Origin of the sequence: Roseburia sp. MSJ-14 (assembly GCF_018918225.1) — a bacterium.
Taxonomy (GTDB): Bacteria; Bacillota; Clostridia; order Lachnospirales; family Lachnospiraceae; genus Petralouisia.
Window position 1 is genome coordinate 461,372 of the sequence record NZ_JAHLQD010000008.1, and the last position, 57,671, is coordinate 519,042.

Consider the following 57,671-nt stretch of genomic DNA (forward strand, 5'->3'; position numbering starts at 1 on the left):
TTACAGAAAACAACGGATTTTTTGCACTATTATTTAAAACTGCCACCAGTAATTCATCTACCATCTTAGCAGAACGTTCAATCATATCAATATGTCCAAAAGTTACCGGGTCAAAGCTTCCCGGATAAATTGCTCTTCTCATGTATTTATCCCTCGTTCCCTATGCATCGTGTCTTAAGAAAACATGCATATTAGTTTTATATCGTTTTTCTTTTGTTATCTCATAGCCAAGCTCTCTCGCATAGGAAAAATCCGTATCTAAAGACGCTTCTACAATAATTATTGTATCTTCATTAATAATAGATGAATCAGATAAGATTCTTAAAACTTCCTCTTCTAACCCTTTTTTATATGGAGGATCCATAAAAACAATATCAAATACATGTTTTCCCTCCATACGGTGAATTGCGGATATTGCATCCATGTGCATTACGGTACTCTGTTCAGTAAAACGAGTAAATGCTACATTGCTTTCAATACAATTTACAGCCTTTTTATTATTTTCCACAAAAACTGCATGTTTTGCGCCACGGCTGATTGCCTCTAAACCAATCTGACCGCTTCCGGAAAATAAATCTAAAAATTCACATCCTGCAAGAAATGGATTTAACATATTGAATAATGTTTCTTTGATACGGTCTGTTGTTGGTCTGGTATCCATTCCTTCTATTGTTTTAAGAGGAAGGCTTCTTGCACTTCCGGCTATAATTCTCATGATTCCACCTCTTTTAAAATTGCATTACGAAGTAATGTCAATGCACTGGCAACGGCATATTCTCTTACTTTGCTGCGGTTTCCTGTGTATAAATTACGTTCTACATAAGTTTTTCCTTTGCAATAACAACACATATATACTAATCCTACAGGTTTTTCTTTGGTACCACCATCGGGTCCTGCGATTCCTGAAATAGAAACACAAATATCCGCATTGGCGGCAGTTGCTCCACCTTTTGCCATTTCTAAGACTGTCTCTTCACTTACTGCACCATGTTGTTTCAATGTATCATGTGACACACCGAGAAGTTTTTCTTTGGCTTCATTAGAATAAGTAATGTACCCTTCCTTTAGATTTTCCGAAATTCCCGGTACATTAATCAATCTACCTGCCAACAGACCTCCTGTACAGGATTCTGCGGTTGTAACAGTTAAATGATATTTGGCCAGTAATTGTGCTACTGCCATTTCAAGGGTAATACTTTCGTCATCGGTATATATTTTAGAACCAAAACGATGATACAGTTCTCGCTCTAATGGTTCAATCATAGCAAATGCCTTTTCTTTGGATTCGGCTCGTGCAGTAAGACGTAAATGAACTTCTCCGGTTTTCGCATAAGGAGCAACGGTAGGATTGTCTTGCTTTTCAATCAAATCAAGAATTTCCGTCTCGGCAGCACTTTCTCCTATACCACAGAGTTTTACCATTTTAGAACAGATAATTTCCGGTTGAAGTTGGTTCAAATATGGATATACCTGTTCTTCAAACATGGGAATCAATTCATTTGGTGGTCCAGGAAGTAATATCATTTGTGTATTTTCATCTTCCATGATAATTCCCGGAGCTGTTCCGTTAGGGTTATACAAAACCTTACTTCCTTCCGGAACTAACGCCTGTTTCCAGTTATTTTCTGTGATTTTTCTGCCACGCTTTGTAAGAAATGTTTCGATTTCCTGTCGAGCCTGTGCATCTTCTACTAATGTTTTACCCATTACTTTTGTAGCAGTTTCTTTTGTTAAATCATCCTGTGTAGGTCCAAGACCACCACATAAAATAATAATATCAGAACGTTTTTTCGCCATTTCTAATAGTTCTTTTAACCGTTCCGGATTATCACCTACCACACTTTGATAATACATAGAAAGTCCAAGCATTGCACATTTTTCTGCCATATACGCTGCATTGGTATTTACAATATTTCCAAGTAATAGTTCTGTTCCTACACATATTAATTCTACTGTCATACAATTACCGTCCTTTGCAAAAATTATTTTCTTGATTATTTTTGCTCTTTCAACACTGCTTTATTCTTTGCAAGATAATCAATCAAGGAAATAATGGTTAAAATTAATGCAATATAAGTAACTACGGTTGTGCAGATACGGTAAATATCATTATCGAAATCCAGTATCAGCATAACAATCATAATCATCTGGAATGTAGTTTTAAACTTGCCCCAGTAACTTGCAGCAATAACAATTCCATTATCAGAAGCCACTAAACGAAAACCACTAATGATAAATTCACGGCTAATGATTACAATAACAATCCATGCTGCTAATTTATTATTGGCAGTCAGACAAATCATGGCAGAACTTACTAAAAGTTTATCTGCTAACGGATCCATAAATTTTCCGAAATTTGTCACAAGATTGTTTTTTCTGGCAATTTTTCCATCTAACATATCGGTTAAGCTGGCAAAAATAAAAATTGCTACTGCCACATACTTTCCAGCCGTTCCGACTCCCGGAAGCAACATACAAAGTACAAATGGAATAATTAAGATAACTCTTAAAATGGTTAATTTGTTTGGTAAATTCATACTATCATCTCTCCTATTAAATCATATTCATACGCTCCAGTTATTTTCACTTTCACAAAATCTCCCGTCATCAAAGTCTCATCTGTGTTAACGAATACATATCCATCAATCTCCGGTGCGTCGCGATAAGTCCTTCCGACATAGGCATTTTCAGCATCTACTTTACCTTCTATCATAACCCAAAGCTCACGACCTTTCATTTCTTCATTTTTATCAAAAATGATTTCCTCTTGAAGTTCCATAACTTCATCTCGCCATTCTGCTTTGACTTCTTCATCAATCTGACATGGAAACTCTGCTGCCGGAGTTCCCTCTTCCGGTGAATAAGTAAATGCTCCTAAACGGTCAAATTCCATCTCGTTTAAGAAATACATAAGTTCTTCATGCATTTCCTGTGTTTCGCCCGGAAATCCGCTAATTAAAGTAGTACGTAAGGTAATATCCGGTATTTCCTGTTTGAGATGTGAAATTTTCTCGATAAGTTCTTCCTTGGTGGTACGTCTGCCCATGCGCTTTAACAATTCATTATTGATATGCTGTATTGGCATATCTAAATAATGACAGACTTTTTTGTTTTTCTTAATAGACTGAATTAATTCTTCATAAATTTCTTCCGGATAACAATACATAATACGAATCCATTGAATTCCCGGAATCTCATTTAATGCATCTAAAAGTTTATGCAAAGACTTTTCGCCATACAAATCCACACCGTATAAAGTTGTTTCCTGGGCGACCAAAATAAGTTCTTTGACACCTTGTTCTGCTAACTCACGAGCTTGTTTCAGAAGTTCTTCCATTGATACACTACGGTATCTGCCGCGGATATGTGGAATAATGCAATAAGTACAGTTTTTATTACATCCTTCTGCAATTTTTAAGTGAGCATAATGTCCTCCGGTTGTCAAAGAACGGGAAGACCGTACATTCGGCAATCCTTCCAGAGGCTTATAAACCTCGTAATACTCACCGGTATGTGCTCGTACTTCTTCTATTGCCTTTGCAATTTCTTCATAGGAATTTGTACCAAGAATTACATCAACCTGTGGGATTTCTACAATGATTTCATCGCGATATCTTTCCGCAAGACATCCTGTTACAATGAGTACTTTGCAGCTACCTTTATCTTTATATTCAGCCATTTCCAAAATGGTATTAATACTTTCTTCTTTTGCATCGTTAATAAAACAACAGCTATTAATTACAATTACATCTGCTTCTGTTTCGTCATTTGTAAAAGTATGCCCGGCATCTCTTAATGTTCCAAGCATAAATTCCGTGTCCACAAGGTTTTTATCACAGCCAAGGGATACAAATAAAATTTTCATAGTTCCTCCATTACATACATTTACTGCATTCAATAAACAAAGATTACCACACCGTTCTTACTAAAAACAGTGTGGTAAAATACCTCTGAATTTATGCAATTTTATTCTTCTGTTTCTTCGTCATCTCCAACGATTTTTACTTTACCGCTGTAAAGTTCTTCTACTGCGATAGAAAGAGGTTTCTTTCCGGCAGCATTATCAACTAATGGCTCCTCACCGGCAATAATCTGTCTTGCACGTTTTGCTGTTGCAAGTACAATTGAATAACGGCTGTTTACAACTGGTTCTTCACCAATTTCCACTCCGCTGTTTACGACTCTCATTAAATCTGTGTAAGATGGATGTAACATCATATGGCATCATTCTCCTTTTGAAAATTCTTTTAATTCATTTTTTATAGTATCAATTAATTCCTGATTGCGGAATGCTCTTGCATGCTCATTTTGGATAATTGCATGTACTTTTTTTACACAATCTTCCAACACATCATTGATTACAAAGTAATCATATTTTTCAACGCCTTGTGCTTCCTGCCATGCACGGCTTAATCTGGAAGCGATTGTGGCAGCATCTTCTGTTCCTCTACCTTCTAAACGTGATTTTAACTCAGCAGCATTTGGTGGAGAAACAAACATCAACACCGTATCCGGGTATTTTTCCTTTACCTTTAATGCACCCTGAATTTCTATTTCTAAAATAACATCTTTTCCATTTTCTAACTGTTCGAAGACGTAATTTTGGGGAGTTCCATAGTAATTATTCACATATTGCGCATGTTCAATTAATGCATCCTGCGCTATCATATTTTCAAACTCCTCTGTGCTAACAAAAAAGTATTCCCGTCCATTAACTTCACCCGGTCTTGGGGCTCTGGTTGTGGCTGAGATACTCAATGCATAAGTATCACTATAATTTTTCATTAGCTCTTTCATAATTGTTCCTTTTCCTGCACCGGAAAAACCGGAAACAACTGTTAATATTCCTTTGTTCTTCATTTCTAGAACCTCTTTATTCAATATTCTGAATCTGTTCTCTTACTTTTTCAATATCCGTCTTCAAATTAATGGCAATATCTGAAACGGTAAGATCATTAGCCTTTGAAAGAATCGTATTCGCTTCACGATTCATCTCTTGTGCAATAAAATCAAGCTTTCGTCCAATACTTCCTCCCTGAGAAAGTGTTTCTTTTGTGGCAAGAATATGACTCTTTAATCGTACAGTTTCTTCATCTGTACAAATCTTATCCGCAAAAAGGGTTACCTCTGTTGCAAGACGACTTTCTTCTATTTGAGTATCGTTTAGAAGCTCATTTACCTTGTCTTGCAATTTCTGACGATATTCTGCAATAATTTCAGGGGAACGCTTTTCGATTTCGTCTACATATTGTATCATACCGTCTAACTTTTGCATCAAATCGTCTCTTAAATTATTACCTTCTTTGATACGAGTCTCTACAAACTGTTCAGCAGCCCCGCGGATAGCTTTTTCTAATGTTGCCCACAAAGCATCTTCATCTACTGTCTGCTCTTCCATGGTTAAAACTTCTGGATAACGCGAAAGTGTACATGCCTGTAAATCATTGTTTAAGGAAAAATCCTCTGCCATCTGCCGTATGTATTTTACATATTCAGCAGCCAGCTCCTGATTATATTTTAAGATTACATTATTTTCTGTGTAATCCTCATAAATAATAAAAATATCTACTTTACCACGCTGAATATATTCCTTCAAAAGAGTTCGGATGCTACTTTCAAAAAAATTAAGCTTTTTCGGCATTTTAATATTTACATCCAAATACCTATGGTTAACAGCTTTCATTTCTACTGTAATCTTCCGTTCTTTATCAGCAATTTCACAGCGTCCAAAGCCGGTCATGCTCTTAATCATGTGAAACCTCCTGTCTCATGCATCACCGTATGCATAATTATCTGTATTATAGAACAAATTTTACAATTAGTCAATTGCAAAAAACTCCTATGCGAATAGTTTAAAAATTATTCACACGGAAGGTTTTCCATTAATAGTTGATATTTTATTTAATTTTAAAATTTTTACAAATATGCGTCAAAAACATTTGCTTTTTCAAATTATTTTTACACTTCTATAATAGTTTTCTTTTCCCCCTTTTTAGTATATAATGTTCAGGTAGGCAACGAGCAGTGTCAGGATAGGCGAAGGAAAATTGACAGTTTACTGTCACATTTTTCTTTGACTGAACTGATAGGGCAACTGCCCGTGAGTGAGATGGCGCATAGCGACATCTCACTCTACTGTGAGGGTAAACATCAAAGCGATGCGACTGCCCGTGAGTGAAGTATTATTTTAGAACAGGAGAATTATTATGGCTTTTGATGGAATTGTAATCGCAAATCTTGTAAAAGAATTAAATGAAAATATATTAAATGGTAGAATCAGTAAAATTGCACAACCTGAAAACGATGAGTTGCTTCTTACAATGAAGGGAACGAATGGTCAAGTACGATTGGTATTATCTGCCAGTGCCTCTCTTCCGCTTATTTACCTTACATCATCGAACAAACCCAGTCCTATGACTGCACCAAACTTTTGTATGCTACTCCGAAAACATATTGCCAATGGCAGAATTACGCGAATTTATCAGCCAAATATGGAACGTATCATTAATTTTGAAATTGAGCACTTAAATGAACTCGGGGATTTATGTCACAAAACTCTCATTGTAGAAATTATGGGAAAACATAGTAATATTATCTTCTGCAATGAAGATGGTATGATTATCGACAGCATTAAGCACATTTCTGCACAGGTCAGCTCTGTACGAGAGGTATTGCCCGGAAGAACATATTTTATACCGGAAACTCAGGACAAATATAATCCTCTTACTACGGATCAAACTACTTTTTTTGAAAAAGTATACAAGAAAGCAACTACAGTTATAAAAGCAATCTATACCACCTATAATGGTATCAGTCCTGTCATTGCTTCGGAATTGTGTTATCGTGCCGGAATTGATGGTGACAGACCTACTGATGCTTTAACTGAAGAAGAAAAGTTGCATCTTTACCATCATTTTCAATGGCTTATGGAAGATATTTCAGAAGGAAATTTTGCCCCTACCATTGTAAAACGAGGAAAAGAACCTGTTGAATTTGCAGCTGTCCCTCTAAAGCAATACGCAGATTTGGATATTACAAACTTTGCTACTATTTCAGAAGTGCTAGAGCAATATTATGCAGATAAAAATATTTATACACGAATCCGCCAAAAATCCGTAGATTTGCGAAAGGTTGTTACAACTGCATTGGAGCGTAACCGGAAAAAGTATGATTTACAGGCGAAACAGTTAAAAGATACAGAAAAACGTGATAAATATAAAGTATATGGTGAATTGATTAATACTTATGGATATAATCTGGAATACGGTGCAAAAAAGTTGGAAGCATTAAACTATTATACCAATGAAATGATAACCATTCCTTTGGACCCGCAATTAACACCACAAGAAAATTCGCAAAAATATTTTGACAAATATAATAAGTTAAAACGTACCAGTGAAGCTTTAAATGACTTAATTCAAGAAACCCATGACGAAATCCAGCATTTGGAATCTATTGCTACTGCCATGGATATTGCTGTTTTGGAGGAAGATTTAACGCAGATTAAGGAAGAGCTGGTACAGTCCGGCTATATTAAAAAGAAAAATACCGGAAAAAGGGAGCGTATAAAAAGCAAACCGTTTCATTATATTTCTTCTGACGGATATGATATTTATGTTGGAAAAAACAATCTGCAAAATGATGAACTTACCTTTAAATTTGCAGTTGGCAATGACTGGTGGTTCCATGCAAAACAAATGCCTGGTTCTCATGTAATCGTAAAAACAAATGGGGATGAACTTCCGGATCGTACGTTTGAAGAAGCCGGTCGACTTGCTGCATACTATTCTAAAGGACGAGAAAACGATAAAGTAGAGATTGATTATCTGGAGAAGAAAAATGTAAAGAAACCAAATGGCAGCAAACCGGGATTTGTAGTATACTATACCAACTATTCACTTAACGCCAGTCCAGATATCAGTGGCATAAAATTAGTGGAATAAAAAATTTAAGGAAAAAATTGCATGTCTAAAGAAATATCTTCCGCATATACTACTACCGTAACAAATCTTGTTACACAACCAAAGAGAAAGAGAACAGGAGGTAACGATATGTCTAATTCATCTAACAAGGCAGTAGTGCCTGAAGCAAAAAGCGCGTTAAACAGGTTTAAATTTGAGGTAGCTAATGAAATTGGTGTCCCTTTGAAAGACGGTTATAACGGAGATTTAACTTCAAAACAGAATGGTTCTGTTGGAGGTTATATGGTGAAGAAAATGATCGAAGCCCAGGAAAGACAGATGTCTGGTAAATAATTCTTACCAGTATACTGAAACATTCACTTGTCCTCAGCAAAATGGAGCAGTTGCATAATTTTTTATGCTTCTGCTCCATTTTTATATAAAACATCGGGAAAAAACTTATAAATTAGCAATTTCTATCTGTTCTTTTAAGTATCTTTGAATCTGTTCTTTTACAAAGTGATATTTTTCGGAAGTCAACTGTCGATCTTCTGCCAAAATCACTTGTGCTTCTTCGGAAGCCATTTTTAGCAAATCTGCATTTTGATAAATATCGCCTAAACGAAATTCTAACAGTCCGCTCTGACGAATTCCAAAGAAATCTCCCGGTCCCCGCAATTTTAAGTCTTCACTTGCAATATAAAATCCATCATTAGACTGATTTAATATTTCTAAACGCTTTTTCGCTTTTTCAGAATCTGTAGTATTAATCATAATACAGTATGATTGTGCTTCACCACGACCTACTCGTCCACGCAACTGGTGAAGCTGTGCAAGACCAAATCGTTGCGCATCTTCTATCATCATTACCGTAGCATTTGGTACATTTACACCTACTTCAATTACTGTGGTTGATACCAAAACCTGTATTTCGTTTCGGGCAAATTGTTCCATGATAAGATTTTTACGCCCAGACTTCATTTTTCCATGCAGATATTCTACTACGGTTCCCTTAGGTAAATTCTTCTTTAGCGTTTCGGCATAGTCTGTAACATTTTCCATTTCCAGACCTTCGCTTTCTTCTACCAAAGGACAAACAACATATATTTGATGACCGTTTTGTATTTCTTTTGCAATAAAGTCATAAGAAGTTTTCCGTGAATTTTTCCCTACGACACAGCTTTTTACCGGAAGTCTTTTTGCCGGAACTTCATCAATAACCGAAATATCCAAGTCCCCATATAGAATAATTCCCAAGGTTCTCGGTATTGGCGTTGCACTCATTACTAAGGTATGTGGCTGAGCACCTTTTAAAAATAACGTTTCTCGCTGTTTAACTCCGAAACGATGCTGTTCGTCTGTGATAACCAACGCGAGATTATCAAATATTGCACGTTCTTGTATCAATGCATGGGTTCCAATTACCATCGCATTTGGATAAAGTTCCATTCTTTCATAAGCGCGACGTTTTTCTTTTTGTGTCAAAGAGCCTGTTAATAAAATAATGGGAATATTTAATCCATTCTCCTGACACAGACTGGTAAAAGTCTGATAATGCTGCTGTGCCAATACTTCAGTAGGTGCCATGAGCGCAGACTGATAGCTGGACTGGGATGCGTCCAGCATAGCCAGAAAAGCAATAATTGTTTTACCGGAACCAACATCTCCCTGTACCAAACGTTGCATCACTTTTTTCCCACGCAAATCATTACGGATTTCCTGAAGTGTACGCAACTGTGCTCCTGTTAATTGATACGGAAGTTGTTCCATTACCTCATCTGACCATAACTTGTCTTCCAAAGGCAAGAACGAAAAGTCATTTTGAATCTCTTCCATCTGTTCTTTTTGCATTCCGGCAGCAAGGATAAATTGGAAAAACTCATCAAAAATCAATCGTTTTCTCGCTGATGCTAATGCCTGCTCACTTTCCGGAAAATGAATATTTTCTATAGCAAAATTATATTCTGCTAATTGATGGCGATTGCGAACTTCCTCCGGCAAATAATCTTTTGATAAGTCCAGTTCTTTTAATACCTGTTGAATTGTCTGAGACAGCTTATTCTTACTTAATCCAGCCGTTAATGCATAACTTGGCCACAAACAATTTTGCATCGCATTGTATTTTTCCGGTGCAAGTATCTGTGGTTGTTCCATATGATAACCGTTTCCTTTTCTGGTTACTTTTCCTAGAAAGACAAACCAGCTTCCAAGGGATAATGTACTTTTCAAATATGGCATACGAAACCATACGACATCCAAGTGCACGTCTTGTTCCTGTACCTGTAAGGTCGTAATCTGCATGGAACGAGCGCTTTTTACAAAAGGTGTTTTTTGAATATGAATTGCCAATGCTGCTGTAATCCCTTCTGTTCCTGTCTGAAACTTGTCCGGTAATTCTGCAAGAGGGGTTATCGCAGGCAGTTTATTATAATCCTTAGGATAATGAAGGAGTATATCACCTAAGGTGTATACTCCTATTTTATGAAACAACTCTTCTGTTTTTGCGCCGATTCCCTTAATGGTTCCAATTCCAGAACTTAATTCCATGGGAATCCTCCTAACTTATTCTACAGAAATTACATAATAGTAGATTGGCTGACCACCAGAATGTACTTCAACTTCACACTCTGGATAAAGTGCTTCTAATTCACTTCCTAATGTCTCTGCCGCATCTTCTTTAACTTCTTCTCCGTAATAAACACTGATAATAGAAGATTCATCATCTACCATCTGAGCAACCATATCCTTGATAACTGCGTCCATATCCTGACCTACTGAAAGGATTGCACTGTCACCGATTCCCATATAGTCCCCCTGCTTAATTTCTTTATCATCAATCAGAGTATCTCTTACTGCGTAAGTTACCTGACCGGTTTTTACATTTTCAAGCTCTGCTGTCATCTGCTGTGCATTTTCTTCTGCTGTCTTATCCGGCATAAAGTTGATGAGAGCTGTAATTCCCTGCGGAACTGTCTTAGTTGGAATTACATAAATATTCTTCTCTTCCATCAATGATGCTGCCTGATTTGCCGCAAGAATGATATTCTTATTATTTGGAAGAATGAAGATATTATCTGCATTTACTTCTTCAATAGCATTCAGCATATCCTCTGTACTTGGATTCATGGTCTGTCCGCCGGCAATAATATAATCTACGCCAAGACCTTTGAAGATTTCGTTAATTCCTTCTCCAATGGAAACAGAAATAAATCCCATATCTTTTCTTGGTTCATTTGCCTTTGCTTCTTCTTCCGCATCTTTTTCAGAACGTTTCTTAGCCTCTTCAGCCTTTTGCTCAGCAGCTACTTTTTCCGCATCCTTAATAAGCTTTTCCTGATGTTCTTCACGCATATTATCAATCTTAATCTTACTTAAAGAACCATAGGTTAATGCCCTTTGGAGCGCAAGTCCAGGATCATTGGTATGTACATGGACTTTTGTAATCTCATCATCTGCCACAACTACGATAGAATCACCGATAGACTCTAAGAAGCTCTTAAAGTTATGCTCTTCTTTTTCGCTTAAAGGTTTATTTAATACGATAATAAACTCTGTACAATACCCAAATTTAATCTCCTGTTCTGTCTGAGCAGAAATTTTGGTAAATCCGGAACCGGTAGTTGTTGTACCTTCAATCGTATAATCAATTTCTTTTCCTAAAAGTGCATCATAAGCACCTTTTAATACAGTAACCAGACCCTGTCCGCCTGAGTCAACAACGCCAGCCTGTTTTAATACAGGAAGCATTTCCGGAGTCTGACTCAAAACATAATCTGCATGTTGAATTACTTCATCAATAAACTGTACTAAGTCATCTGTTTCGCCTATTAATTCCAATGCCTTATCTGCACCGCCCTTAGCAACTGTAAGGATTGTACCTTCCTTTGGCTTCATTACTGCCTTATATGCAGTCTCTACTGCCTTTTGAAGCGCATCACATAATACAATTACATCAATTGTATCATGCTCACTAATTCCTTTTGTAAAACCACGGAACAACTGTGAAAGAATAACACCGGAATTTCCTCTTGCTCCACGAAGAGAACCAGAAGAAATTGCTTTTGCTAAAGATTTCATATCCGGATTTTCTCCAAGATTACTTACCTCTGCTGCGGCGGACATAATTGTCATTGTCATATTTGTTCCAGTATCTCCGTCTGGTACTGGGAATACATTCAACTCATTAATCCATTCTTTCTTTGATTCCAGATTCTTCGCACCTGCTAAAAACATTTTTGCAAGCATAGAAGCATCTATTGTATTAATCTGCACTACCGTTTCCTCCTTAATCAATCACTCTCACACCTTCTACGAAGATGTTGATTTTTTCGATTTCCATACCGGTAAATTCTTCTACCTGATATTTCACCGTACTGATCAAGTTATCAGAAACAGTTGAAATACTAACGCCATAAGAAACAATTACATGAAAATCCAATGTAATCTTATTGTCTGTAATGGTAACATTTATACCATGATTCAGATAGTCACGCTTTAACAGCTTTACCAGGCCGTCTTTTACATTAACGGCTGCCATACCTACGATACCGAAACACTCTACCGCAACGGAACCTGCATAGGTTGCAATGACATCTGTATCAATTAACACTTTTCCATAAGGGGTGTTCATTTGTCCTTTCATACCATAACCTCCATTTTAATAAAAATCTCCTACCCAATTCCAGCTCTGTAACAACTTAAGAGAAACCAAAGTCTCTCTCCTATGAAACTACTAAAAGTGAATACAGATTTCCGATAGTTTATATTATAACCGCTTTTGTAGAAAAATGAAACATAAATTTTTGCTTTTTTATAAAAAATTCATTTTTTACTTGCATTTCATTCTTCTTTCTGTTAGAATATCTTTGTTGTGAGCCTACAACAATATGTAGACTTAGTAAGTTGCAAGGAGGTGCAATTATGGCAAAATGTAGTGTTTGTGGAAAAGGTGCACATTTCGGAAATAATGTCAGCCATTCTCATAGAAGATCTAACAGAATGTGGAGTTCTAACGTAAAATCCGTTAAGTGTAAGGTAAATGGAGCCGCTAAGAAGATGTATGTTTGTACTTCTTGCTTAAGAAGCGGTAAAGTTGAAAGAGCTTAATTAGCGGAAATCAAGCCAGCCTGTGAAGGCTGGCTCTTTTTATTTTTCTATTTTTCTTCTACTGCTATCATAATCCTTTTGTATTAATCCACATAACCTTCTTTAAAATCTTCTATCCACTCATCCTCTTTCTTTTCTGTATCTATTACTTCTCCGGTTATTGCTTCATATTTTAGATAAACCAAACAAAACAAATATATAAAATCTGCTCCATCACTTGCCATAGATTCCATAATATCTGCCGCTTCATTTGGATGTTTCATGCCCCAGTCCACCGTTAAGCGATTGTCTGTTGTGAATCCATATTCTTTTGCTTTTTCAAATCCGTCTCTATCATATTCTGATAAATCATCAAACAACCAATAACCTGAATCAGTGAAACTCAGGTGTTTTTTTACAGGAACCTCGCTTCTAACTGATTTTAGACAATAATCAGTTAGAAGCGAGGTTCCTGCTTATACCTATTTTTTTCTTTAATAGAGTTACTCGTTCATAAAATTTACGCACTTTAAAAAACCTTCTATTTGTGGAAGGATTTATGCTAAAGCAAATCGATTATAAATATCCATAAAAACATGGCGCCATACATTGCTACATCCTATTGCCAGGATTATTCGTTGCCCATGTGTTGTTACATGACCTGCGATTTGAATCAGATTTCCTATGACTGTTCTGATTCGGCGTCTTTTCTTCAGGGGTTGTTTTAAAAATGCAGGCGTATTACACTGGCAATGCTGGCTTCCTTCACGAAGCTCTGTATTTACAAGAAAACCTTCTGTTCCAATGTAAGCCATCATTGGTGCGTAACCATCAAATCCTTTGTAAGTGTGTGAAACACCTTCCTTATGAGTCTTGGAATTATCCATAGGAGTCACATCAAAATCCAGAGGAACAAGATCTGACTTAAGTGCAGAAGGCTGAATTTATTATTGCACTTTTTGATAAAGTTGCTTTTGCCAAGCATTTGTCCAACAAGAGATAGTCCACTCGGGGTGATTAATCTTTCATTAGAGAATTCAATTACAAGCTTTTTCATGTGTATTTACCTCATATATTTGATACCTATATTTTACTATATGAGGCATAGATAGCATAGGAAAACTTAAGTTTTTTTCGTGTATTTTAACTTCACCAAATGGGTGAAATCAGAAATAGGAAATGAAGCTTCATTAATCCCTTTGTTTATCATAAGTTTGACGCATTATTGATTAATGAGTTTCACGGATTCAGGTAATATTATTGTCATAATACGTTTCTTCTTCATAATCTTACTTCCTACTCTTTGGTTATATCTTCTATCTTTTCACCTGTAATTCTTTCATATATTGGATATATCCATTCTCTAAGTTCTTGAAAAATTTCTCCATGACTTGCCATGGAATACATAATCTCAACTGCTTTTCTAGGATGTTCCATAACCCATTCTACTGTTATCCGATTATCCGTTGTAAAACCATATTCTGTTGCCTTTTCCCATGCGTCTTTATCCACTTCTGACAAATCATCAAATAACCAATAATTCATTACAATAACCACTATTTTAGTATCTTCTGTAGCTTCTATGGTATAATAACTATAATCTGGTCTATCTTCTTCATTCCAATTTTCCCACCAGTCTGGTGTTGTCTTCACATGAAATTGACTGTTTAAAATATTCATTTCTTCTTCATTTAACTTATATTTTGTAAAATAAGGTTTCTGTGCCATTCGTTCCTGTTCTGCTTTATAGTCACGATACAACAATACTCCTTTGATTCCTGCCAACAGTACTATTACTAATAATATTATTGTTATAATATGTTTTTTTTTCATGTCTACCTCCTAATCTCCCTTTATTGCATCATTATATCTATCTGCGTTCTCTGGATTCTCAGCAATTAACTGATCAATTAAATTCGAAATCTCGTTCGGCTTTGTCACAACATCTGCCTCTGTTATTTCTGTTCCTAATGCATCATTTACACTATTTATAATATCTGCCGTCTTTCGTCCAGATTGTGTATATAAGGCAAGTTGTTCATTATCTACTGTATCATACGCAACAAAGTTAACGCTACAATCAAAGGCTCTATAAATCATTGCACTTTCTAAAGTGTCTAATTGCCCTGTGATAAACTTTTGCGCCGCATCTGCTTCTGCTCTGCTTTCTGCCATGTCGATTGCAAAGCCTGCTATATCACCGGCTATGGGAACATATCCTATCACATTTTCTAATGCCTCTTTTCCTGTTTTTTCTACCAGATATGTCCCTAAATATTCTGAGCCCATACTAATCATTTCCCCTGAAGTTTCATCTATCATAAAACTCCACGTCTCGTCAACTAAGGAAACCCCTGCAAAATATCCCGCAAAAGAAAGTTCTGTATCTTTTAATGCATCTCTATCAATATTTTCACCATTCTTAGTTCTTGAAATGTTTATGGTAGATTCTCCAAGATTACTCATTGTTGGTGACACTTCACTTCCTATATTACGAAACTGGCAAAAACTCATAGTCAGACTTTCATCCTCATTTTTCTTTATCTTAATCGTTGGATGCTCCGCCTGATACTCTCCACGAAAAGTTCCAACTTCTCCTGTCACTTCCAAAAGTGTCATCCTCTGAACTATAATATTTCGTTGCTCTCTTAGTCTTTTATATTGTTCATTCTCATTTCCATTTTCATTTTCACTATCAATCACTCGCAACATAGCTAATGTACCATCCGAAGCAATGGACACCTGCTCTATCAATTTATCCAATTTTTCTGTATTTACAGTCCATTCAGAGAAATCTTCGCCTCCCGAAAAGCCTGTTCCCATTTGAATCATTTCATTATACCATGGAACATCTACATCCGATGTTCTATCCATGCAAAGTTCAAGAAAATGAGACAATTCTGTTTCATCAATATTCAGATATAACAATGCCAATGCTTCATACTCTTCCTGCGTAATTTCTTCCGCTGGCTTACTCAACACTTTTTCTACTTCATCCCAATTTGCAGTTATAGTTCCGTCTGCATTTACCGTCAATATACGCTCTATGTAAGACTTTGCAAGCTCTGTCCTCCATGCTGCATTTGGATCCGAAACATAAGCGCCATTTTGAAAAGCATTATCAATAGCACAAAGTCCCGTTTCTGCTGCCGCCCGCATAGTAGCCACTGCCAAAAACAATCCACTGGTAGTACCTTCTATTTCATCATAGCGGTCTTCTTTTGCCTGCCACATGAGATACAACCTTTGGTCAATTTCTGCCATATTCCAGTATTGATTTGCTTTCCAGCTATAATACCGACTTTCCCATGGCCAGAAGGCTTTGTTTGCTTCTCTTTCATACTCCTGTGCAGTCTCCTCATCTGCAGCTTTTTGTCGCAACGCAGCAGCTTTTTGTTTCAGAATATTGCCGCCAATCAACACTTCATCTCCAACAGACGATTTTAAGATTGTAAAATCAGCAATATCGGAATTATTTGCTGTTCTCATTGCCTGCAGCACTGTAATATAATCACTCATCTGAAACTTGAGGGCATCAAATGCCTCACTTTTAATTTCACTATCATTCAAAAAGGTATTCAAGCTGTTTTCTGCCACACGAATGGCTTCATTATCGTTTTCCAGCTTTTGAATCGCACTATCACATTCTTCTTTTATTTTGGTGGGATTTAAATAAGAATTTTCGTTCATGAAATTTTTCCTCCGTATTAATTATTATCTTCCTCATTTTTTTCAGCATTCTTTTCCTGAAAGTTTGCTTCTGTTTCCTCTATTTTCTGTTCTTCCTTCTTAGTCTCATTTTGGAACTCTTCCCCAAATTCCATTTTCCTTCTTCTTAATGAGTCTAATACACTTTGCTTTTCATCCAACAGACGTAATATTTCTGTATCATTCACTCCACAAGCTTCCCGCATTCTATCCAGATTCCGATAAGTCCTTAAAATCTCCATATCCTCATCGTCTTCCCTTTCTAATACACGCTTTTTTCGCCTTTCTAAAGTTTCTTTATCTTCTTCTAGTTTTTCAATACTCTTTTGTTTTTTAGTCTCTTCCATTGTTAAGTCTCCATGTTATTTTTGTTTAGGGTTTGCTCTCTGTTAATGTTTCATATCTACAGCCATTTTCCCATAATTGGCTCATCATGCTGTCATATTCCTCAAAAGTTGCACCCAGTTGTCTGACATTGCCAACTTCTTTTTCTATCGCAGCTCCAAAAGAAGCGATCAGTTTTTGGGATTTGCCAAAATTACTCTGCCCGTTTCCATTTGCTGTAAGCGTAGTCTCTCCATCTGACGGGATTAACGCAACTTCTTTAAAATACGCTGCTGCCCCCGAAAGTACCGTTGCGTCATTTTCTACGGAGGTTTGGTTAATTTTAATTTTTTCTGACATATTATTTCTTCTCCCTTTATGCTTTTTAACTATTCAATCATACAAAAGATTAAATTTACTGTCAAGTTTTTCCAAAATAAAGCGGACAGCTCACTTTTATACAAAAAAATAAATACTGTCATATCAAAGAATAAATACGACAGTATTAACTCAACAAGAAAATAAATTATATCCTAATAACAAAAGCAGAAATATTATAATCAATCCCAATAATTGGCTGTGCAGAAACATCATAAGCGCCATTCCGATTGCTATCCAGAACAGAACAAATCCTATCAGCCGTCGCATATTTTCCCTCCTGCAAACCTTTCTATTATATACTATATGCAAAACTTGGGAATAAATGCCTTGAAACGGCAAAACCAAATCTACGCTTCTGTCTCATCAACAATATTCAGCTTCTCTGATAAATCTTTTGCAGCAGCCTCTTTCGCAACTTCGTCTACGATTCCGTTTTTCTTTTTATTGTCTTTCCCACTAGTAAATTTATTCACAAAATCAGGAACCATATCCAAGATCTTGGTCACACTGTCTTGATTCTTAATATTTACAAGTTTGGTGCATCCATCCTGAATTACTAATACAGCACTTGGAGTGATTTTACCACCCATACCTCCTGCTGCGTTATTTTTCTTATCCTGACAAAAGGCTCCCGCTGCCACACCGAAAGAAACTTCTATCAGCGGCAGAATGATAGTGTCACCAATATGCACGGCATCTCCCACTACGGTTTTTGTAGTGATAAAACTATCCATTCCCTTAAATAATGACTGTACTGTTGTGTTAAAATTATTGTCTTGCATATGAAAAACCTCCTATTTATCCTCTGATTTGATTGAAAAGTTTGCGTATATCTTTATTTTTTATTAGCCGTATACCGGATGATAGCATATGCACACTTCGCATATATCCTTTTAAGTAAATATTGCCTTTTGCATAAAATGCTTCTGCTGTAAAATCCGGTATAACGGATATTTGATAACGATACCAAAATGGCATCATACTTATAACGCCAAGAAGCTCCCCGGTGTTTGCCGGGTCTTCTGTACCAAATAGAAGCTCACCAGACGCCTTTCTTGGTGTATAATGTTTCAATAAATATTTCAATTCCTGAAAAAGCGCGGATACGGCATTTCTATTAGTTTCCGCCGAAATAATACTTTTTATGTTTGTAAGCTGTTCTTTGATGTTCTTTAGTTTCTCCAAAACATTCTTGCAGCGTTCTTTTATTTTTGAAAAACTTAATTTTCGCCACCAAGCATCTTTTTTCTCAGTTTGTTTTAGTGCGTCTTCTTTTACTACAATACTATTTTCTTGCTCTACCGTGCTGTTTTCTTCTGAAATTTCCTGTATTTTGTTTTCCTGCTCTGCATCGTTATTTTCTTCTACTGTTTTCTGTACTTCAGATTCTTTTGTTTTCTTTTTTCTCTTTTTCCTTATTTTCTTTTTGGACTTTTTTTCTTTTCCGAGATGCAAAGGGATTCCAAATATTCTTATATTAAATTGAAGTCCATTTGTATTATAATGTATTCTTGCATGAATGATATGCAAAAACCAGCTGAATACTGCATCTGCTTCTAGTTCATTTGGAACCTGACCATTTCCTTTCATACGGTACCGAACCGGAATAAATATAACGGAACCTATCAGGAACACACATATGCCAAGTAAGACAAGCAGACAAATACCAATTATTTTCAAAATCAATAAGATGATTTCCATACTGGCTCTTTTCTGAGATTTTCTCGATGCTTTTCAAGAAAATACTCCTTTACGTCAAAGGTTCCGGTCTCCTTATATACGTCCATTACAATCTTTCCTGCTAATTCCATTGCATTATCATATCCCTTGTCCACTCCTACTACCACCATGTCCCATTTCGGATAATGCTTTTGCATCAGCTCCCAAGCCGGAATGATATCTAAAAGATTTCCTTCTACACTTCCAAGTGCAATCACATAAATGTCCAATTGTCCTGCATTATGCATGATTTTCCATTTTACCTTTTTCTTTTTCGATGCAATAGATTCTCCTGCATAAAAATCTTTATACCAAATCATTCAAACCTCTCATTACTTCTTAAAAAAGGTGCTCTCTTTCGATGAGCACCTTTTAAAAATATTTTCTGTTGCCCCAAAGATTACTTTTCTTTAAATCCAGATATTCGTTATAAGCCTTTTCTAATATCTGTTTCTCATTTGCAAATTTTAATAAATGATATGCTTCATGAAATTTATAGTACCCGGAATCAACAAAATATTCTTCCCGTTGTGGTTTGCTGTAATAACTATCTGCCATCATAAGATACCAATGAACCTCTTTCTCCACAGTATCTTCCGGAACATTAAAGGTATACTGGCTTTTTCCGACATATTTGATAATTGATGCATCTACACCCGTTTCTTCCAGCACCTCTCTTGCAGCCGTATCTTTATACTCCTCGCCCGGCTCTACTGTTCCCTTTGGCAGAACCCAACCTTCATACTTATTTCTGTAATTTTTATACAGAAGCAGTATCTTTCCGCGAAATATTACCACACCACCACAACTTGTTGCTTCTATCATTGCAATACCTCCTGATGTGGTTATAAACTAAAAATAGTATAACTCTTTTTTACTTATCTTGCAATACAGACTACCAATTAATTATTAAAATAAGCGTCAAATACCTGCTTTGCAATTGGAACTGCAACAGAGCTTCCGGCACCGCCACCTTCTACAATTACGGTTACCACAATACTTCCTTTTTCCTTTGTGGACGCATACCCGGTAAACCAGGCATGACTTTCTCCCTTTACATTACTATATTCTGCCGAACCTGTTTTTCCGGCAGCCTGATAACTCTGACCGTTTAATTTCGAGCCTGTTCCATCGCTTACCACATAGGACATGAATTCCTGCATGGTTTTTGCTTCTTTAGAATCCAACAGAGTTCCATAGGTAGACGGTTGATACTCTTTTACCGATATTCCCTTATAATTCTCTGTATGATCGATTACATAAGGTTTCATTAATACGCCATCATTTGCAATCGCTGAAGTAATTAACGCCATATGAAGTGGAGTCACAAGGGTCTGACCCTGACCGATTGCTGTTTGCATGATTGCAGAAGTATCGGAATTTTCATTTAAAACAAAACTACTCTTCTGAGATGGGTATACACTTGGAATAGCCTTATTAAATAATAAGGTGTCACATAGCTTTGCAAAGGACGTTTTATCCAGCATAAGCCCAATATTAGCATATGAAGAATTACAGGATTTTGCAAAAGATTTCTTCAAATCTTCTGTGCCATGTACAGAATTATCATAGCAGTGAATTTCTGTTTCCCCTTCTGTAATACTTCCCTTACAATCGTAAGTATAATCAGCGTAATTTGGGTTTTCTCTAATATATTCTAAAGTTGTTAATATTTTAAAGGTAGATCCCGGTGGATATAATCCCTGGCTCACACGATTGACCAAAACAGAATTTTCACCATCTGTTTGAGACACAATGTCATTCCAGTCAGCCGCAATGGTATTGGGATTAAAGTCCGGTTTAGATACCCATGCCAATATTTTTCCTGTTGTAGGATCAAGTGCCACAATTGCACCATTATCATCTCCCAGTGCATTGTAGGCAGCCTCCTGCAAGGAATAATTCAACGTAGTAATCACATTATCTCCCGGATTTTTTTCATCTTTTAATCCATTTACAATTTGTTCTAAGAAAAAGGCATGAGAACGAAGTAAATTAAAATTAGCCATGGATTCAATTCCGGACTTTCCGTTACAATCATACCCTACTGCATGAGCAAACATATTTCCATACGGATAATATCTGGTTTCACTTCCATCATCATCTACAATTGTTTCTGCCAAAGTTTTACCATCTGCGGATAAAATACTTCCTCGAATAACATGTTCTCCAAACTTATCCTGTCGGGTATTATAAGGGCTATTAATAAAATCCTCACTTTTAAATACTTGAAAATAAGCAAAATACCCCATCATCAGGATAAACATTCCCACAAACATATATGTAATGGTTACAAATTCTCGATTTCTATTTTTATTAGTCGAAGTTTTGGACTTTCGTTCCGTGGATTTTGACTGTTTCTTCATGGGATACTCTGCCTCCTTTCTTTTTCTTCTTCTTTGGCTTTTTCTTCACAGGTTCGTTTTCTTCACGTTCACGCAATAAATACAATCCCTGAATAATCGCAAAAATAATTAATGTACTTAAAAGAGAACTTCCTCCATAACTTACCAATGGTAAAGTTACTCCCGTAGAGGGAATAAACTTAATGTCACCACCAACTGAGAGGAAAATCTGGAACCCGTATATTGTTCCAAGCCCCAGTGCTACCAGTTTATAAAAAGAATCTTTCATTTGCATTGCAATATTTAAAAACATAAGGAAACAGCTTACGCACACCAAAATCAGACACAATGCAAAGATGCCTCCTAATTCCTCGGAAATTGCCGAGAAAATAAAGTCCTGCTTCACTTCCGGTATCTTATTAGGCATTCCCTGATTTAGCCCCATGCCAAACCACCCACCTGTTCCAATAGCAAACAGCGAATTGGATATCTGGTTTCCTTCATTTTCAAAACGTGCCAACGGATCCTGCCACGCCAATACCCTTACCCGCACATGGCTGAACATAAAGTACCCTGCCACAGATGCAAGGCACCCGCATAAAAGTCCGCTTAAAAAATAACCAATATTGTGAGTGGCAACATAAAGCATCACCATATAAGCAATGAAGAAAATCAACGCTGCACCCAAGTCTTTTGATATTGCAAGTATAATAACGTGAAGTGCGGCAACTGCTGTAGTTTTTACTACCTGTATAAATTCCGTAGACTCATGATACATAGCCGCTACGAAAAACACGAAAATAATTTTTATAAACTCTGATGGCTGAATGGTAATTCCCGCTACGGTAAAGGATAGCTTTGCACCATGGGAAACCACACCTAACGCTGCAACTGCCCCCAGTAACGTGATTCCCAAAAGGGCATATACCATAGAAAGATTACGGAAAAACTTAAGTCTGCTAATCAAAAATGGGATTAGCATGGTAACAGCCATGGAAATGATTGCTATCTGAAACTGCTTCACAGCAAAATCTACGGATAATCGTGTTAAAACAATCAGTCCAATCATCATAAGCATACACATATTATTTACTACTAATCTGGATGCTCTGTCATAAAATATGGAATAACAAAGCTGCACTATCGTAAAATATACTACCTGCATCAGATAAAAAACAATTAATTCCTTGCTCTTAGTAGATAAATACAGCACTACATATGCATTCAAATGAATCGCATACATATAAAAAATTTGCTGATGAAACTTTCTACGCTGTTTTTCTGGGGTTATATTTCGTTTTAATACTGCAAAACACTGATATGTATACAGTGCAAACAGAATAATCATCAAATATTTTGATAATTCTGTAACTAAATGTACCATTTCTATTCTACTCCTCGTTTAAAATGACCATTGGTATAGTCTTTAAAATATTCTTCAGGTGCTATTTTCTTATGTTCAAAAAATGCTTTCTGACAGACTTCAAGCACCGTCTCTATTTGATGTTCTTTTTCTATGGTAAAAGAAACTCTAACTGCCTTAGGTGCTAATCGTTGTATTTCCTTCTCATGGTGAAACAATGCCAATGGACTTGTGTTATAAATTACATTGTAGCATGACGTACAGTTATTTTTTACTGGAAAAAGCTTCCCATAACGATCTTTTAAATAAAAAATACCCGGAGTTTTATCACACCTTGTAGTATTTTTATGAAGACACTGTGCACTAATCATCAAAGGCTGATGACCGTATACAATTAATTCACTGTTTTCGTTGTTTAGCTGCAAAAGTTCCCCACGATTTAGTTCTACCGGCATGGTAAATTGCTCAACGTTCCAATCTGCCAGTTCCCTTCTTGCTTCTTCGGAAAAGACATAGATACCATAATCTGTTTGTATACGGCTGCCTTTGATTTCTAGTTCTTGCAAAAAGTTGATTTCTTCAAAGTTACGAACCAGATAACCATCGGGTTTTATCTCTTCTAGTTTCTGAATTGTTTTTCTTAACGATTCCACCATATTCATTCGTAAAATATATGGCAATGCCAAATAAATTTCTTTTCCAGCTTGCTGAGCTGCCTGAATGTCCTTAGTAGTAGTTTGAAATACATCAAAATAAATTCGTTGAACTTCCTGATTTCTCACAACAACAGAAAATTGTGCCGGCGTTTCTACTAATACATGAAGCTTTGGTTTCCACTTTGTTGCACCTGCACTTTTCTTTGGCTTCGTAATTTTTTCAATCACTTGATTTTCCGATACAGTTCTTCGATATTCTGTAAGAATATGGTTTTCCAATTTTTCTAATCCGTCTCTTCGCAATTTATTCAAAGCACCAACCGGAATAAAAATATCATCTTCCATCTCTACTTCTAATGATGAAAACGTAAATGGTGTATTTCCTGTTTTTTGCATCTTATCTAAAATCGTTTCTTGGGACATTGGTTGTTTCTGCGCTTTTTGAACAACATCTCCCTGTACTTCTATCTCTACATTTTTATATTTTAGCACAAGTTTCGATGGAAGTTCTTTGGAAAGTATTAAGATTCCCTTTATTTTTTCTTTTTGTTCAACATTTACATAAGTTTCACGGACTTGCTGTTGCAACTGCTCATTCTTTTTTTCATGGGATGGGGATGCAAAAGTAATCATTTCCTTGCCATTGTGTCTTTTATAATATCCATCTGTAAATCCGCAACGATTCCCCAAATCCCACAACTTCTGGTGATCCTTAGCGGATACTTCATAGGTTGCTTTTGGATTTGCTTCACATTTGTCAATATAGTAACGATAAATACTGGTAACTCCGGCAGCATACTCTGCCTGCTTCATACGTCCTTCGATTTTAAAAGAATGTACACCATGTTGAATCAGTTCCGGTATTAAGTCAATGGTACATAAATCTTTCGGACTTAATAAATAGGATTCATTTCCTTTCTTTGCCGAAGCAGCTAACTGCTTTTTATCAAATAATTCATATGGCAAACGACATGGTTGTGCACAGCGTCCACGATTTCCACTTCTGCCTCCAATCATACTACTTAGCAAGCATTGACCGGAATAGCAATAACACAAGGCACCATGTACAAAGCTTTCAATTTCTGCTCCTGTCTGCTGATATATATTGCCTATTTCCTCTAAAGAAAGCTCTCTGGCTGTTACAATACGATTGCATCCCGCCTTTAACAATAAATCTGCACCATAAGCTCCGGTGATTGTCATTTGCGTACTTGCGTGAATAGCAAGATTTGGAAAATGTTCCCGTACAAAACGCATAACGCCTAAATCCTGTACAATCACCGCATCTAACCCTGTTTCATAATATGGCACAAGATAATCGTATAGTTCTTCTAACTCTGCTTCTTTCAAAAGAGTGTTTACTGTCATATACAACTTTTTTCCTTTTAAATGCATAAAATCTATGGCAGAAATCATTTCCTCTTCTGTAAAATTATTCGCATAGGCCCTTGCGCCAAAACGGTTTCCCGCACAATAGACGGCATCTGCCCCTGCATTTACTACTGCTTTTAATGTTTCAAAAGAACCTGCCGGAGCTAAAAGTTCTGTTTTTCTTTGATTATTTTGATTCATCATAATATCCTCATCACTACTCGTACAAATAGGAAGCTCTGAAAAACCATTCGATTTTCAGAGCTTCCTATTACTTATTCTTTTCTTCATTCAAAGACTTTGTCTGGGTTGATTTCTCAGATGATTTATCCTTGGAATTCTTATGTGTGTGCTCTGTTGACTCTGCCTGACCTTTCACTTTTCCAAGTAATGCATCTTCCAAAGACGCTTCTAACTTCGCCTTGTTTAATAATAATTCTTTATTTTCCTTTTCAAGTTCCGCAATAGACTTCTCGTTACTTTCTAATTTTATCTGCGCAGAAATCAATTCATGCTTTAAGTCATAAATTTCTTTGTCTTTCACTTCGATATCCTGCTCTAGTTGCTCTGCCTGATCCTTCGCCTTAAAGTAATCATCCGCAATATTCAATTCCAACAAGGTGGACTTCATATCCATCGGCAAACGACGAAATTGCTCCATCTCATCGAATTCACTCATTTTATTATTTATATAGGTGGCAACTTTCTGTAAATAAGCTTCACTTTCATATCCGCTTAATGTATAAACCTTACCTCCAATTAAAACATCTGCGCTGGTCTTCGCTGACATAACTTTCATCCTCTCCGGCTAATCTTTTTCTTTTTCATTATACCTAATTTTCACAGAAAAACAACCTTTATTTTGTAATTCCAAAATGTCCAAAGGCGAAATCTGTTGCTACTCTTCCCTTTGGTGTACGGTTAATAAAACCATTTTTTACTAAATATGGCTCGTACACATCCTCAATGGTTCCTGCATCTTCGCCCAATGATGCAGCAAGTGTATCAAGTCCAACTGGCCCACCTTGAAATTTCTCAATAATTGTCAACAAAATATTTCGGTCATTCTGGTCTAACCCATACTTATCTACTTCTAATAAGTCCAAAGCAAAGGTTGCGACCTCTTTTGTAATTTTTCCATCATACTTTACTTGAGCAAAATCGCGCACACGCTTTAGCAAACGGTTTGCCAGTCGCGGAGTTCCCCTGGAACGTCTGGCAAGTTCAAACGCTCCTTCATCATCAATTTCTACTGCTAATTTATCTGCCGAATGAAGAATAATTGTTTTTAATTCCTCAGGTGTATAGAATTCCATGTGATGTACTACGCCAAAACGGTCTCTTAGGGGTGCGGATAATAATCCGGCTCTTGTTGTTGCACCTACTAAGGTAAAATGTGGTAAATCTAATCGAATAGAACGTGCCGTTGCTCCTTTTCCAATCATAATATCAATCACATAATCTTCCATAGCCGGATATAGTACTTCTTCGACTTGACGATTTAAACGGTGAATCTCGTCCACAAAAAGAATGTCACCTTCCTGAAGTCCACTTAAAATTGCTGCCATTTCTCCCGGCTTTCCGATAGCCGGCCCGGAAGTAATCTTCATATTTACTCCCATTTCATTGGCAATAATTCCTGCAAGTGTGGTTTTTCCAAGTCCGGGAGGTCCATAAAACAATACATGATCTAAGGATTCCTTTCTTTGTTTTGCTGCCTCTATGTAAACCTTCAAGGTTCCCTTTGCTTTCTCCTGACCAATATATTCATTTAGTGTTTGTGGTCGCAGACTTGTTTCGATTTTGATATCCTCTTCCTGTGCCTGCGTAGAGATTACACGTTTTTCCATGAAATTATTCCTTCCGTTTCATCAAACTTTTACAGATTTCTCTAAAACTCTTTCTCTAAATAGCTTTTTGTTGTTTCCATAATTTTTTTCAAATATTCAATATTTATAATAACATCCTCAATTTCCAGTGAATGATTTGCATTTTCCAGTAATTGAAGGGATACATTATTTTTCACACAAACTTCTTTTAAATCTTCTGTGTTGCACCAAGAATCATTGGTACCATGAAAAACAATTGCATTTTCTATTCCATAGGTAAGTGTTTCTTGAATCGGTGTATAAATCACCTGCGGCACTTTCAGATTATGTCTTTTCCTATATTCTGCCGATACCACACTTCCAATACTTTTAGAAATAAAAAGAAGCTCTTGCGGTTGATTTGTATCAACAACATCGGATAATTGTTCTTCCACTTGTTTCATTATTCTTTGAATACTTTCTTGCAGTCTATTCTTGATCTCTTCCTTGGACAAATCCGGATAACTGACACAAATACATGTATATCCCAGAGAAGTCACTATTTTTCTGGCATAATATAGTAATGGTTTGTCTACATGATAACCAATACCCGGAAATATAATAGCAAGTTTTTGATTTTTATTCTTCATATCTTTGTGCGTCCCCTATTTTTTATCTTTCTAAAATCAATCTAATAATGTCTAAAGTTTTTGCTTTATCTTCTTTTAAAAAGTTTATAAATGCCATTACATTGGGATATTGGGAAATCATACAAATATTACGATAATTTTCAATTATACCTTTTTCAAGTTCATTTAGTGCATACTCTTTCATTATAATGGCAAGTTTACAATTCTGTTCCAATATCCAGTCAGAGTAAAATTCAAATGCAGACTTTGCCAAAAAATCCTTTTTCGATATGTATCCATTGGTTTCTGCACAAAAATAATTTACATTTACTTCTGTTCCAGCCATATTAAAATCAATCAATCCAATGAAATGATTATCCTTTACTAAAATATTAGCACAATTTAGGTCTCCTTGTATTACACATCTTGGCAATTGCTTATATACTTTTTTAATCTCATTTCGATTCTCTTCATTAAAAGAAACTATGCTTTTTGCCAAGTTACTTTCGCCAATTTCATCTAAATTCTTCACTAACATATCTAAATTTTCTTGTTTTTCGTCCACATTAATATCTAACGGAGCTAAATCAATTAAACTCCACATGGAATTAATATCAGATAAATCATAATTGGAATACTTTTTGGAAAAGATCCCAATCATTTTCAAAACTTCCTTTTCTACTTGTTTGTGATTACAGCTTGTAGCATCTTCTTCTGTGGAATAATCCAAATACTCTGATAAATAGCAAACATGATTTTGATAACTTGTCAAGTATACACCATCCTTATTTTTGTAAAGCTTTGGTGCCAAAACTCCAATAGAACGATATCTTTCACAAAGTCTGGAAACAGACTGCAACCGTTCTTCTGTAATAACATCATTGTTAATTCTTAATACATATTTCTTATCAACTACAATATTTACCCTATAATCATCACCATTTGTTGTGTCTATTTCTCTATAATCAATAATATCACTTATACTATAATTATTTAGAATATTTATAAGTTCATCCTTTTTCATGTTTCCATTTAGCCCTTTAATCCGCGAGCCTGTCTATCCATATCTTCTACCACAATATCATAAATTTCCCCTAAAGATGCACAATACTCTAATACCTTCCATGGCTCATTGGTATGAAAATGAATCTTTATCAATTCTTCATCTCCTACAGCCAACAGGCAATCCCCTTTAAAATGACTTGTGAAATACTCATTAATAGTATCTTCATCTAAATCTTTTCCTTCAATTAATAATTGTGTGTCATATCGAAATTCTAACATTGTTCTTCCTCCTGCTTACTTTTTATTTTAATTCCTTTTTGTTTTAATACATTTTTACTTGAGAGAAACTTTCTTTATAAAAAAGCCATCTGTTTCAAAGCTTCCTTTAATACTTCTTCTACTGTGATATCTTCTGTAAGCTCCACTCCACTAACTGCCTTCAATGCCTCTGATGAAGAATATCCCAATGCAGTCAATGCTTGAACAGCTTCGTTTTTCACACTGGAGGTTACACTCTGTCCTTCTGCTACATGTACAGTCTTTGCTTCAAAAGCATCTTCTAAACTTATCTTATCCTTTAACTCTAAAATAACTCTTTGCGCGGTCTTATTACCAATACCGGGAGCTTTTGCAATGGACTTTGCATCTTCTCCAAGTACAGCAAAACGCAAATCATCCGGAGTCATAACGGACAAGACTGCAAGTGCACCTTTGGGTCCAATGCCATTTACCCCTAATAACAACTTAAAGATATTAAGGTCATCTCTTGTTAAAAAACCATACAGTTGCATATCATCTTCTTTTACCTGAAGATAGGTATAAATCTTCACTTCCTGCCCGGTTCCCGTAAAATTATCTATCATACTGGCTGGAATATGAATGTTGTAACCGATTTGACCTGCTTCTACCACAATCACATCATCCAAAATCTCAACCAGTTCACCTTTAATATAAGAATACATTCCTTCTCCTTTATGTTACATGCCATGAACCTTATTCTACGATTTCACCGTAAAAATAAAAGCCCTTGCATTCCTTTAACTTCACGTTAATGATTTTTCCAACCAAATCCTCTGTTCCCGGAAAATGTACAATAAAATTATTACTTAATCTTCCTGTCACAAGATGATTGTCCTGTTCATTTACTTCTTCTACTAATACACTTTCTGTTCTTCCGGTAAGTGCCTGCGCACGTTCTGCCGCATCTGCCTGCACTTCTTTCAGTAATCTGTCAAATCTATCCTTTACCACATCTTCCGGAACCTGTTCCTTAATAGAAGCCGCCGGTGTTCCGGTACGTTTGGAGTAAATAAAAGTAAATGCACTATCATAACGTACTCTTTTTACTACATCCATGGTTTCTAGGAAATCTTCTTCTGTTTCTCCTGGGAATCCCACAATAATATCCGTTGTAAGAGCAATATCCGGCACTGCTTTTCGAATCTTATCTACTAAGGTCAAATACTGTTCCTTATTATAATGGCGATTCATTTCCTTTAAAATACGACTGCTACCTGACTGCAATGGCAAATGCAAATGCTTACATATTTTCTTAGATTTTCCCATTACTTCAATAAGTTCATCGGATAAATCCTTTGGATGGGACGTCATAAAACGGATTCGTTCCAGTCCTTCAATTTTTTCTACTTCCTGCAATAATTCTGCAAATGTTACCGGAGTATCCAGATTCTTTCCATAGGAGTTTACATTCTGTCCAAGTAACATAATCTCTACAACACCATCTGCAACTAAATGTTCAATTTCACGGATGATATCCTGTGGCTTTCTGCTTCGTTCCCTGCCTCTTACATATGGTACGATGCAATAACTACAGAAATTATTACATCCAAACATGATGTTTACACCAGACTTAAAGGAATATTTACGGTCTACCGGAAGGTCTTCCACAATCTTGTCCGTATCTTTCCAAATATCAATAACCATTCCTTTTTGTTCAAAGGTTGCCACGATTAATTCTGCAAATTTATAAATATTATGTGTTCCGAAAATCAAATCTACAAAACGATAACTTTTGCGTAACTTTTCAATCACTTCCGGTTCCTGCATCATACAGCCGCAAAGTGCTATCTTCATATGGGGATGATGCTTCTTATAAGTGCTTAAATATCCCAGTCTTCCCCATACCTTATTGTTTGCATTTTCTCTAACGGTACATGTATTGTAAATTACAAAGTCTGCTTCTTCATTTTCGGCAGCTTCATAACCGATTGTCTCTAAAATACCAGTCAGCTTTTCAGAATCGCGCGCATTCATCTGGCACCCGAATGTGGTAACGCAAAAGGTTGGTCTTCGTCCCAGTTTTTCTGCCAATGCATTTACATAGCCCTTTGCCTTCTCCATATAATAAAACTGACGTTGAGGTTCTTCTTGTGGAACCTGTTCATATATCTTGTTTTCCATACAAATTTTCCTTTTCTTTCCTATTTCAAAATCTAGATTGCGCAAGGCAGACCTAAACTATATCATACACTTTTTTCTCCTGATTGTAAATGTCTCTTTGGAAAAAAGCAACCATTTGTTCGTAATTTTGTGTGTCTTGTATTTCTAAAAATAACATGGTAAAATTAATGAAAAATATTCTCATGATTTATTATACGAAAGAGGTGTTTCAATATGAACGCAAAAGTTACACTGGGAAAAACAGGAATCACCACCAACAAAAATGGATTTGGTGCACTTCCGATTCAACGAATTTCTACTGAAGATGCAGGAAAATTATTACGAAAAGCTTATGACGCAGGAATTACTTTCTTCGATACTGCTCGTTTTTATACTGACAGCGAAGCTAAAATCGGCGAAGCACTTTCCGATGTCAGAGAACATATATTTATTGCCACAAAAACGGCTGCACAAAACGGTACAGATTTTTGGAAAGATTTACGAACCAGTCTTTCCCTTTTAAAAACAGACTATATCGACTTATATCAATTCCACAATCCTTCTTTTTGTCCAAAACCCGGAGATGGCACCGGATTATACGAAGCTATGGAACAGGCAAAATCGGAAGGTAAGATTCGCCACATCGGAATTACCAATCACCGACTTACGGTTGCCCATGAAGCAATTGACAGTGGGCTCTACGAAACCTTACAATTTCCGTTCTGTTATCTCGCTACGGAAAAGGATTTAGACGTAGTGAAGCGATGCAAAGAAGAAAACATGGGATTCATTGCTATGAAAGCCTTATCCGGTGGACTAATTACCAATTCTGCCGCTGCTTATGCTTATCTGGATCAATTTGACCATGTTCTTCCTATCTGGGGTGTACAACGCGAACAAGAATTAGACGAATTTTTAAGCTATATCCAACATCCACCTGTTTTAACACCGGAACTTCAAAAAGTCATTGATACAGACCGCGCACAACTTGCCGGAAACTTCTGTCGTGGTTGCGGATACTGTATGCCAACTTGTCCGGCAGGAATCGAAATCAATAACTGTGCCCGTATGTCATTGTTACTACGCCGTTCGCCTTCAGAACTTCAGCTTACCCCGGAAGTTCAGGCAAAAATGAAAAAAATTGAGGATTGCATCCATTGCAACCAATGTAGTGCCCATTGCCCTTATGGCTTAGACACACCGAAACTATTAGAAGAAAATTATAAAGATTATGTAGAAGTTTTAAATGGAAAGCCACTGTAAAATATATTACTTTAAGATTAGAAAACACTGCTAAGAACCTATAGTTTAAGCTCTTAACAGTGTTTTCCTTTTTAATATTCTATGATAACTACAATACAAATTCCAACTGACAATCACAAGGTTCTGCTTCTGTCAATTCGCGATTGTATTCCTTTGCTTCAACACATCCAAGTACATGGTAAAATGCCTGAGACTCTTTTGCAGAATGTGCAGAAATATACAATTTTTGAGCACCTAATTCTCTTGCCGCCTCCACAGCATACGAAAATAATTGCTTTCCAATACCGTTTCCTCTGCTTTCCTCTGAAACATGGATGCAAGAAAGTTGCAAGTATTGTTTTTCAGAGCCAAAAAAACTATTTTCCACTGAGGTAAACCCTACCAAACGTTCTTCTGTAAATGCTCCAAATACTGCACCTCCGGTATTTACAGTATTCTTTAAGCATTTTACCAGAAAAGCATACTGTTCTTTTGTCCATTCATCAACAAATGGTATATCTTTAAGCTGCCACTTCCCTGATTCCTTTCGCCAGCATTGTGTTACAACCTGATGACGGTGAAATCCCTGAAACAAGGGAAGTTCTATCTCTTCTTGCTTTAATTTCTTATATATCATGAAAATATCCTACTCTCTTACCTGACCATTTCCATAAATGATATATTTGGTAGTTGTTAATTCTTTCAATCCCATAGGTCCTCTTGCATGAAGCTTTTGTGTACTGATACCTATTTCAGCTCCAAACCCAAACTCGAATCCATCTGTAAATCTGGTAGAAGCATTTACATATACGGCTGCCGCATCGATTTCATTCAGGAATTTTTGTGCATTTGCATAGTCTTTCGTAATAATTGCTTCTGAATGTCCGGTATTATATTTATTGATATGCGCAATTGCCTCTTCAATAGAAGATACCGTTTTAATGGAAAGAATATAATCTAAGTACTCTTTTCCCCAGTCTTCTTCTGTTGCCGCCTGAATTGTTGCACAAGCTTCTCGGCTCTTTTCATCTCCACGCAATTCTACATTTTTTTCTTTTAAACGTTCTGCTAATTTTGGAAGTAATGCATCCTTTACCTTCTCATGAACCACTAAGGACTCACAAGCATTGCATACACCTATTCGCTGTGTTTTGGCATTAAAGATAATATTAATTGCCATATCTAAATCTGCGGTTTCATCTACAAATATATGACAATTTCCAGTACCTGTTTCAATTACCGGAACAGTTGCCTTTTCTACTACAGTACGAATTAAACCGGCACCGCCTCTTGGAATTAAAACATCTACATATTCGTTCATACGCATAAATTCTTCGGCAGTTTCATGGCTGGTATCTGTAATAAGCTGAATCGAATGAATTGGCAATCCACATTTACGAAGTGCCTCTTGCATAGTTTTTGCTATAGCATTATTGGAATGAATAGCATCCTTTCCACCTCGAAGAATTACCACATTTCCTGCTTTAAAACAAAGTCCGAATGCATCTGCGGTAACATTTGGTCTGGATTCATAAATAATTCCAATAACTCCTAATGGTACACGTTTCTGTCCAATCATCAATCCGTTTGGACGTTGTTTCATATATAGCACTTCTCCTACCGGATCTTCTAATCCTGCAATCTGGCGCAATCCTTCTGCCATTTGTGCGATTCTGGATTCTGTCAGTTGCAATCGATCCTGTAATGCTATTGGCATATTATTTTCTCTTGCAGTCTCCATATCTGTTGCATTTGCCTCTAACAGTAAGTTCATATCTGCCATCAAATAATCCGCAGCCGTAGCCAATAGTTTATTTTTCTCGTTTACAGACAATACACGCAGTACTGCTTCTGCTTCACGCGCATTTTTTCCGATTTGTTCTAATGTACTATTCATTCTATTTCCTCCCTTTCTGTTACAATTACATCCAGTTTTGTATCATAACTATCTGTTGGTATACAATCTATGATTTGTGCCGCATAAGCTGCACCTATTTTTCGACATGACGGAAATCTTGCAAAATATCGATCATAGAATCCTTTTCCATATCCAATGCGATTTCTGCTTTTATCAAAACCAAGTCCAGGTACTATTACAAGCGGAGTCTTCTCACTAATGGAATATTCTCCTATTGGCTCCATAATACTAAAAGCACCCTTTTGAAATTCAGACAAAGACATCACCTGAAAAAAATCCATATTCTCACCGTCGGTTCTTGGAAATGCAACTTTCTTTCCCGCTATCAATGCCTTTTGGGCTAACGGAAGTACATCTACTTCATTTCCTAACGGATAATAGCAATATATGATTTCTGCATGTTCCTTTTCAATAATATTCCATATTTTTTCACATATGGTATTGGAATAACTCCTGCATTGTGCACTTGTTAATGCACTTCGTTTTTTCTTTAATTCAGCTCTAATTTGCTGTTTTCTTTCCATACTTTTCCCCAAGATTTTCAATGCTTCCATCCGTATTTATCATATCTATATTATTGAGCTGCGCCTGTAAATTTCTCTTCACACTTGCAATATATTCCTGTCTTAAAAGTGCCTGTTCTTTTTTCTCTGCTTCGGTTAATCCCTCAGCCTTTGATTTTCGTGCTAATGCGTTGATACGTTCAATCTTACTGTCTTCCATGCTATTCTCCTTATCCAATACTTTCTTCTATAAAATCCGCTATGTAAAAATCTTCATTTCTATGCTGTTGAAATAATGTGCCTGTAAAGTCTCCTTCAAAAATCTCATGAAGAACTCCTACATCTTTTGCATTTGCAATAATCATATCCGCTCCGGAAAGAGTTGCTATTTTTGCAGCGGTAAGCTTCGTTGCCATGCCACCAGTTCCAACATCACTTCCCGGTGTATCTTTTGCCATAGACATAACGCTTTCATCCAGATTTTCTACTACCTTAATTAATTCTGCTTTTGGATTCTTATGCGGATCATCTGTAAATAAACCGTCAATATCCGACAACAAAATCAATAAATCCGCTCCCACCAAAGAAGCTACAATTGCAGATAAGGTATCGTTATCACCGAATTGCATTTCGTAAGTAGATATTGTATCATTTTCATTTACAACGGGAATTACTCCCATTTGAAAAAGTTCCTCAAAGGTATTCTGTGCATTTTTTCTGGAAACATTGTTTAACATCGTTCCTTTTGTCATTAAGACCTGACCTGCAATATGATTATACTCGGAAAAAAGTCGCTGATAAGTCATCATAAGTCTTGCCTGTCCTACGGCAGCACATGCCTGCTTGGTAGATATGTTTTTTGGACGTTCTGCCAGACCGATTACTTTTCTTCCTACTGCAATGGCCCCTGAACTTACTAAGCACACATCTATTCCGCGATTGTGAATATCGCATAATTCTCGTACCAGCTTCTCTACTTTGGGGTAATTAAGACCGCCTGTTTCTTCATGCATCAACGAAGATGAACCTATTTTCACAACTACTCGTTTTTTATTTTTTAAATATTCCTTTGTTTTCATATTCATTTCCTTGCCTTGGTCTTATTATTCTATATGCTTATACATACACCTTATTACTTTATCACATTTCAGTGAAAAAGCCTAGACTAAAATCAAAAAACTACGATTCTGTCATTTTTGCATTTGGATAAATCCGTTCCATACGCTTATCATCGAAATGACTATCCAGCCACTCATCTACTGCATTCTGCGATTCTTTTCCCTGGGCTCTGTCACTATATCTTGCTAATGCTCCTGCTGAAATAATAATGTTTACAATCATAAATATCACAAATATATAGCTGAGGATTTTTCCTATTTTCATTGGAATTCGCTCAATCCATTTTGCAAAGAAGGGATAAAACAGCTTCATCCACACTAACGCTGCAATTCCCCAGAAGAAACAATATAATAAGTTAATACGCCCGCCAAGATTAAACGGAATATCACTATAATCCCAAAATACTGTACCAAAACATATTTCCGTAAATACGCTACATATGTATTCATAGGCTCCGCCTAAAAATGTTCCTGCCAAAAAGATATATCGATCTTCTTTATTGCGATAACGATACAAAAGCATGGTAATTCCCGCAACTCCAATTCCCCATACTAAGCTAAAGGGGCCATAAACCACACTACTTCTACTCATAAGTTTTCCCATTGTCAACCAACAGAAAATCGTTTCCGTAATATCTCCCAGAAATGCTCCCAAAAAGAAAATCCAGACAATTTTGTGGAAACCGCATCCATAAGCAAAAACCGTTTCTTTTAATTGCTTTTCTCGTTGCTCTTCTTCACTTTCTAACGTTTTCTTTTTCTGACCCGGAAAAGCACGTTCCATGCGTCGTTCTACTCTGGAAGTAATCGCATTACGAAGTGACTTGGATGCTTGAGAAAATCCCTCTGCGATTTCGTCCATGCGCGCAGCATTTTTCTTTCCACGATACAATACGGTTAAAGTTGTCACCATATCCAACAACAATAATACTACCAAAATAATTAGTATTATATTTCCTGCCAAACGTGGGATTTTTGGTATGATTCCAAGTAATAACGGATCCACTAATTTTATTAGCAGTGTTCCTAAAGCTCCCCAAAATACAGCATATTTCAGGCAAACATATCCGCCTACCTGAAACTTCATATGAGAATAGTCCCACATTCGTATTTGAAATACTTTTTCTAATACAACACCTGTAACCAATTCAATCACGGAGCCTATAATCATACAGCCTAAAAATAGATAAAACCAGTCACTCCGCAACGAATCCAGGAATATTGATAGAAATACCATGGAAAATCCGTAAACCGGACAAACAATCCCATTTAAAAAGCCTCGGTTTACCAACTTTCTTTTTCCATATATGGCATGTATTACTTCTAAAATCCATCCTAAGAAACTATAAATCAAAAATAGCCATGCCATTTCATATACGCTGAATAACATATTTTTCTTTTCTCCTTTGTATTAGGAATCGGAAACGATATTTTGAAGCCAAATTCCCTTCTTTACTAAAGCATATCCTATGAAACACTTGATGGTTTCTATCAACTGACAACTTAAATACACCCATACAATTGGCATATCTGTAAATCTGGATAATACATAGGCAAGCGGAATATCCACCAACCATACATACACACTGTCAAACAGCACAGTAATCCATGTTTTACCACCGGATCTTAACGTAAAATAACATCCATGCATAAATGCATACAATGGCATACATGCCGCCGCGATTAAAATAAAACGAGTCGCCAGCTCCTGCACATTGTTAGATGTATTATAAATCTTCGGGAAAAACGGAGATATAATTGCCAGCAAACTTCCGAATATTACACAGGTTCCTACGGTAAATACCAATAATTTGCGGTCTGTATCCTTTGCTTCTTCCATCTTGCCTGCCCCTAATAGTTGTCCTACTAATATGGCAATGGCACTTCCCATAGATAAAAATACTACATTAAACAGATTGGAAACCGTACTGGAAATATTTAACCCAGCGACTACCGCCAAACCTCTCACAGAATAACATTGCATTAAAAATGCCTGTCCTATGGACCATGCTGCTTCATTTAACAATAACGGAATTCCCTTTTTGATAATTTCAAGTGTCAATACCTTAGGGATTCGCATACTGGCGTATGCTCCAACAATAAAGTTATGTCTCTCACGATTTTTGTGTGTCCAATAAATCAATATAAAACATTCTGCAAAACGCGCAATATCCGTAGAAATAGCCGCTCCGATTGCACCGAGCTTTGGTGCTCCAAAACTTCCGAAAATCAAGAAAAAGTTTCCTATCATATTTAATAATACTGCAACAATTCCAATCTTCATCGGCACAAGCGTTTCTCCGGTTTCACGCAACGTACTTGCATATGTCTGAGATATAGCATAAGGAATTAATCCTATCATAATAACTGATAAATATTCTTTCCCGAACTGCAATGTTTTCCCAATATCTCCTTCTTGAGAACCTTCATGCAAATATAACATGATTAAATCTTCTCCGAAAAAGAAAAATAGTCCCATTGCTACTACTGCCATGAGCATACATACCAAAAATTTAAAACGAAAGGTATTTCGAACGCCTTCTCTATTTCCCTGTCCATAATATTGAGCCGTAAAAATCCCTGCACTGGATACTCCACCAAATACACAGATATTAAATACTACAATTAGCTGGTTTACAATGGCAACACCACTCATTTGCTCGGTTCCCACTTGTCCCACCATAATATTGTCTAAAAGGCTTACGAAATTGGTGATTCCATTTTGAATGATAATGGGAATTACCACTAATAATACCATTTTATAAAATTCTTTTGTTCCTATATATTTTCTTAAAACATTCTGGTTCATTATGAATCCTCTCTATTTTTCAATAGTAATAACTGGACAAGTATATCATATTTCCTCAAAAAAAACCACTTCTTGACTAAATATTACAATTTAGAAAAGAAGTGGTTCTTCAACTAATCGTTATTTAACTTTTTATTACTGAACTGTAATAATCTTCTTTGGACATTTTTCTGCGCACAGACCACATCCGGTACATTTTTCATAATCAATATGAGCAATGTTGTCAGTTACAGTAACTGCTCCGCTTGGACAATTCTTTTCGCAAAGATGACAGCCGATACATCCAACAGAACATGCTGCCATAACATCTTTACCTTTATCCTTAGAACTACACTGTACTTTCTGTTTTGCATCGTAAGGTACAAGCTCGATTAAGTGTTTTGGACATGCTGCAACACACTTACCACAAGCCTTACAAACCTCTTTATCTACTAATGCAATTCCATTTACAATATGTATTGCATCAAATGGACATGCCTTCACACAGCTTCCATAACCAAGACATCCATAATTACAGGACTTTGGTCCGCCGTTTGGCACAAATGCCATTGCTGCACAATCTTCAATACCTGTATATTCATAATCATGTTTTGCTTTTTCGCAATCACCGGCACATTTTACAAATGCAACTTTTCGTGTGCCTTCTTCCGCTGCAACACCCATGATTTCACCGATTTTTGCAGCTACCGGTGCTCCACCTACCGGACACTGATTAACCGGAGCTTCTCCTTTGGAAATTGCTGCTGCCAAACCTGAACATCCTGCATATCCACATCCACCACAGTTATTTCCCGGAAGTACGCCTAAAATAGCTTCTTCCTTTTCATCTACTTCTACTTTAAATTTTTCTCCGAAAATTCCAAGGAAAAATCCAAGTATAATACCTGTTCCGCCTACGGCAAGGGCGGCAATGATAATTGCTGTAAAATTCATATTCATTCCCTCCTAAATCATGCCTGAGAATCCCATAAAGGCGATTGACATTAAACTGGCTGTAATCAACACGATGGCTGTTCCTTTAAAACGTTCTGGAATGTCATTGTATTCAATCTTTTCACGAATTCCTGCCATAATTACAATTGCAATCAAAAATCCAACTGCTGTTGCAAATCCGTTTACTACACTTTCAAGAATTCCATATGCCTTAGTTACATTGGTAAGTGCTACTCCTAATACCGCACAGTTTGTTGTGATCAGTGGAAGGTACACTCCCAAGGACTCATACAGTGGCGGCATATTCTTTTTCAAGAACATTTCTACGAACTGTACTAATGATGCAATAACTAAGATAAACACAATGGTCTGTAAATATGAAATATTTAAAGGTGCCAATATGAACTTATAAATCAATGCTGTTACAAATGAGGATAAGGTAATAACGAATACAACTGCTCCTCCCATTCCTGCTGCGGTTTCTGTCTTCTTAGATACACCAAGAAACGGACAGATTCCAAGGAACTGACTTAATACGACATTATTTACAATGGCAGAGCCAATTGCAATAATCAATAATTCTTTCATCTAAATCTGCCTCCTATTCTTCTGTTTTCTTGGTCTCAGATTTACCGGTACACATAGCAGACTGTGAACAGCTTGCACAATCTCCTGTAATACATCCGGATGGTTCTGCTAAAGGTTTTCCCTTCTTCTCCATCTTGTCACGCACTACATTCATACCTGCTACTAAAAATGCCAGTACAAGGAATGCTCCAGGTGCCATAACAAATACGGTGATTCCAAGCATAGAACCAAGAATCTGACGAACCAAACCAATCAAGGTCAAACCAATGGTAAATCCAAGTCCCATTCCAAGTCCATCGAAAATAGATGGCACAACCGGGTTCTTAGAAGCATAACTTTCTGCTCTACCTAAAATAATACAGTTTACAACAATCAAAGGAATATATACACCTAATGCAGATGATAAGGAAGGTGTATATGCCTGCATTAAGAACTGTACTACGGTAACCAATGATGCAACGATAACGATATAAGCCGGCATACGCACACCATCCGGTATAATTTTACGAAATGCTGAAATCAACAAATTTGACATAACTAAAACTACGGTTGTAGAAAGTCCCATTCCAAGTCCATTAATTGCAGATGATGTAACCGCAAGTGTTGGACACATTCCAAGCATTAATACAAAGGTAGGATTTTCCTTAATAATACCATTATATAATCTTTCAACATACTTATTCATACTTAGTTACCTCCTTGCAATGCTTCGTTGAAGTATACCAAACATGCATTTACTCCATTTGTGATGGCTCTGGAGGAAATTGTTGCACCGGTAACTGCTTCTATTTCGTTATCCGCAGATGGTGTAGTCTTTACAACTGAAAATGATTCTTCATTCTTATTATTGAATTGATTCTTAAAATCATCTTCATTTACCAGCATACCCAAACCTGGAGTCTCACTAATTGAAGTAATGGAATATCCATTTACAGTTCCATCTACCTGAATACCAACGGAAAATGTAATATCTGCCTGACTTCCTTCATGAGAAGTAACATTGATAACATATCCAATTACATTTCCAGATTTATCAAGTGCATTTGTTACTCCAATAATCTCATCGTTTGTATAATCGCTTTTTGCTATGATTTTTTCTGCATTTTCTGCTGTGAATTCTACGTTATCTTCAAAAGAATCTGCATCTTTAAATACTTCTCGATATGCTGCATCCTGTGCTGCTTTATTTGCCTTAGCAATAGGTTCCTTGGTGATTTCATTTACTGCACCGAGGATAAATCCAAGAATTAAGGTAAATGCAGTTAATACTAATGCATCATGCACAATTTTCTTATTCATGCTGCTTTACCTCCTTTTTCTGACCAAATGCCTTTGGGATGGTAAGTTTCTCAATAATTGGAACTAACAAGTTACTCAAAATAATTGCGAAAGATACACCTTCTGCATTTGCACCAAATGTACGGAATAATCCAGTTAAAACACCAAGAAGAATACCATACACTACTTTACCCATTGGAGTAATTGGAGATGTTACATAGTCAGTTGCCATAAAGAAGGCACCTAACATCAATCCACCACCGCAAAGCTGTGCTGTGATATAATTTCCATCCAATCCATGTCCGCCGAACAATGCAATAAATACAACAAAACTTACGATATATGTACCTGGGATTGTCAAATCAATAACCCCCATCAAAATCAAGAAGATTGCTCCTACTAAAATTGCAATTGTTGATGTTTCACCAATAGTTCCTGCAGTAGTACCGATTAACATTTTCATGGTATCTACACTCTCACCGTTACGAATCAAAGCCAAAGGTGTTGCTCCTGTGTATGCATCGCAGTTAAAGTTTGTCATAGTTCCTGCAAAAGATACCAAAAGGAAACATCTTGCTCCGAGGGCCGGATTCATAAAGTTCTGTCCCAGTCCACCAAACATCATTTTTACAATTACGATTGCAAATACACTTCCTAATACTGCCTGCCAAATTGGCAATCCACTTGGAAGGTTTAATGCAAGTAACAAACCGGTTACTACTGCACTCAAATCGTTAATTGTACTTTTTTTATGTATTAGCAATTCAAAAACCCATTCAGAAACCACACAGGTTGCAATACAAACTGCTATTAAAACTAATGCTCTTAATCCAAAATTCCAAATACCAAAAACACTTGCCGGTAATAAAGCAATGATTACATAAAGCATGATTCTGGCTGTTGTATCTTTGGCACGGACATGTGGTGATGATGATACGTTATATAAATCACTCACAATAAGCCACCTCTTTCTTCGTTATTTTTTATTTCTTCTTTCTGCAAGTATTTGTTTCTTCATTGTTTTAATGGACTGTGCTAATGGACGTTTTGCCGGGCAGATAAAGCTACAACTTCCGCACTCGATACATTCCATTCCGTTCCACTTTTCAAAGCTTGCCATATCACCATGCTCGCTCATTTTTGCAAGCTTAGATGGTACAATTCGTTCTGGACAAGCTTCTACACAACGTCCACAATTAATACATGCAGTGGTTTCACTTGCTGCTACATCATCTTTTGTAAGACAAAGTAAAGAGGATGATGTCTTTGTTGTTGGAATATCCAATCCAAACATAGCAAATCCCATCATTGGTCCGCCAGAAATGATTTTCTCCGGCTGTGTTTTGAATCCACCTGCTGCTTCAAGAATCTCAGCATAACTCATACCGATACAAATATTAAAGTTACCCGGCTCTTTTACTGCATCACCTGTAACTGTAAATATTCTATTCATAACAGGTTTTCCAAGTTTTACTGCATTATATATAGAAATCAATGTTTCTACGTTATCAACAATACATCCTGCATCTGCCGGCAACATTGTTGAATTAATTTCTCTATGTGTGGTTGCATAAATCAACTGACGTTCTCCACCCTGTGGATATTTCGTCTGTAACGGACAGACTTCCATGCGTGGTTCGTCTTTTACCAACTCCTGTAATTTTGCAATTGCGTCCGGCTTATTATTTTCAACTCCGAAAATACCTTTTGCATGTTCAAAAAGTTTCAGAACAATTCTCATACCTTCTACTAATAACTCCGGATTCTCAATCATACGACGATAATCTGCTGTCAGGTATGGTTCACATTCTGCGCAGTTTGCAATAATGTAATCAATTTTTTCTGGCTCTTTTGGCGATAATTTTACATGGGTAGGGAATCCTGCTCCACCCATTCCTACTACACCAGCTTCTTTCACCTTGTTGATAATCTCCTCTTTGGAAAGAGAATCAATATCATCTACCGGGTGATATTCCACTTCTTTCATTTCGCCATCATTTTCAATAATGATGGAATTCACCATGTCCCCAACGGCTCCACGGCGTGGCTGAATTGCCTTAACTGTACCGGATACAGATGAATAAATCGGTGAAGATACAAAGCCTCCTGCTTCTGCTATCTTCTGTCCTCGTAACACTGTATCACCCACAGCTACGACAGGACTTGCCGGTGCTCCGATATGTTGTGATATTGGATATACCAGTTCGCCTTTGGGTAATAATTCACGAATTGGCTTATCCTTGGAAAATTCTTTTCCATCATGCGGATGAACGCCACCTTTAAATGTCATTAAACCCATTTTTTCGTGCCCCACTTTCTCTATAAAATGTATGTTTCTTATATTCGTTATTCATAAAGATTATTTCCTTCTTTATGAATAACTTTATCAATATAATTATAGCACAATTTTCTCACAATAGTATATATTTTTTGTACTTTTTTACATACTTTTGCCATTTTTATTTATGTAATTTGTATTATTTATACTATTAATTGTATTTGTAGTTGTTTGACCTCATCCCAAAATATGTTATACTTGTCTAGAAAGGAGCATTTAGACATATGAAAACTTGGCAGAATGAAATTCCCTTTTGTAGGGAAAATCCTATTACAGAAGCGCTCTTCCCGGAGAATGCTGTATTTTTTGATATTGAAACCACCGGTTTTTCTGCAAAACATACACAAGTCTATTTAATCGGCTGTGCTGCCCGAAAGGGAAATGTAATTTGCACTACCCAATTTTTTGCAGAAAATTCTTTAGATGAAAAACTGATTTTAAATGCTTTTTCCGAATTATTAACGCATTATGACATCTTGATTACTTTTAACGGCGTGGGTTTTGATATTCCATATCTTCAAGGGAGATATCATTATCATTCTCTCATGGAACCTTTTGAAAATTTTGAATATCTTGATATTTATAAATCACTCTCTAAATACAAGCATATTTTAAAACTAGAAAATTTAAAGCAAAAAACAATAGAATTATTTCTGGGAATCCAGAGAAAAGACTTATATTCCGGTGGGGAATTAATCAATATATATGACAGTTATATGAAAGAGCCTTCCGAAGATGCTCTTAATCTTTTACGCCTCCACAACTATGAAGATGTAACAGGAATGATTGACTTGCTTCCAATTCTTTCCTATGTTCAATTATTCGAGGGCAAATTTGAAGTAACCGGATATGAAACATACACTTACGAAGAATATGAAGGCGACGAAGCCTTAGAACTTCATATTGACCTAAAACCTGTTTTTCCTCTACCTAAACGCTTTTCCTATGGATTTCAGGATATTTATCTTACCGGATTTCAAAATAGTGTCAGGCTTAAAGTTAAACTTTACCAAGGGGAATTAAAGTACTTCTACTCGAACTATAAGGATTACTATTACCTTCCCAAAGAAGATATGGCAATCCATAAAAGTGTTGCTTTCTATGTAGATAAGAACTATCGTACCCGAGCAAAAGCAGCTACTTGCTACAGCAAAAAAACAGGTTGTTTTTTACCTCAATATGATGAAATTTTTGTTCCTTACTTTAAGTTAGAATTTCACGATAAAGTATTGTATTTCGAAATGACAGAAGATTTCACAGAATCTATTGACGCTCAAAAAAAATATGCTTCGCATTTATTAAAACATTTACTTACAACAAAAGCTTAACTGCTTTTTCGTACAGACAAAAAGAGGAATTCCAAACCCGGAATTCCTCTTTCTATTTATGCGTTTTTCATCGCTATGCTTTTTCAAAGAAAAATGATTGTTTTCTCTGATAGTTTAATTCTTTGTAGTTCATAATCTGTTCCGTGCTTCCAATGAAAAGGACACCTTCTTTTGTTAAAGCGTCATTAAATTTCTTATATATCTCTTCCTTGGCTTCTTCGGTAAAATAGATTAATACATTTCTACAAACAATCAAATGGCAACCACTTGGATATGAATCTTTTAATAAATTATGCTCCTTGAACTCAACCTGATGTTTGATTTCGTCTGCAATCTGGTAAGAAGCTCCTATTTTCTTGAAGTACTTCTTTTTAAACTCTTCCGGTACCGATGCAATACTCTTTTCATTGTAAAGACCAAGTCGTGCCTTATCCAATACCTGTTTATCAATATCAGTGGCAATAATTTTAATCTGATTCAATGGTACATGCTTGGATAAAGCCATAACCAATGAATACGGTTCATCTCCAGTAGAACATGCCGCACTCCAAATCTTAAGATTCTTTCCGAACTTCTGAACCAAAGTAGGAAAGACCTCCTTGTCTAAAATCTGCCATTGTTCTGGATTACGATAGAACTCTGACACATTGATTGTAAGGAAGTTTACGAACTGTTCAAACTTCTCGTTATCTTTTTTAATCAATGCTACATATTCTTTATAGTTGCTAATATTATTTTTTGTAATCAGCGTATCAATTCTACGCTTCATTTGCTTTTCTTTATAAGCATTCAAATCAATTTTGGTTAATCCAAAAATATCCTTTTTGAACTCTTCATACCCGGTAAACATAGTTATATTCACCTACTCTTTCGTATTATAGATGTTCCTACTCTGCGTCTGCTGCTTTCTCTTCTTCTGGAGCTAATAATGCTTTTACACTTAAGCTGATTTTCTTTTCTTCTTCATTGAAGTCAACAACCTTAGCTTCGATTTCCTGTCCAACGCTTAATACGTCTGAAGGTTTTTCAACATGCTCTTTGGAAATCTGGGAAACATGAAGTAATGCATCTACTCCCGGAGCAAGTTCTACGAATGCACCAAAGTCTGTCATTCTTGCAACTACTCCTTTTACAACAGTACCTACTGCATACTTAGAAGCTGCATCTTTCCATGGGTTTTCATCTTCAAATTTCATGCTTAACGCAATCTTATTTTCGTTAATATCTTTGATGAATACTTTAACAACATCGCCAACTTTGAATACTTTCTTAGGATTCTCTACTCTGCCCCAAGACATTTCAGAAATATGAAGTAATCCGTCAGCTCCGCCTAAATCGATAAATGCACCGAAGTCTGTTACATTTTTAACAGTTCCTTCCATTACATCGCCAACTTTAATCTTTGCAAATAATTCTTTCTGTAATTCAGCCTTCTTAGCAACTAATAACTGCTTTCTGTCACCGATGATTCTTCTTCTGCGTGGATTGAACTCAGTGATTACGAATTCGATTTCCTGATCTTTGTATTTGCTCAAGTCTTTTTCGTATGTATCAGATACGAGACTTGCAGGAATAAAGATTCTTGCTTCATCGATTACTACGCTTAATCCGCCATCCAATACCTGTGCAACCTTTGCTGTAAGCACTTCTTTGTTATTGAATGCTTCTTCTAATCTCTTGCTTCCTTTTTCAGCTGCAAGACGTTTGTATGTCAACAATACCTGACCTTCGCCATCGTTCACCTTAAGCACTTTTGCTTCCATGGTGTCTCCTACGGATACAACTGTAGTCAAGTCAACATTTGGTTCATTTGTATATTCGTTACGGGTAATGATTCCATCGGACTTGTAACCAATATTCAAGATGATCTCGTCTGGTTTCACATCAATAACGGTACCGTCGACTACCTCTCCATTTCTTATTGTTTTAAATGATTCTTCCAGCATTTGTTCAAAACTCATTTCTGACATTTTTTTGAACCTCCTCAATAATTTTGTTTGGGGTAGAAGCCCCTGCGGTAATACCTACGCTATTAATGGACTGTAATTTAGACAAATCCAAATCCTTCAGTGTCTGTATATAGCAAGTATTTTCACATTCTTTTTTACATATTTCAAATAACTTTTGCGTATTGGAACTGGTCTTTCCACCAATCACAATCATTGCATCCACATTTGCGGCAATTTTTCTTGCTTCTGCCTGCCGTTCCTGAGTTGCATTGCAAATTGTATTTAAAACAATTATATCATAACCTTTTTCTGTAATAATTTCAACTAATTCTTTAAATTTCTTGTTGTTAAATGTCGTTTGGGAAACCACACATATTTTTTTATCCGTTTTTAAGGTAAAATTCTGTGCTTCCTGTAGGTTGGAAATCACTGTCGTTTCCTCCGGGTTGCTACTCCAACCACGGATTCCCTGAACTTCCGGATGTTCTTCGTTTCCGATGATTACTACATGATAATTATCATTGCTGTACTTTTCTACTAACCGATGTATTTTCAATACAAATGGACAGGTCGCATCTACATATGAAATATTTTCCCTTTTTAGTAAATCGTAAACTTCTTTTCCCACACCATGAGAACGAATTACTACGGTACCATCTTTACAGTCTTTTAAGGCTTCCTGTGTTTCTATTACGCAAACGCCTCTTTTTTCTAAATCTTTTACTACTTCTTCATTGTGTATGATAGGACCATAAGTATATATTTTACCATTTTTTTCTTCGGTTTGCTGATATACCTTATCTACCGCTCGCTTTACACCGAAACAGAATCCGGCACTTTTTGCAAGTATTACTTCCATAAATCATGTCCTCTTTTTTATTACTGTTGTTTTTCTTTTACCAGCTTTAATATTTCTGCAACAACTTCATCAATGGTCATATTGGAACTATCCACTAAAATTGCATCTTCTGCTTGTTTTAACGGAGCAATTTCACGATGCATATCACGATAATCTCTATCCTTGATATCTGCACAGATTTCTTCCAAACTGCATGCCTGTCCTTTTTCTTGTAATTCTAAGAAACGTCTTTTCCCACGAGTTTCTACGCTTGCTGTTAGATAAATCTTCACTTGCGCATTCGGCAGTACACAAGTTCCAATATCTCTTCCGTCCATGATAACATCCTGAGTTTCTGCTAATTTACGCTGCAACTCTAAAAGTTTTGTACGCACTTTTCCATATACACTTATAGTAGACGCGGTATTTCCCACCTCTTCCGTACGAATAAATCCGTTTACATTTTCTCCATTCAAAAGCACTTGCTGCTCTCCATTTTCATATGAAATAGATACTGTAATCTCCTCGCATGCCTTAGAAACTTCCTGTTCCTTTTCTCTATCTACGCCATTTCGGATACAATATAATGCCATAGCACGAAACATTGCGCCAGTATCCACATAGATATAGGACAATTCCTTTGCTACCTTTTTCGCTATCGTGCTCTTTCCGGCTCCCGCCGGTCCATCAATTGCTATGTTAAAAGCCATATTATTCCTCTTTTCTTTTATTTTATACTATCGCCTGCCAAATATCCGGTAGACCATGCTATCTGTAAATTAAATCCTCCGGTCAAAGCATCTAAATCTAATACTTCGCCTGCAAAAAACAACCCATTTACTAACTTGGATTCCATTGTAGATGGATTGATCTGCTTCACGCTGACACCACCTCGCGTAATAATCGCCTCATTAAAATCACGAAAGTGTGATAAGGTCAATGGAAAATGTTTTATCATTTTAACCAAGTGTTGTCGCTCTTCTTTGGTGATTTCATTCACTTTCTTTTCCGGTGATATTCCACTCAAACGAATTATTACCGGTATTAGTTTTGCCGGAAACAGCTTTTGAACTGCATTCTTATACTGCCGATTTTGATTTTCTTCAAAATCACGCAAAATACGTTTGTCTAACTGTTCCTCCGTCAGTGCCGGTTTTAAGTCTATCGTCATCTGTAAAGGCATTTTTTCAATATAATCATTGATTGCACTGCTGGCACTTAATATCAACGGACCGCTCACGCCATAATGAGTAAATAGCATCTCACCAAAGGCTTCATAGAGCTTTTTCCCGTCTTTTTCTATCTCTATGGATACATTTTTCAAGGATAGTCCTTGGAGTTCCTGAATCCATGATTCTTCCACTTCTAGCGGCACCAGTGCCGGATGCAATTTTGTCACTGTATGCCCTGCCTCTTTTGCAAAGCGATATCCATCTCCGGTAGAGCCGGTAGACACATAGGAACACCCTCCGGTTGCCACAATTACCTGTTTGGCTTCCAGTGTTTTTCCATTTGACAGTATGACTCCTTCTATCTGATTATCTTCTATCTTCAATTCCTTTGCTTCTGAGTGAAGCCGAATTTCTACTCCATGTTTTTCTAACGCACGCTTTAATACCGCTATTACATCTGACGAATGATCCGACTGAGGGAAAACCCGTTCTCCACGTTCTGTCCTTATTCGTAATCCATTTTGTTCAAAAAAATCCATTACCTGATAGTTGCTAAAGGTATAAAATGCGCTATATAAAAACTTACTGTTTCGCATTACATTTTGAAACAATTCTTCTGTATCACAAGCATTTGTAATATTACAACGCCCTTTTCCTGTAATATAAATTTTCTTTCCAAGCTTTTCGTTTTTCTCCAGCAGAACTACTTTGTGTCCCTTTTCTGCTGCCTGAATTGCAGCAAACATTCCCGCAGCTCCGCCACCAATTACAATTACGTTACTCATTTTTTTCTCCTAATCCTCTATAACGCATTTTCATTGTATCATCAATGTAGTTAATTTCATCATTTCCATACACCTGATACTCTTCCCATACATTTTCCAGCATTTCTAAAGTCTTAACCACTTCTTTTTGTTTCTTCATGCACAACGCCATAATTAACGCATTGATAACACTCAAGGGGGCAACCAGGGAATCTACAACAGATGCCATATCGCTTTTGGCGATTAAGTTACAGGAGGAATACAAATTCATAGGGGAATGAACACTATCCGTTATAGTGATTACTTTCGCACTACGATTATTAGCAAATTCCAATGCTTTTAATGTACGCATGGAATAACGAGGAAAACTAATTCCGATAATTACATCTTCCTTACCTATCCGTACCATTTGTTCAAATAGCTCACTGGAACTATTTGTATGTAACAAATGTACATTTTTCAATATAAGATTCAAATAAAATGCCAAAAATTCCGCTAATGGTGCGCAGCTTCGAATTCCGATAATATAAATATTTTTTGCCTTCAAAATCGTATCAACTGCCAAATCAAAAGCATGTTCATCAATGGATTCTAACGTGTCATGAATCCGTTCTGCATCTGATGACAGTACTGTTTCCAAAATTTTAGACTGACTAATTCGCCCATAAGTGTCTTCCATCCTCTGTACGGAATTCAGTTTATTCCGCACCAGTTCTTCCAATCCTTTTTGAAATTCAGGATATCCCTTGTATCCTAAATGCGTGGCAAAACGCACCACAGTAGACTCACTGACACCTACTACTTCACCTAAACGAGCTGCCGTAAAAAATACTGCTTTATCATAATTATCGGTAATATAAGCAGCAAGCACTTTCTGACCTTTGCTCAAACTTCCATATTTCTCATTAATTCGATTAATCAAATCATTGCCATTTCCCATTTCCCTGCCTCCCAAACTATGAGAAACTCGCGTAAAAGATGCAATCGGACGTATTTTCCTATTACATAAAAAATGGCGCTCTGGCACATTGCCATGAGCGCCGTCGCTTTTTTCATTATATCAAAAAGCTACTTTTATCTCAATAGTTTTTTATTCAGTAACTACACCTTTCATTTTTTCAGCCACACGATTTACCACTTCTTCAATTACTTCTGTTTGAGCGGCAATTTCTTCACTACTAGCTGCTAATGCAGATGTTCTTGTGTTAATTCCTTCAATATTTTCAATAAAAGAATCTGTTTCTTTTCCCAAGTCTTCCATTGCCGGCATTAATACATCACTTTGTTTCTTTCCGGTAACAACCGCTTCCTTGGTTTGTTCGGATAATTCTCTTACGCGATTTGCAATTACCGCAAATCCTCTTCCGGCTTCACCACTTCTAGCGGCTTCTATTCCAGCATTCAACGCGAGCATACCGGTCTGATTTGATATCTTAATGATTGCATCGTTAATGGTATCGTATCCTTTAACCGCCTCTGTTACCTGTCCCATAGAATCACGCAGAGTATCTGCAAAACCTGAAATTTCTCCAACTGCCTGTGCCATAGATGTTGCATCTTCCGCTGAATTTTGATTTCCTATTGCCAGTTCTGCAATAGAATCCTTAATCCGCTGAAAATCTTTCATGATTTCCTGATACAAAACCTCTTTTTTCTGCTGTTTTTCTTTTTCTTGCAGTGTCATTTCTTTAATGGTTTCCTGTTCTTCTATCAATTCATTTTTCACATAATGAATACAGTTTTCTTTTCGATTACATCCCAATACAATTGCTTCTGCCATTTTACGACAACTATCATATCCACAAGCTCCACAGTCAATTTTCTGTTTTTCCGGTGTATCTTTCTTAAGTTCCTGAAATCCCACTTGCAGTTCTTCCTCTGTAATTTTAACTTTTTTATCCGCCGGATGATATTCACACATAAAATCCTCTATGTTTAATTGTGCAAATTGCTCATTGAAGTTTTGCAATCGTTTTTCATAACTAATTTCTTTTGCCCATGGATTTTTCTTATCATCTTTTCTTGCCTTAATTCTCTGGTTATGAATTTCAAAAAGTACATCATCATTATCATCCATGCTTGGTTCTGTAGCTGTCCCGTGAATACATCCACCGGCGCAGTTTAAAGCATCTACCAAAAATGGCAACGGTTTTCCGCTCTTTACACGTTTGGCATACTCTCCCAAGAAATGATATACATGTCCTTCTCCTTCTACCTGGCGAACCAATACATCTCTTCCAAGGAAATGTTCTACATTTTCCTTTAATCCTCCCGGTTGTGGATATAAACTTCCCATTCCGTATTCCAGTTCATCTACTGCATCATAGTTTGATAAATTAATCCCTTTGAGCACTTCCATTAAATGTGTAAATGTTACATTATAAGAAATATAATCCTTATTCTCCGGACGAATAATTTCTGTCTTTTTTGCAATGCACGGACTAATAAATGCAAGTTTATCGGTAACTTTCATATATTTTTTTACATAAATTGCCGCACACATCATTGGGCTATGCACAGGTATTAACTTTTCTGTAAGTTCCGGAATATATTTTTCTATGTAATTTACAATTGCCGGACAAGGTTGAGATATTCCACCTTTAAAATTATGTTTGGTAATATAATTCAAATATCCCCAAGTTGTAATATCTGCGCCAAAACTTACGCTTATCATACGGTTTACACCTAAACTTTTTAAGTATCCTAATATCTTACGATACTCTTTCGGATAATTTGCAATAAATGCCGGAGCAATTAAAATACTAATATTTTCTCCTCTTTTCAATGCAGCAAGAAACTCCTCTGTGTCGTCGCGATATCCTCTTGCCTTATGATGACAGACATCCATGCATGCCCCACACTCTATACATGCATCGCCATCCACATGAATCACATTTTCGCCACTTTCCATTAAAGAATAATTTGCTTCTAGTACGGAACAGACTGAAATACAACGGTTACACCCCGTGCAACTTTCATTCGTATATACAAGTCCTTGATTTAAACTATCTCTTCCCATATTGCCAGTCCTCCATTATCTTTTTACTTATATATATGCTTTTGTTTATTATATCATATTTTTCGACACTTTTCATTTTTTTTTAGTAAAAAGCACAATAAGAAAGACGGATTTTTATTCCGCCTTTCTTAAAATTATTATCACTTATCTTATTATCTTATACTGGATATGCCTGATTCTCCTTGTCAGCAAGAGTTGCATCTACTTTCGTTTGCTGCGCCTGTCGATATTTAAAGAACTCCGTAGCTACCTGCGGGAATAATGCGTATGACAATACATCTTCATCCTGCTGTTTCCACTGCTTCATTTCTTCTTCGATTTTAGCAAGTTCCGGTTCTAATAAATCTGCCGGACGACAAGTAATTGCATTTTTCTTTTCTTCACCCAACACCTTATCTACAATCTCCGGATTAAATGGTTTTACCGTCTGTCCATATTTACCAAGCAGCACATCTTTTGTTTCTTTTGTTGCTACTTTATAGCGTTCTCCCATCAGTACATTAAACACTGCCTGAGTTCCTACAATCTGGCTGGATGGAGTTACCAATGGCGGTTCTCCCAAGTCTTTTCTTACGCGTGGTACTTCTGCTAACACCTCTTCAAATTTATCTTCCTTGCCCTGCTCTTTTAACTGGGAAAGCAGGTTGGATAACATACCACCCGGTACCTGATATAATAATGTCTTGATATTTACACCTAACACTTTTGGATTCATCAAACCGTTTTCCAAGAACTCTTCGCGCATTGGTCTGAAATAGTCTGCAATTTCTGCAAGCTTTGTCTGATTCAATCCGGTATCGTACTCTGTTCCCTTGAAGGCTTCTACCATAACTTCTGTTGCCGGCTGGCTGGTTCCAAGAGCAAACGGAGACATTGCGGTGTCTATAATATCACATCCAGCTTCTACAGCCTTCATGTAAGTCATAGATGCCACACCACTTGTATAATGTGTATGAAGCTCAATCGGTAAACTGGTAGATGCTTTTAAAGCTCGAATTAATTCATCTGCCTTTTGTGGCACCAGTAACCCTGCCATATCCTTGATACACAAGGAATCTGCTCCCATATCTTCTACTCGTTTTGCCATGTCCATCCAATAATCTAAGGTATATGCATCTCCTAAAGTATAGGATAATGCTACCTGTGCATGTCCTTTTTCTTTGTTACATGCACTTACTGCTGTCTGAAGATTACGAATATCATTCAAACAGTCAAAAATACGGATAATATCAATTCCGTTTGCAATAGATTTCTGCACAAAATATTCTACTACATCATCTGCATATGGACGATATCCTAAAATGTTCTGTCCACGGAATAACATCTGTAACTTTGTTTTTTTAAATCCATCTCTCAGCTTTCTCAATCTATCCCATGGGTCTTCCTTTAAGAAACGAAGGCATGCATCAAAAGTTGCGCCTCCCCAGCATTCTACTGCATGATAACCTATATCGTCCATTTTATCTACAATCGGTAACATTTGTTCTGTTGTCATACGAGTTGCAATCAGAGACTGATGTGCATCACGCAGTACTGTTTCGGTAATTTTTACCGGTTTTTTTATCTGTTCAGCCATTTTCTTACCTCTCATTCCGCCTTACGACTTCAAACTGTTTTATATTCCAAAGATTGCCATAAATACACCGGCTGCCACGGCAGTACCGATAACACCTGCAACATTTGGTCCCATTGCATGCATAAGTAAAAAGTTAGTCGGGTCTTCTTCAGCTCCTACCTTTTGTGATACACGAGCCGCCATTGGTACCGCAGATACTCCCGCAGAACCAATCAAAGGATTGATTTTTCCATGCGTAAGCTTGCATAACAACTTTCCAAACAATACTCCTGCGGCTGTACCAAACATAAATGCTACTAATCCAAGGAATACAATTTTTAATGTAGTAATATTTAAAAATGCCTCTGCGCTGGTGGTTGCACCAACGGAAGTTCCCAGTAAAATAACTACAATGTACATCAACGCATTTGATGCTGTTTCAGACAACTGACGAACTACACCACACTCACGGAACAAGTTTCCTAACATCAACATTCCTACCAATGGTGCTGTTGTTGGTAACAATAAGCAAACAATTGCTGTTACAATAATTGGAAATAATATTTTTTCTAATTTTGAAACAGGACGCAGGTTTTCCATTTTGATTGCACGTTCCTGTTTGGTTGTAAATAACTTCATAATCGGTGGCTGTATAATAGGTACCAGCGCCATGTACGAATATGCTGCTACCGCTATCGGTCCTAACAGACCTGTCTGTCCAAGTTTTCCTGCTAAGAAGATAGATGTCGGACCATCTGCTCCTCCGATAATAGATACAGCTGCTGCGGCTTTATCATTAAATCCTAACAATATTGCCAGGAAATATGCTCCGAAAATACCGAACTGGGCTGCTGCTCCAAGTAAAAAGCTGATTGGATTTGCAATCAACGGCCCAAAATCCGTCATCGCTCCTACACCAAGGAAAATCAATGATGGAAGTATCGACCATTCATCCAGGGAATAAAAATAATAAAGTAACCCACCTACACCGTTGCTGGATTCTTCCGGAGAAACAATAATATCCGGATAAATATTTACCAACAACATACCAAACGCAATTGGAACCAACAGCAAAGGTTCAAACCCTTTCTTAATTGCCAGAAAAAGAAAGATAAACGCTACTAAAATCATAACATAGTTTCCCCACGTCAGATTAAAGAATGCTGTTTGATGCAGGAGGTTTAATAATGTTTCTCCTACGTAACTCATATTTTGCCCTCCTGATTATTTATTCATTGTTGCCAATAATGCACCTGCTTCTACTGCCTGTCCTACAGTCACATCAATACTTGCTACTGTACCGTCTTCCGGTGCAACAACTGGTGTTTCCATCTTCATAACTTCCAATACCAAAATGGTATCACCACGTTTTACTGCATCTCCCGGCTTACTATCTACACTAAATACTTTTCCTGCTGCTCCTGCATCAATTTTAATGCTACCTGCACCGCCTGCTGTTTTTGGAGCTACCGGTGCTGCCAGAGCTACTGGAGCTGTTCTTTTTGGTGCTGCTGTTCCCTGAGATGCTCCGGTTTCTTCCACTGTAACATCATAAACATTTCCATTCACGGTAATTGTATAACTCTTCATTTTAATTTCCTCCTGAATATCAAGTAAAATTTTCTTTACTATTTAAAATCTTCTCTTAATGGAACGCACCACAAAATCGTCTGTGGAAGTTCCTGTAGATGCTGCAATTGCCGCTGCAATTACTGCTACCAGTTCCAAATCATCCGTTGCCGTAACAGCCGGAATTTCCTGTACATTCTCATCTGTTGCAGAAACGATTGCTTTTTCATTCTTTTTCTTCTTTTGTTCCAAATATGGGAATATTTTAAAACCATAAATAATCAAGCTGATTAAAATCAGAACTGTAAATACAACGCCCATTCCCATTAACGTATTCAGTCCTGCATTTGCCATTTTTTCGCCTAGTGTCTGCACCGGATCAACCGTAACATCATCCAATTCCATATTGTAATATGTGAAAACAAAGGTTAAAATGACAGATCGTTCTTTAAATACAATTTCCTGTTCACAAGTAAGGGTCTTTCCTGACTTTGTGATAGTAAAATCTCCTAATTTCTGATATTTTCCTACATCTTCTGTCGCATCATCCCAGCGTGTCACCATATCCGCAAGCATTTTATATTGTTCATTCTCATTGCTCTTGTACTGTTCTATTTGATCATCACTCATAGCCAGTAAACCTTGTGCTGTTGACTGAACCTGTTCTTTCAACTGGTCATAACTATAACCATTATAATCTACTTTGGTCGGATCTTCTCCACACGCTGTTAAGCCAAGTACCATAAGACACAGGCTCAATATGAGCGCTATTTTCTTTTTCATATGCTTCACCTTTCTATTTTGCTATATGCTTTTTCACTGGTTCTCCAGCACCTTTTGTATAAAGCATTTCAAATGCCGCTACTGCATACTTTCTGGTATCTGCCGGAGAAATAATCAAATCTACAAGGCCTCGTCTTGCGGCTGTCTGTACAGAAGATTGTAATTTCTCATATTCTTTTGCCTTTTGTGCAACTACTTCCGCACTCTCATCTTCATACATGATTTTTGCAGCTAATGTAGCATCCATCATTCCTACCTTACTGCCTTCCCATGCATATACCAAATCTGCTCCGATAGATTTACTATTCATCATAACAGAGGCACTTCCATATGCATTTCCTACAATAATATTTACCTTAGGAACTGTGGCATTGGCAAATGCTGCTGTCATATGTGCCATTGCCTTTGCTAAATTCTTTTCTGAGCATAAACTTGCTGCAAATCCTTCCACTGCTGTAAGTGACAAGATTGGAATATCAAAAGCATCACAAAACTGTATAAATTCTGCTGCCTTATTGCATCCTCTTGTGGAAAGTCCTTTATCAAAAGTTTCCTTCTTTTCGCCATTTTCATCAAAAACAACACCGGCATTGGCAACAGCACCGATTGTCATTCCATTTAATCGAAGAAATCCTGTTACCATATTTTTAGCATAGTCCGCTTTTGTTTCTATAAAAAGATTATCATCTGCAATATTGGAAAGTACAAGACGTGGATCTTGAACGCAACCTTCCAGATTCTCGCAAACACGATTCAAATCGTCTGTACACTCTTCTTCTCTTCCACCACCTGCATTGTTTCCCGGAAGCATACACACAAGTTCTCGAATCTGTGTCAAAATCTCTACTTCTGTTCCTACGCCATCAATGCATCCATTATTTTCAAATTGATATTTGGCATTTGCGGTATCACATTTTTCAACACTGTTTCCCGGAAGTGCATTTGGTGAATTTACAAACATTCTTCCCTGTTCTTCCATGAACGCAAAATCACTTAATGCCGGTACAACTGCCAATCCTCCACCACAATTACCGAATATTGCCGAAATCTGCGGAACTACGCCACTTGCCTGCACTTGTTTCGCATAAATCTCACCAAATCCATTTAATGCATCTACGGATTCCTGTAATCGCATACCTGCACAATCAATCAATCCAATAACCGGTGCACCCATTTTCATCGCCATATCATAGATAGCTGCGACTTTTTTACTGTGCATTTCTCCAATTGTTCCATGTAATACGGATGCATCCTGACTATAAACGTACACCA

General features: G+C 36.7%; 61 protein-coding genes and 1 pseudogene (2 of these 62 running past the window's edge). 5 read left to right on the plus strand and 57 right to left on the minus strand.

Annotation, left to right across the window (positions count from 1 at the left end):
- From coaD to KQI83_RS04635, 8 genes are all read right to left on the minus strand, one after another.
- Positions 1–142, minus strand: partial view of a pantetheine-phosphate adenylyltransferase gene (gene coaD / locus KQI83_RS04600; protein ID WP_216555069.1) — the start only. 347 nt of this gene lie to the left of the window's left edge; only the first 142 of its 489 coding nucleotides appear in the window; it begins with the start codon at positions 140–142; the stop codon falls past the left edge of the window.
- A gap of 18 nt (positions 143–160) precedes the next feature.
- The gene (gene rsmD, locus KQI83_RS04605; protein WP_216555071.1) at positions 161–715 is read right to left on the minus strand and encodes a 16S rRNA (guanine(966)-N(2))-methyltransferase RsmD; all 555 of its coding nucleotides are present in this window, start codon (positions 713–715) and stop codon (positions 161–163) included.
- Entirely contained in the window at positions 712–1,959 is a 1,248-nt protein-coding gene (locus KQI83_RS04610) for a competence/damage-inducible protein A (protein WP_216555073.1), read from the minus strand. Before KQI83_RS04610 ends, rsmD begins: the two co-directional genes overlap by 4 nt.
- Positions 1,960–1,994: 35 nt before the next feature.
- The gene (pgsA, locus tag KQI83_RS04615; RefSeq protein ID WP_216555075.1) at positions 1,995–2,537 is read right to left on the minus strand and encodes a CDP-diacylglycerol--glycerol-3-phosphate 3-phosphatidyltransferase; all 543 of its coding nucleotides are present in this window, start codon (positions 2,535–2,537) and stop codon (positions 1,995–1,997) included.
- A complete protein-coding gene (rimO, locus tag KQI83_RS04620; RefSeq protein ID WP_216555077.1) occupies positions 2,534–3,865 on the minus strand; it encodes a 30S ribosomal protein S12 methylthiotransferase RimO in 1,332 nt (443 codons plus the stop codon). Before rimO ends, pgsA begins: the two co-directional genes overlap by 4 nt.
- A gap of 101 nt (positions 3,866–3,966) precedes the next feature.
- Entirely contained in the window at positions 3,967–4,215 is a 249-nt protein-coding gene (gene rpoZ / locus KQI83_RS04625; protein WP_216555421.1) for a DNA-directed RNA polymerase subunit omega, read from the minus strand.
- Between the two features lie 9 nt (positions 4,216–4,224).
- On the minus strand, positions 4,225–4,860 hold the full coding sequence (gmk, locus tag KQI83_RS04630) for a guanylate kinase (RefSeq protein ID WP_216555079.1): 636 nt from the start codon (positions 4,858–4,860) through the stop codon (positions 4,225–4,227).
- 13 nt (positions 4,861–4,873) lie between these two features.
- Positions 4,874–5,752 carry a YicC/YloC family endoribonuclease gene (locus tag KQI83_RS04635; protein ID WP_216555081.1) on the minus strand — a complete coding sequence of 293 codons (879 nt, stop codon included), beginning with the start codon at positions 5,750–5,752 and terminating at the stop codon, positions 4,874–4,876.
- Between the two features lie 454 nt (positions 5,753–6,206).
- Between KQI83_RS04635 and KQI83_RS04640 the strand changes: the two genes are divergently transcribed.
- Positions 6,207–7,943, plus strand: coding sequence for an Rqc2 family fibronectin-binding protein (locus KQI83_RS04640; RefSeq protein ID WP_216555082.1), 1,737 nt, complete (start codon positions 6,207–6,209; stop codon positions 7,941–7,943).
- A 108-nt stretch (positions 7,944–8,051) separates the two neighbouring features.
- Positions 8,052–8,255, plus strand: coding sequence for an alpha/beta-type small acid-soluble spore protein (locus KQI83_RS04645; protein ID WP_075719585.1), 204 nt, complete (start codon positions 8,052–8,054; stop codon positions 8,253–8,255).
- 105 nt (positions 8,256–8,360) lie between these two features.
- On the opposite strand, the gene recG is transcribed toward KQI83_RS04645, so the two are convergent.
- From recG to KQI83_RS04660, 3 genes are read right to left on the minus strand one after another with little or no spacing between them, the layout of a single operon-like run.
- A complete protein-coding gene (gene recG, locus KQI83_RS04650; RefSeq protein ID WP_216555083.1) occupies positions 8,361–10,448 on the minus strand; it encodes an ATP-dependent DNA helicase RecG in 2,088 nt (695 codons plus the stop codon).
- A 15-nt stretch (positions 10,449–10,463) separates the two neighbouring features.
- The gene (locus KQI83_RS04655; protein WP_216555084.1) at positions 10,464–12,173 is read right to left on the minus strand and encodes a DAK2 domain-containing protein; all 1,710 of its coding nucleotides are present in this window, start codon (positions 12,171–12,173) and stop codon (positions 10,464–10,466) included.
- A gap of 13 nt (positions 12,174–12,186) precedes the next feature.
- Positions 12,187–12,543 carry an Asp23/Gls24 family envelope stress response protein gene (locus KQI83_RS04660; protein WP_075719573.1) on the minus strand — a complete coding sequence of 119 codons (357 nt, stop codon included), beginning with the start codon at positions 12,541–12,543 and terminating at the stop codon, positions 12,187–12,189.
- Positions 12,544–12,821: 278 nt separating this feature from the next.
- Here KQI83_RS04660 and rpmB point away from each other — a divergent pair, with 278 nt between their 5' ends.
- Positions 12,822–13,007: a 50S ribosomal protein L28 gene (rpmB, locus tag KQI83_RS04665; RefSeq protein ID WP_075719571.1), complete on the plus strand. Its 186-nt coding sequence runs from the start codon at positions 12,822–12,824 to the stop codon at positions 13,005–13,007.
- 83 nt (positions 13,008–13,090) lie between these two features.
- Here the strand turns inward: rpmB and KQI83_RS04670 are convergent, their stop codons facing one another.
- The 21 genes and pseudogenes from KQI83_RS04670 to miaB all read right to left on the minus strand — a co-directional run bounded on the left by KQI83_RS04670 (position 13,091) and on the right by miaB (position 30,716).
- Positions 13,091–13,366, minus strand: coding sequence for a hypothetical protein (locus tag KQI83_RS04670; protein WP_216555085.1), 276 nt, complete (start codon positions 13,364–13,366; stop codon positions 13,091–13,093).
- Positions 13,367–13,696: 330 nt separating this feature from the next.
- Positions 13,697–14,101 (minus strand): annotated as a pseudogene (locus KQI83_RS04675) (hypothetical protein); the annotation flags it as partial.
- Positions 14,102–14,282: 181 nt separating this feature from the next.
- On the minus strand, positions 14,283–14,819 hold the full coding sequence (locus KQI83_RS04680; RefSeq protein ID WP_216555086.1) for a hypothetical protein: 537 nt from the start codon (positions 14,817–14,819) through the stop codon (positions 14,283–14,285).
- Positions 14,820–14,828: 9 nt separating this feature from the next.
- A complete protein-coding gene (locus KQI83_RS04685; protein ID WP_216555087.1) occupies positions 14,829–16,676 on the minus strand; it encodes a hypothetical protein in 1,848 nt (615 codons plus the stop codon).
- A 17-nt stretch (positions 16,677–16,693) separates the two neighbouring features.
- Positions 16,694–17,041: a hypothetical protein gene (locus tag KQI83_RS04690; protein ID WP_216555089.1), complete on the minus strand. Its 348-nt coding sequence runs from the start codon at positions 17,039–17,041 to the stop codon at positions 16,694–16,696.
- A 25-nt stretch (positions 17,042–17,066) separates the two neighbouring features.
- Positions 17,067–17,378, minus strand: coding sequence for a TIGR04197 family type VII secretion effector (locus tag KQI83_RS04695; protein WP_216555090.1), 312 nt, complete (start codon positions 17,376–17,378; stop codon positions 17,067–17,069).
- Between the two features lie 150 nt (positions 17,379–17,528).
- The gene (locus KQI83_RS04700) at positions 17,529–17,666 is read right to left on the minus strand and encodes a hypothetical protein (RefSeq protein ID WP_192848873.1); all 138 of its coding nucleotides are present in this window, start codon (positions 17,664–17,666) and stop codon (positions 17,529–17,531) included.
- Positions 17,667–17,746: 80 nt separating this feature from the next.
- On the minus strand, positions 17,747–18,181 hold the full coding sequence (locus tag KQI83_RS04705) for a GerW family sporulation protein (protein WP_216555091.1): 435 nt from the start codon (positions 18,179–18,181) through the stop codon (positions 17,747–17,749).
- Between the two features lie 16 nt (positions 18,182–18,197).
- On the minus strand, positions 18,198–19,100 hold the full coding sequence (locus tag KQI83_RS04710; RefSeq protein WP_216555092.1) for a DUF2953 domain-containing protein: 903 nt from the start codon (positions 19,098–19,100) through the stop codon (positions 18,198–18,200).
- A complete protein-coding gene (locus tag KQI83_RS04715; protein ID WP_216555093.1) occupies positions 19,082–19,438 on the minus strand; it encodes a hypothetical protein in 357 nt (118 codons plus the stop codon). Before KQI83_RS04715 ends, KQI83_RS04710 begins: the two co-directional genes overlap by 19 nt.
- Positions 19,439–19,490: 52 nt before the next feature.
- Complete coding sequence (locus KQI83_RS04720; RefSeq protein WP_216555094.1) at positions 19,491–19,943, minus strand: NUDIX hydrolase; 453 nt, start codon at positions 19,941–19,943, stop codon at positions 19,491–19,493.
- Between the two features lie 77 nt (positions 19,944–20,020).
- Positions 20,021–21,484 (minus strand): peptidoglycan D,D-transpeptidase FtsI family protein, encoded by a 1,464-nt coding sequence (locus tag KQI83_RS04725; protein ID WP_216555095.1) that lies wholly within the window; start codon positions 21,482–21,484, stop codon positions 20,021–20,023.
- Entirely contained in the window at positions 21,435–22,847 is a 1,413-nt protein-coding gene (locus KQI83_RS04730; RefSeq protein WP_216555096.1) for an FtsW/RodA/SpoVE family cell cycle protein, read from the minus strand. Before KQI83_RS04730 ends, KQI83_RS04725 begins: the two co-directional genes overlap by 50 nt.
- 2 nt (positions 22,848–22,849) lie before the next feature.
- A complete protein-coding gene (locus KQI83_RS04735; protein ID WP_330622309.1) occupies positions 22,850–25,057 on the minus strand; it encodes a U32 family peptidase in 2,208 nt (735 codons plus the stop codon).
- A 67-nt stretch (positions 25,058–25,124) separates the two neighbouring features.
- Positions 25,125–25,643, minus strand: coding sequence for a cell division protein ZapA (zapA, locus tag KQI83_RS04740; RefSeq protein ID WP_216555098.1), 519 nt, complete (start codon positions 25,641–25,643; stop codon positions 25,125–25,127).
- Positions 25,644–25,710: 67 nt separating this feature from the next.
- Positions 25,711–26,703, minus strand: coding sequence for a Holliday junction branch migration DNA helicase RuvB (gene ruvB / locus KQI83_RS04745; protein ID WP_216555100.1), 993 nt, complete (start codon positions 26,701–26,703; stop codon positions 25,711–25,713).
- Positions 26,704–26,744: 41 nt separating this feature from the next.
- Positions 26,745–27,311 carry an alpha/beta family hydrolase gene (locus tag KQI83_RS04750; protein WP_216555101.1) on the minus strand — a complete coding sequence of 189 codons (567 nt, stop codon included), beginning with the start codon at positions 27,309–27,311 and terminating at the stop codon, positions 26,745–26,747.
- Between the two features lie 22 nt (positions 27,312–27,333).
- Positions 27,334–28,314 carry a phosphotransferase gene (locus tag KQI83_RS04755; RefSeq protein ID WP_216555102.1) on the minus strand — a complete coding sequence of 327 codons (981 nt, stop codon included), beginning with the start codon at positions 28,312–28,314 and terminating at the stop codon, positions 27,334–27,336.
- A gap of 8 nt (positions 28,315–28,322) precedes the next feature.
- A complete protein-coding gene (locus KQI83_RS04760; protein ID WP_216555103.1) occupies positions 28,323–28,574 on the minus strand; it encodes a kinase to dihydroxyacetone kinase in 252 nt (83 codons plus the stop codon).
- Positions 28,575–28,648: 74 nt separating this feature from the next.
- A complete protein-coding gene (gene ruvA, locus KQI83_RS04765) occupies positions 28,649–29,257 on the minus strand; it encodes a Holliday junction branch migration protein RuvA (protein ID WP_216555104.1) in 609 nt (202 codons plus the stop codon).
- 31 nt (positions 29,258–29,288) lie between these two features.
- Positions 29,289–30,716 (minus strand): tRNA (N6-isopentenyl adenosine(37)-C2)-methylthiotransferase MiaB, encoded by a 1,428-nt coding sequence (gene miaB / locus KQI83_RS04770; protein WP_216555105.1) that lies wholly within the window; start codon positions 30,714–30,716, stop codon positions 29,289–29,291.
- Between the two features lie 213 nt (positions 30,717–30,929).
- On the opposite strand from miaB, the gene KQI83_RS04775 reads away from it, so the two are divergent.
- Entirely contained in the window at positions 30,930–31,958 is a 1,029-nt protein-coding gene (locus KQI83_RS04775; RefSeq protein ID WP_216555106.1) for an aldo/keto reductase, read from the plus strand.
- An 88-nt stretch (positions 31,959–32,046) separates the two neighbouring features.
- Here KQI83_RS04775 and KQI83_RS04780 read toward each other — a convergent pair whose 3' ends face one another.
- The 13 genes from KQI83_RS04780 to rsxC all read right to left on the minus strand — a co-directional run bounded on the left by KQI83_RS04780 (position 32,047) and on the right by rsxC (position 43,383).
- Entirely contained in the window at positions 32,047–32,574 is a 528-nt protein-coding gene (locus tag KQI83_RS04780; protein ID WP_216555108.1) for a GNAT family N-acetyltransferase, read from the minus strand.
- Positions 32,575–32,583: 9 nt separating this feature from the next.
- Positions 32,584–33,834, minus strand: coding sequence for a glutamate-5-semialdehyde dehydrogenase (locus KQI83_RS04785; RefSeq protein ID WP_216555110.1), 1,251 nt, complete (start codon positions 33,832–33,834; stop codon positions 32,584–32,586).
- Complete coding sequence (locus KQI83_RS04790) at positions 33,831–34,379, minus strand: 5-formyltetrahydrofolate cyclo-ligase (protein ID WP_216555112.1); 549 nt, start codon at positions 34,377–34,379, stop codon at positions 33,831–33,833. The genes KQI83_RS04785 and KQI83_RS04790 overlap by 4 nt, the downstream gene beginning before the upstream one ends.
- Positions 34,357–34,578, minus strand: a complete 222-nt coding sequence (locus KQI83_RS04795) for a DUF896 domain-containing protein (RefSeq protein WP_216555113.1) — start codon at positions 34,576–34,578, stop codon at positions 34,357–34,359. The genes KQI83_RS04790 and KQI83_RS04795 overlap by 23 nt, the downstream gene beginning before the upstream one ends.
- Positions 34,579–34,588: 10 nt before the next feature.
- Positions 34,589–35,437 (minus strand): glutamate 5-kinase, encoded by an 849-nt coding sequence (proB, locus tag KQI83_RS04800; RefSeq protein WP_216555114.1) that lies wholly within the window; start codon positions 35,435–35,437, stop codon positions 34,589–34,591.
- A 100-nt stretch (positions 35,438–35,537) separates the two neighbouring features.
- Positions 35,538–36,866, minus strand: a complete 1,329-nt coding sequence (locus KQI83_RS04805) for a putative ABC transporter permease (RefSeq protein ID WP_216555115.1) — start codon at positions 36,864–36,866, stop codon at positions 35,538–35,540.
- Positions 36,867–36,887: 21 nt separating this feature from the next.
- A complete protein-coding gene (locus KQI83_RS04810; protein ID WP_216555116.1) occupies positions 36,888–38,285 on the minus strand; it encodes an MATE family efflux transporter in 1,398 nt (465 codons plus the stop codon).
- 135 nt (positions 38,286–38,420) lie between these two features.
- Positions 38,421–39,218 carry an RnfABCDGE type electron transport complex subunit B gene (locus tag KQI83_RS04815; protein WP_216555117.1) on the minus strand — a complete coding sequence of 266 codons (798 nt, stop codon included), beginning with the start codon at positions 39,216–39,218 and terminating at the stop codon, positions 38,421–38,423.
- Between the two features lie 12 nt (positions 39,219–39,230).
- Positions 39,231–39,806, minus strand: a complete 576-nt coding sequence (rsxA, locus tag KQI83_RS04820; RefSeq protein WP_216555119.1) for an electron transport complex subunit RsxA — start codon at positions 39,804–39,806, stop codon at positions 39,231–39,233.
- 13 nt (positions 39,807–39,819) lie between these two features.
- Positions 39,820–40,491, minus strand: a complete 672-nt coding sequence (gene rsxE, locus KQI83_RS04825; protein ID WP_216555121.1) for an electron transport complex subunit RsxE — start codon at positions 40,489–40,491, stop codon at positions 39,820–39,822.
- 2 nt (positions 40,492–40,493) lie between these two features.
- The gene (locus KQI83_RS04830; protein WP_216555123.1) at positions 40,494–41,105 is read right to left on the minus strand and encodes an RnfABCDGE type electron transport complex subunit G; all 612 of its coding nucleotides are present in this window, start codon (positions 41,103–41,105) and stop codon (positions 40,494–40,496) included.
- Positions 41,098–42,039 (minus strand): RnfABCDGE type electron transport complex subunit D, encoded by a 942-nt coding sequence (locus tag KQI83_RS04835; protein ID WP_216555125.1) that lies wholly within the window; start codon positions 42,037–42,039, stop codon positions 41,098–41,100. Before KQI83_RS04835 ends, KQI83_RS04830 begins: the two co-directional genes overlap by 8 nt.
- A 21-nt stretch (positions 42,040–42,060) precedes the next feature.
- Positions 42,061–43,383 (minus strand): electron transport complex subunit RsxC, encoded by a 1,323-nt coding sequence (gene rsxC / locus KQI83_RS04840; RefSeq protein WP_216555126.1) that lies wholly within the window; start codon positions 43,381–43,383, stop codon positions 42,061–42,063.
- 263 nt (positions 43,384–43,646) lie between these two features.
- On the opposite strand from rsxC, the gene KQI83_RS04845 reads away from it, so the two are divergent.
- Entirely contained in the window at positions 43,647–44,750 is a 1,104-nt protein-coding gene (locus tag KQI83_RS04845; RefSeq protein ID WP_216555127.1) for a ribonuclease H-like domain-containing protein, read from the plus strand.
- 73 nt (positions 44,751–44,823) lie between these two features.
- Here the strand turns inward: KQI83_RS04845 and KQI83_RS04850 are convergent, their stop codons facing one another.
- From KQI83_RS04850 to KQI83_RS04905, 12 genes are all read right to left on the minus strand, one after another.
- Positions 44,824–45,600, minus strand: coding sequence for a CheR family methyltransferase (locus tag KQI83_RS04850; RefSeq protein WP_216555128.1), 777 nt, complete (start codon positions 45,598–45,600; stop codon positions 44,824–44,826).
- A 37-nt stretch (positions 45,601–45,637) separates the two neighbouring features.
- Entirely contained in the window at positions 45,638–46,720 is a 1,083-nt protein-coding gene (rpsA, locus tag KQI83_RS04855) for a 30S ribosomal protein S1 (RefSeq protein ID WP_216555129.1), read from the minus strand.
- Positions 46,701–47,558 (minus strand): 4-hydroxy-3-methylbut-2-enyl diphosphate reductase, encoded by an 858-nt coding sequence (gene ispH / locus KQI83_RS04860; RefSeq protein ID WP_216555130.1) that lies wholly within the window; start codon positions 47,556–47,558, stop codon positions 46,701–46,703. Before ispH ends, rpsA begins: the two co-directional genes overlap by 20 nt.
- 20 nt (positions 47,559–47,578) lie before the next feature.
- The gene (gene cmk / locus KQI83_RS04865; protein ID WP_216555131.1) at positions 47,579–48,247 is read right to left on the minus strand and encodes a (d)CMP kinase; all 669 of its coding nucleotides are present in this window, start codon (positions 48,245–48,247) and stop codon (positions 47,579–47,581) included.
- Between the two features lie 17 nt (positions 48,248–48,264).
- Complete coding sequence (locus KQI83_RS04870) at positions 48,265–49,494, minus strand: NAD(P)/FAD-dependent oxidoreductase (RefSeq protein ID WP_216555132.1); 1,230 nt, start codon at positions 49,492–49,494, stop codon at positions 48,265–48,267.
- Positions 49,487–50,413 carry a MurR/RpiR family transcriptional regulator gene (locus tag KQI83_RS04875; protein ID WP_216555133.1) on the minus strand — a complete coding sequence of 309 codons (927 nt, stop codon included), beginning with the start codon at positions 50,411–50,413 and terminating at the stop codon, positions 49,487–49,489. Before KQI83_RS04875 ends, KQI83_RS04870 begins: the two co-directional genes overlap by 8 nt.
- A gap of 150 nt (positions 50,414–50,563) precedes the next feature.
- The gene (locus KQI83_RS04880) at positions 50,564–52,492 is read right to left on the minus strand and encodes a [Fe-Fe] hydrogenase large subunit C-terminal domain-containing protein (protein ID WP_216555134.1); all 1,929 of its coding nucleotides are present in this window, start codon (positions 52,490–52,492) and stop codon (positions 50,564–50,566) included.
- A 157-nt stretch (positions 52,493–52,649) separates the two neighbouring features.
- Positions 52,650–54,068 (minus strand): oxaloacetate decarboxylase subunit alpha, encoded by a 1,419-nt coding sequence (locus KQI83_RS04885; protein ID WP_216555135.1) that lies wholly within the window; start codon positions 54,066–54,068, stop codon positions 52,650–52,652.
- 39 nt (positions 54,069–54,107) lie between these two features.
- Positions 54,108–55,256, minus strand: coding sequence for a sodium ion-translocating decarboxylase subunit beta (locus tag KQI83_RS04890; RefSeq protein ID WP_216555136.1), 1,149 nt, complete (start codon positions 55,254–55,256; stop codon positions 54,108–54,110).
- Positions 55,257–55,271: 15 nt separating this feature from the next.
- Complete coding sequence (locus tag KQI83_RS04895) at positions 55,272–55,637, minus strand: biotin/lipoyl-containing protein (protein ID WP_216555137.1); 366 nt, start codon at positions 55,635–55,637, stop codon at positions 55,272–55,274.
- A 42-nt stretch (positions 55,638–55,679) separates the two neighbouring features.
- On the minus strand, positions 55,680–56,399 hold the full coding sequence (locus tag KQI83_RS04900) for an OadG family protein (protein ID WP_216555138.1): 720 nt from the start codon (positions 56,397–56,399) through the stop codon (positions 55,680–55,682).
- A gap of 13 nt (positions 56,400–56,412) precedes the next feature.
- Positions 56,413–57,671 carry the 3' portion of an acyl-CoA carboxylase subunit beta gene (locus KQI83_RS04905; protein WP_216555139.1) on the minus strand. 172 nt of this gene lie beyond the right edge of the window, so 1,259 of the gene's 1,431 nt are visible here — the last part of the coding sequence; its start codon lies off the right edge, out of view; it ends in the stop codon at positions 56,413–56,415.

What these genes read in the sequence shown, in the direction of transcription:
- KQI83_RS04870 (WP_216555132.1), bottom strand. Translation starts at nt 49,494, where the DNA reads ATGAGTAACGTAATTGTAATTGGTGGCGGAGCTGCGGGAATGTTTGCT.
- KQI83_RS04700 (WP_192848873.1), bottom strand. Translation starts at nt 17,666, where the DNA reads ATGCGACGGCTGATAGGATTTGTTCTGTTCTGGATAGCAATCGGAATG.
- rsxA (WP_216555119.1), bottom strand. Translation starts at nt 39,806, where the DNA reads ATGAAAGAATTATTGATTATTGCAATTGGCTCTGCCATTGTAAATAAT.
- KQI83_RS04635 (WP_216555081.1), bottom strand. Translation starts at nt 5,752, where the DNA reads ATGATTAAGAGCATGACCGGCTTTGGACGCTGTGAAATTGCTGATAAA.
- KQI83_RS04830 (WP_216555123.1), bottom strand. Translation starts at nt 41,105, where the DNA reads ATGAATAAGAAAATTGTGCATGATGCATTAGTATTAACTGCATTTACC.
- KQI83_RS04685 (WP_216555087.1), bottom strand. Translation starts at nt 16,676, where the DNA reads ATGAACGAAAATTCTTATTTAAATCCCACCAAAATAAAAGAAGAATGT.
- KQI83_RS04660 (WP_075719573.1), bottom strand. Translation starts at nt 12,543, where the DNA reads ATGAAAGGACAAATGAACACCCCTTATGGAAAAGTGTTAATTGATACA.
- KQI83_RS04810 (WP_216555116.1), bottom strand. Translation starts at nt 38,285, where the DNA reads ATGAACCAGAATGTTTTAAGAAAATATATAGGAACAAAAGAATTTTAT.
- KQI83_RS04735 (WP_330622309.1), bottom strand. Translation starts at nt 25,057, where the DNA reads ATGATGAATCAAAATAATCAAAGAAAAACAGAACTTTTAGCTCCGGCA.
- KQI83_RS04695 (WP_216555090.1), bottom strand. Translation starts at nt 17,378, where the DNA reads ATGTCAGAAAAAATTAAAATTAACCAAACCTCCGTAGAAAATGACGCA.
- KQI83_RS04785 (WP_216555110.1), bottom strand. Translation starts at nt 33,834, where the DNA reads ATGAATAGTACATTAGAACAAATCGGAAAAAATGCGCGTGAAGCAGAA.
- KQI83_RS04890 (WP_216555136.1), bottom strand. Translation starts at nt 55,256, where the DNA reads ATGAGTTACGTAGGAGAAACATTATTAAACCTCCTGCATCAAACAGCA.
- pgsA (WP_216555075.1), bottom strand. Translation starts at nt 2,537, where the DNA reads ATGAATTTACCAAACAAATTAACCATTTTAAGAGTTATCTTAATTATT.
- rpmB (WP_075719571.1), top strand. Translation starts at nt 12,822, where the DNA reads ATGGCAAAATGTAGTGTTTGTGGAAAAGGTGCACATTTCGGAAATAAT.
- KQI83_RS04790 (WP_216555112.1), bottom strand. Translation starts at nt 34,379, where the DNA reads ATGGAAAGAAAACAGCAAATTAGAGCTGAATTAAAGAAAAAACGAAGT.
- KQI83_RS04815 (WP_216555117.1), bottom strand. Translation starts at nt 39,218, where the DNA reads ATGAATTTTACAGCAATTATCATTGCCGCCCTTGCCGTAGGCGGAACA.
- rpsA (WP_216555129.1), bottom strand. Translation starts at nt 46,720, where the DNA reads ATGTCAGAAATGAGTTTTGAACAAATGCTGGAAGAATCATTTAAAACA.
- KQI83_RS04710 (WP_216555092.1), bottom strand. Translation starts at nt 19,100, where the DNA reads ATGGAAATCATCTTATTGATTTTGAAAATAATTGGTATTTGTCTGCTT.
- KQI83_RS04900 (WP_216555138.1), bottom strand. Translation starts at nt 56,399, where the DNA reads ATGAAAAAGAAAATAGCGCTCATATTGAGCCTGTGTCTTATGGTACTT.
- miaB (WP_216555105.1), bottom strand. Translation starts at nt 30,716, where the DNA reads ATGGAAAACAAGATATATGAACAGGTTCCACAAGAAGAACCTCAACGT.
- KQI83_RS04875 (WP_216555133.1), bottom strand. Translation starts at nt 50,413, where the DNA reads ATGGGAAATGGCAATGATTTGATTAATCGAATTAATGAGAAATATGGA.
- KQI83_RS04610 (WP_216555073.1), bottom strand. Translation starts at nt 1,959, where the DNA reads ATGACAGTAGAATTAATATGTGTAGGAACAGAACTATTACTTGGAAAT.
- rsxE (WP_216555121.1), bottom strand. Translation starts at nt 40,491, where the DNA reads ATGAATAAGTATGTTGAAAGATTATATAATGGTATTATTAAGGAAAAT.
- rimO (WP_216555077.1), bottom strand. Translation starts at nt 3,865, where the DNA reads ATGAAAATTTTATTTGTATCCCTTGGCTGTGATAAAAACCTTGTGGAC.
- KQI83_RS04730 (WP_216555096.1), bottom strand. Translation starts at nt 22,847, where the DNA reads ATGGTACATTTAGTTACAGAATTATCAAAATATTTGATGATTATTCTG.
- KQI83_RS04755 (WP_216555102.1), bottom strand. Translation starts at nt 28,314, where the DNA reads ATGAAAAAGGATGAACTTATAAATATTCTAAATAATTATAGTATAAGT.
- rpoZ (WP_216555421.1), bottom strand. Translation starts at nt 4,215, where the DNA reads ATGTTACATCCATCTTACACAGATTTAATGAGAGTCGTAAACAGCGGA.
- KQI83_RS04795 (WP_216555113.1), bottom strand. Translation starts at nt 34,578, where the DNA reads ATGGAAGACAGTAAGATTGAACGTATCAACGCATTAGCACGAAAATCA.
- KQI83_RS04720 (WP_216555094.1), bottom strand. Translation starts at nt 19,943, where the DNA reads ATGATAGAAGCAACAAGTTGTGGTGGTGTGGTAATATTTCGCGGAAAG.
- KQI83_RS04775 (WP_216555106.1), top strand. Translation starts at nt 30,930, where the DNA reads ATGAACGCAAAAGTTACACTGGGAAAAACAGGAATCACCACCAACAAA.
- KQI83_RS04845 (WP_216555127.1), top strand. Translation starts at nt 43,647, where the DNA reads ATGAAAACTTGGCAGAATGAAATTCCCTTTTGTAGGGAAAATCCTATT.
- ruvA (WP_216555104.1), bottom strand. Translation starts at nt 29,257, where the DNA reads ATGTATTCTTATATTAAAGGTGAACTGGTTGAGATTTTGGATGATGTG.
- KQI83_RS04705 (WP_216555091.1), bottom strand. Translation starts at nt 18,181, where the DNA reads ATGCAAGACAATAATTTTAACACAACAGTACAGTCATTATTTAAGGGA.
- ruvB (WP_216555100.1), bottom strand. Translation starts at nt 26,703, where the DNA reads ATGGAAAAACGTGTAATCTCTACGCAGGCACAGGAAGAGGATATCAAA.
- rsxC (WP_216555126.1), bottom strand. Translation starts at nt 43,383, where the DNA reads ATGGGTTTAATGACATTTAAAGGTGGCGTTCATCCGCATGATGGAAAA.
- KQI83_RS04805 (WP_216555115.1), bottom strand. Translation starts at nt 36,866, where the DNA reads ATGTTATTCAGCGTATATGAAATGGCATGGCTATTTTTGATTTATAGT.
- zapA (WP_216555098.1), bottom strand. Translation starts at nt 25,643, where the DNA reads ATGTCAGCGAAGACCAGCGCAGATGTTTTAATTGGAGGTAAGGTTTAT.
- ispH (WP_216555130.1), bottom strand. Translation starts at nt 47,558, where the DNA reads ATGGAAGTAATACTTGCAAAAAGTGCCGGATTCTGTTTCGGTGTAAAG.
- KQI83_RS04640 (WP_216555082.1), top strand. Translation starts at nt 6,207, where the DNA reads ATGGCTTTTGATGGAATTGTAATCGCAAATCTTGTAAAAGAATTAAAT.
- KQI83_RS04750 (WP_216555101.1), bottom strand. Translation starts at nt 27,311, where the DNA reads ATGAAGAATAAAAATCAAAAACTTGCTATTATATTTCCGGGTATTGGT.
- KQI83_RS04885 (WP_216555135.1), bottom strand. Translation starts at nt 54,068, where the DNA reads ATGGCTGAACAGATAAAAAAACCGGTAAAAATTACCGAAACAGTACTG.
- KQI83_RS04645 (WP_075719585.1), top strand. Translation starts at nt 8,052, where the DNA reads ATGTCTAATTCATCTAACAAGGCAGTAGTGCCTGAAGCAAAAAGCGCG.
- KQI83_RS04680 (WP_216555086.1), bottom strand. Translation starts at nt 14,819, where the DNA reads ATGAAAAAAAAACATATTATAACAATAATATTATTAGTAATAGTACTG.
- gmk (WP_216555079.1), bottom strand. Translation starts at nt 4,860, where the DNA reads ATGAAGAACAAAGGAATATTAACAGTTGTTTCCGGTTTTTCCGGTGCA.
- KQI83_RS04725 (WP_216555095.1), bottom strand. Translation starts at nt 21,484, where the DNA reads ATGAAGAAACAGTCAAAATCCACGGAACGAAAGTCCAAAACTTCGACT.
- KQI83_RS04895 (WP_216555137.1), bottom strand. Translation starts at nt 55,637, where the DNA reads ATGAAGAGTTATACAATTACCGTGAATGGAAATGTTTATGATGTTACA.
- KQI83_RS04850 (WP_216555128.1), bottom strand. Translation starts at nt 45,600, where the DNA reads ATGTTTACCGGGTATGAAGAGTTCAAAAAGGATATTTTTGGATTAACC.
- cmk (WP_216555131.1), bottom strand. Translation starts at nt 48,247, where the DNA reads ATGGCTTTTAACATAGCAATTGATGGACCGGCGGGAGCCGGAAAGAGC.
- KQI83_RS04780 (WP_216555108.1), bottom strand. Translation starts at nt 32,574, where the DNA reads ATGATATATAAGAAATTAAAGCAAGAAGAGATAGAACTTCCCTTGTTT.
- recG (WP_216555083.1), bottom strand. Translation starts at nt 10,448, where the DNA reads ATGGAATTAAGTTCTGGAATTGGAACCATTAAGGGAATCGGCGCAAAA.
- KQI83_RS04880 (WP_216555134.1), bottom strand. Translation starts at nt 52,492, where the DNA reads ATGGGAAGAGATAGTTTAAATCAAGGACTTGTATATACGAATGAAAGT.
- rsmD (WP_216555071.1), bottom strand. Translation starts at nt 715, where the DNA reads ATGAGAATTATAGCCGGAAGTGCAAGAAGCCTTCCTCTTAAAACAATA.
- KQI83_RS04690 (WP_216555089.1), bottom strand. Translation starts at nt 17,041, where the DNA reads ATGGAAGAGACTAAAAAACAAAAGAGTATTGAAAAACTAGAAGAAGAT.
- KQI83_RS04715 (WP_216555093.1), bottom strand. Translation starts at nt 19,438, where the DNA reads ATGATTTGGTATAAAGATTTTTATGCAGGAGAATCTATTGCATCGAAA.
- KQI83_RS04760 (WP_216555103.1), bottom strand. Translation starts at nt 28,574, where the DNA reads ATGTTAGAATTTCGATATGACACACAATTATTAATTGAAGGAAAAGAT.
- proB (WP_216555114.1), bottom strand. Translation starts at nt 35,437, where the DNA reads ATGAAAACAAAGGAATATTTAAAAAATAAAAAACGAGTAGTTGTGAAA.